34 protein-coding genes (1 of these 34 running past the window's edge) are annotated in these 57,671 nt (G+C 74.0%); 15 read left to right on the forward strand and 19 right to left on the reverse strand.

What is annotated here, in order from left to right:
- The 6 genes from ACLQ20_RS20150 to ACLQ20_RS20175 form a co-directional block, all read left to right on the forward strand.
- Positions 1–6,055 (forward strand): amino acid adenylation domain-containing protein (locus tag ACLQ20_RS20150; RefSeq protein WP_425857231.1); only part of this gene is annotated, 6,055 nt, incomplete at its 5' end.
- Positions 6,052–10,110, forward strand: a complete 4,059-nt coding sequence (locus tag ACLQ20_RS20155) for an amino acid adenylation domain-containing protein (RefSeq protein WP_425857232.1) — start codon at positions 6,052–6,054, stop codon at positions 10,108–10,110. The genes ACLQ20_RS20150 and ACLQ20_RS20155, both read left to right, overlap by 4 nt.
- Complete coding sequence (locus ACLQ20_RS20160) at positions 10,110–19,667, forward strand: amino acid adenylation domain-containing protein (protein WP_425857234.1); 9,558 nt, start codon at positions 10,110–10,112, stop codon at positions 19,665–19,667. The genes ACLQ20_RS20155 and ACLQ20_RS20160 overlap by 1 nt, the downstream gene beginning before the upstream one ends.
- Positions 19,664–20,719 (forward strand): GSCFA domain-containing protein, encoded by a 1,056-nt coding sequence (locus tag ACLQ20_RS20165; protein ID WP_425857236.1) that lies wholly within the window; start codon positions 19,664–19,666, stop codon positions 20,717–20,719. The genes ACLQ20_RS20160 and ACLQ20_RS20165 overlap by 4 nt, the downstream gene beginning before the upstream one ends.
- Positions 20,682–21,377 (forward strand): hypothetical protein, encoded by a 696-nt coding sequence (locus tag ACLQ20_RS20170; RefSeq protein WP_192581454.1) that lies wholly within the window; start codon positions 20,682–20,684, stop codon positions 21,375–21,377. The genes ACLQ20_RS20165 and ACLQ20_RS20170 overlap by 38 nt, the downstream gene beginning before the upstream one ends.
- Before the next feature lie 22 nt (positions 21,378–21,399).
- The gene (locus tag ACLQ20_RS20175) at positions 21,400–22,275 is read left to right on the forward strand and encodes a TauD/TfdA dioxygenase family protein (protein WP_151455464.1); all 876 of its coding nucleotides are present in this window, start codon (positions 21,400–21,402) and stop codon (positions 22,273–22,275) included.
- 149 nt (positions 22,276–22,424) lie between these two features.
- Here ACLQ20_RS20175 and ACLQ20_RS20180 read toward each other — a convergent pair whose 3' ends face one another.
- Positions 22,425–23,480, reverse strand: coding sequence for an FAD-dependent oxidoreductase (locus ACLQ20_RS20180; RefSeq protein ID WP_425857238.1), 1,056 nt, complete (start codon positions 23,478–23,480; stop codon positions 22,425–22,427).
- 272 nt (positions 23,481–23,752) lie between these two features.
- Between ACLQ20_RS20180 and ACLQ20_RS20185 the strand changes: the two genes are divergently transcribed.
- The 8 genes from ACLQ20_RS20185 to ACLQ20_RS20220 all read left to right on the forward strand — a co-directional run bounded on the left by ACLQ20_RS20185 (position 23,753) and on the right by ACLQ20_RS20220 (position 32,446).
- Positions 23,753–24,394 carry a hypothetical protein gene (locus ACLQ20_RS20185; RefSeq protein ID WP_425857240.1) on the forward strand — a complete coding sequence of 214 codons (642 nt, stop codon included), beginning with the start codon at positions 23,753–23,755 and terminating at the stop codon, positions 24,392–24,394.
- A complete protein-coding gene (locus ACLQ20_RS20190; protein ID WP_151455467.1) occupies positions 24,391–25,410 on the forward strand; it encodes a hypothetical protein in 1,020 nt (339 codons plus the stop codon). The genes ACLQ20_RS20185 and ACLQ20_RS20190 overlap by 4 nt, the downstream gene beginning before the upstream one ends.
- Positions 25,407–25,679 carry an acyl carrier protein gene (locus ACLQ20_RS20195; RefSeq protein WP_132240601.1) on the forward strand — a complete coding sequence of 91 codons (273 nt, stop codon included), beginning with the start codon at positions 25,407–25,409 and terminating at the stop codon, positions 25,677–25,679. The genes ACLQ20_RS20190 and ACLQ20_RS20195 overlap by 4 nt, the downstream gene beginning before the upstream one ends.
- Before the next feature lie 2 nt (positions 25,680–25,681).
- Complete coding sequence (locus ACLQ20_RS20200; RefSeq protein ID WP_151455468.1) at positions 25,682–25,933, forward strand: acyl carrier protein; 252 nt, start codon at positions 25,682–25,684, stop codon at positions 25,931–25,933.
- The gene (locus ACLQ20_RS20205; RefSeq protein ID WP_151455469.1) at positions 25,930–27,483 is read left to right on the forward strand and encodes a long-chain-fatty-acid--CoA ligase; all 1,554 of its coding nucleotides are present in this window, start codon (positions 25,930–25,932) and stop codon (positions 27,481–27,483) included. The genes ACLQ20_RS20200 and ACLQ20_RS20205 overlap by 4 nt, the downstream gene beginning before the upstream one ends.
- Positions 27,484–27,541: 58 nt before the next feature.
- Positions 27,542–28,840, forward strand: a complete 1,299-nt coding sequence (locus tag ACLQ20_RS20210) for an SDR family oxidoreductase (RefSeq protein WP_425857241.1) — start codon at positions 27,542–27,544, stop codon at positions 28,838–28,840.
- Positions 28,841–29,883: 1,043 nt separating this feature from the next.
- On the forward strand, positions 29,884–31,035 hold the full coding sequence (locus ACLQ20_RS20215; protein ID WP_327028830.1) for a SagB/ThcOx family dehydrogenase: 1,152 nt from the start codon (positions 29,884–29,886) through the stop codon (positions 31,033–31,035).
- Between the two features lie 136 nt (positions 31,036–31,171).
- Positions 31,172–32,446: an MFS transporter gene (locus tag ACLQ20_RS20220; RefSeq protein ID WP_192581455.1), complete on the forward strand. Its 1,275-nt coding sequence runs from the start codon at positions 31,172–31,174 to the stop codon at positions 32,444–32,446.
- 74 nt (positions 32,447–32,520) lie between these two features.
- On the opposite strand, the gene ACLQ20_RS20225 is transcribed toward ACLQ20_RS20220, so the two are convergent.
- From ACLQ20_RS20225 to ACLQ20_RS20235, 3 genes are all read right to left on the reverse strand, one after another.
- On the reverse strand, positions 32,521–34,650 hold the full coding sequence (locus ACLQ20_RS20225; RefSeq protein ID WP_425857242.1) for a cellulase family glycosylhydrolase: 2,130 nt from the start codon (positions 34,648–34,650) through the stop codon (positions 32,521–32,523).
- Positions 34,651–34,829: 179 nt separating this feature from the next.
- On the reverse strand, positions 34,830–35,336 hold the full coding sequence (locus ACLQ20_RS20230) for a hypothetical protein (protein WP_358121322.1): 507 nt from the start codon (positions 35,334–35,336) through the stop codon (positions 34,830–34,832).
- Between the two features lie 171 nt (positions 35,337–35,507).
- Complete coding sequence (locus ACLQ20_RS20235) at positions 35,508–35,930, reverse strand: ATP-binding protein (RefSeq protein ID WP_151453871.1); 423 nt, start codon at positions 35,928–35,930, stop codon at positions 35,508–35,510.
- A gap of 202 nt (positions 35,931–36,132) precedes the next feature.
- Here ACLQ20_RS20235 and ACLQ20_RS20240 point away from each other — a divergent pair, with 202 nt between their 5' ends.
- Complete coding sequence (locus ACLQ20_RS20240) at positions 36,133–36,498, forward strand: STAS domain-containing protein (protein WP_425857244.1); 366 nt, start codon at positions 36,133–36,135, stop codon at positions 36,496–36,498.
- Here the strand turns inward: ACLQ20_RS20240 and ACLQ20_RS20245 are convergent, their stop codons facing one another.
- From ACLQ20_RS20245 to ACLQ20_RS20315, 15 genes are all read right to left on the reverse strand, one after another.
- Positions 36,499–37,725, reverse strand: coding sequence for a PP2C family protein-serine/threonine phosphatase (locus tag ACLQ20_RS20245; protein ID WP_425857245.1), 1,227 nt, complete (start codon positions 37,723–37,725; stop codon positions 36,499–36,501).
- Positions 37,726–37,820: 95 nt separating this feature from the next.
- On the reverse strand, positions 37,821–38,288 hold the full coding sequence (locus ACLQ20_RS20250) for an SRPBCC family protein (protein WP_358121317.1): 468 nt from the start codon (positions 38,286–38,288) through the stop codon (positions 37,821–37,823).
- Between the two features lie 65 nt (positions 38,289–38,353).
- Positions 38,354–39,559, reverse strand: coding sequence for a hypothetical protein (locus tag ACLQ20_RS20255; RefSeq protein WP_425857247.1), 1,206 nt, complete (start codon positions 39,557–39,559; stop codon positions 38,354–38,356).
- Between the two features lie 144 nt (positions 39,560–39,703).
- Positions 39,704–41,980, reverse strand: coding sequence for a catalase/peroxidase HPI (gene katG, locus ACLQ20_RS20260; protein WP_425857248.1), 2,277 nt, complete (start codon positions 41,978–41,980; stop codon positions 39,704–39,706).
- A 23-nt stretch (positions 41,981–42,003) separates the two neighbouring features.
- Positions 42,004–42,432 carry a Fur family transcriptional regulator gene (locus ACLQ20_RS20265; RefSeq protein ID WP_132240588.1) on the reverse strand — a complete coding sequence of 143 codons (429 nt, stop codon included), beginning with the start codon at positions 42,430–42,432 and terminating at the stop codon, positions 42,004–42,006.
- Between the two features lie 108 nt (positions 42,433–42,540).
- The gene (locus ACLQ20_RS20270; protein WP_425857250.1) at positions 42,541–45,480 is read right to left on the reverse strand and encodes an AAA family ATPase; all 2,940 of its coding nucleotides are present in this window, start codon (positions 45,478–45,480) and stop codon (positions 42,541–42,543) included.
- A 98-nt stretch (positions 45,481–45,578) separates the two neighbouring features.
- Positions 45,579–45,785: a hypothetical protein gene (locus ACLQ20_RS20275; protein WP_132240586.1), complete on the reverse strand. Its 207-nt coding sequence runs from the start codon at positions 45,783–45,785 to the stop codon at positions 45,579–45,581.
- A gap of 9 nt (positions 45,786–45,794) precedes the next feature.
- Positions 45,795–48,956: a type 2 lanthipeptide synthetase LanM family protein gene (locus ACLQ20_RS20280; RefSeq protein WP_425857251.1), complete on the reverse strand. Its 3,162-nt coding sequence runs from the start codon at positions 48,954–48,956 to the stop codon at positions 45,795–45,797.
- A 262-nt stretch (positions 48,957–49,218) separates the two neighbouring features.
- Positions 49,219–50,145, reverse strand: coding sequence for an ornithine carbamoyltransferase (locus ACLQ20_RS20285; protein WP_425857252.1), 927 nt, complete (start codon positions 50,143–50,145; stop codon positions 49,219–49,221).
- Between the two features lie 38 nt (positions 50,146–50,183).
- The gene (locus ACLQ20_RS20290) at positions 50,184–51,479 is read right to left on the reverse strand and encodes an aspartate aminotransferase family protein (RefSeq protein ID WP_425857254.1); all 1,296 of its coding nucleotides are present in this window, start codon (positions 51,477–51,479) and stop codon (positions 50,184–50,186) included.
- 106 nt (positions 51,480–51,585) lie between these two features.
- Complete coding sequence (locus tag ACLQ20_RS20295; protein WP_425857255.1) at positions 51,586–52,371, reverse strand: 2-keto-4-pentenoate hydratase; 786 nt, start codon at positions 52,369–52,371, stop codon at positions 51,586–51,588.
- Complete coding sequence (locus ACLQ20_RS20300; protein ID WP_425857257.1) at positions 52,371–53,357, reverse strand: methyltransferase; 987 nt, start codon at positions 53,355–53,357, stop codon at positions 52,371–52,373. Before ACLQ20_RS20300 ends, ACLQ20_RS20295 begins: the two co-directional genes overlap by 1 nt.
- 112 nt (positions 53,358–53,469) lie before the next feature.
- The gene (gene dmpG, locus ACLQ20_RS20305; RefSeq protein ID WP_132240580.1) at positions 53,470–54,489 is read right to left on the reverse strand and encodes a 4-hydroxy-2-oxovalerate aldolase; all 1,020 of its coding nucleotides are present in this window, start codon (positions 54,487–54,489) and stop codon (positions 53,470–53,472) included.
- Positions 54,486–55,376, reverse strand: coding sequence for an acetaldehyde dehydrogenase (acetylating) (locus ACLQ20_RS20310; RefSeq protein ID WP_327028839.1), 891 nt, complete (start codon positions 55,374–55,376; stop codon positions 54,486–54,488). The genes dmpG and ACLQ20_RS20310 overlap by 4 nt, the downstream gene beginning before the upstream one ends.
- A 60-nt stretch (positions 55,377–55,436) precedes the next feature.
- Positions 55,437–57,671, reverse strand: partial view of an amino acid adenylation domain-containing protein gene (locus ACLQ20_RS20315; RefSeq protein ID WP_425857260.1) — the 3' end only. It continues 4,890 nt past the right edge of the window; the window shows 2,235 of its 7,125 coding nt (coding positions 4,891–7,125); its start codon lies beyond the right edge, outside the window; it ends in the stop codon at positions 55,437–55,439.

Consider the following 57,671-nt stretch of genomic DNA (forward strand, 5'->3'; position numbering starts at 1 on the left):
AGTCGTCGAAGCCGTCAACCCCACCCGCAACCTCGCCCACACCCCCCTCTTCCAAGTCATGTTCGCCTGGCAGAACACCGACGACGGCGAGCTGACCCTCCCGGGCCTGCGGGTCACCGCACTGCCGCCGCCCCACAGCACGGCCAAGTTCGACCTCACCCTCGCCCTCACCGAGCACGACGGCCGCATCACCGGCAGCCTCGAATACGCCACCGCACTCTTCGACACCGCCACCGCCCAGCGGCACATCCGCTACCTGCGCCACGTCCTCACCCAACTCGTCGCCCACCCCGACCAGCCCATCGACCGGCTGACCCTGCTCGACGAGCGGGAACGGGAGCAGGCGCTGCGCCAGGCCGAGCCGTCCCCGGTGGACAAGGGCGTCGTCGCCCGCCTCGCGCAGCGGGTCGCCGCGGCTCCCGACGCGGTGGCGGTGACGTTCGAGGGCACCTCGCTCACCTACCGCGACCTCGACGCGCGCGCCAACCGGCTCGCCCACCACCTGCGCGCGCACGGCGTCGGCCCCGACGCCCTCGTCGCGGTCTGCCTGCGCAGGTCGCCGGAGCTGATCGTCGCCCTCCTGGCCGTCGCCCGGGCCGGTGGCGCGTACCTGCCCCTGGACCCGGCCCACCCCGCCGAACGCCTGGCCCACCTGCTGGCCGACGGCGCCCCGGTCGCCGTCCTCACCCACGCCGCGACCCGCGCCACCCTCGACGGCCTGACCGCCGCGCCCCTCGTCGACCTCGACACCGACGCACACCGCTGGGCCGACCACCCCACCACCAGCCCCGACCCCGGCACCCGACCCGACCACCTCGCGTACGTCATCCACACCTCCGGCTCCACCGGCCGGCCCAAGGGCGTGGCGCAGACCTGGCGGTGCCTGGACAACCTGATCGACTGGCAGCTCCGCTACGCCGCGCCGGGCAGTCCCGCGCCGCAACGGGTGCTCCAGTTCGCCTCGATCGGCTTCGACGTCTCCGCGCAGGAGATCTGGAGCACCCTCTGCCAGGGCGGCACGCTGGTGCTGATCGGCGAGGAGAGCGGCCGGGACCTGGGCCGGCTGCGCCACGTCCTGGCCGAGCAGGGCGTACGGCGGGCGTTCCTGCCGGCGGCCGTGCTGCACCAGCTGGCCGGTCTCACCGGGGCCGTTCCCCCGCTCGAACCCGGCTGCGAGATCGTCACCGCCGGCGAGGCGCTGCGGGTCAACGACGACGTCCGGGCCCTGGTGGCCGGGCTGGGCGGCCGGTACCTCTACAACCAGTACGGCCCGACCGAGACCCACGTGGTCAGCCAGTTCGCGCTGGCCACCGAGGCCGCGGCCGACTGGCCGGCCCTGCCGCCGATCGGCCGGCCGATCGCCAACGCCCGGCTCTACGTGCTCGACGAGCGGTGCGAGCCGGTGCCGGCGGGCGTGCTCGGCGAGCTCTACATCAGCGGGTCCGGCCTGGCGCGCGGCTACCTCAACCGGCCGGCCGCGACCGCGGAACGGTTCCTGCCGGACCCGTTCGCGGGGCCGGGCGAGCGGATGTACCGCAGCGGCGACCTGGTCCGTCGCCGGGCCGACGGGACCATCGAGTACGTCGGGCGCGCCGACGACCAGGTCAAGGTGCGCGGCTTCCGGGTCGAGCCGGGCGAGGTGGAGAGCGCCCTGCGGCACGTTCCGGGCGTCCGCGAGGCGGCCGTGCTGCTCCGCGAGGACACCCCCGGCGACCCGCACCTGGTCGGCTACCTGGTCGGTGACGTCACCGCCGAGGCGGCCCGCGAGCAGTTGCGGCGCCGGCTGCCCGAGCACCTGGTGCCGACCCGCTGGGTGGTGCTGGAGCGGCTGCCGCTGACGGCCAACGGCAAGCTGGACCGGCGCGCCCTGCGCGCGCCGGAGCAGGCCGACGTCGCCACCGCCCACGTCGCGCCACGCGACGACCGGGAGGCCCGGATGGCCGCCATCTGGGCCGAGGTGCTGCGCCTCGACCGGGTCGGCGCGCACGACGACTTCTTCGCGCTGGGCGGCCACTCGCTGCTGGCGACCCGGCTCGTGCACGCGATCAACGAGCGGATGTCGGCGCGGCTGTCGCTGCGTACCCTCTTCCAGAAACCGGTCCTGGCCGACCTGGCGGCCGAGCTGGCGGGGCCCGGCTCCCCCGCCGTCGACGCCCTCCCGTCGCTCGTCGCAGATCCCGCCGGCCGGTACGAGCCGTTCCCGCTCACCGACATCCAGGAGGCCTACTGGGTGGGCCGCGGGTCCACCATCGAACTCGGCGGCGTCGGCGCGCACGGCTACAGCGAGCTGCGGCTGCGCGACTTCGACGAGGAGCGCTTCACCCGGGCGCTGCACCGGCTGGTCGACCGCCACGACATGCTCCGCGCGGTCTTCCACGACGGCGTCCAGCGGGTCCTGCCGAGCGTGCCGCGCTACGCGATGGCCCGGCAGGACCTGCGCGGGCTCGACCCGCAGACCGCCGACCGCCGGCTGGGCGAGACCCGGGAGCGGATGTCCCACCAGGTGTTCGACGCCGGCCGCTGGCCGCTGTTCGAGTTCGCGGTGACGCTGCTCGACGGCGAGGCGCGGCTGCACGTCAGCCTCGACGCGCTGATCCTCGACGCGGCCAGCGGGCAGATCCTGGAACACGAGCTGGCGCTGCTCTACGCCGACCCGGACGTCGACCTGCCGCCGCTCGCGGTGACCTTCCGCGACTACGTCCTGGCCGAACGGGCCCTGCGGCGCACGCCGCGCTACGCGCGGGCCCTCGACTACTGGCGGGAGCGGGTCGGCACGCTGGCCCCCGCGCCGCAGCTCCCGCTGGAACGGCAGCCCGAGAGCGTCGAACGGCCGCGCTTCACCCGCTACGACGAGGTGGTGCCGGCGGAGCGTTGGAGCCGGCTGAAGGCGCTCGCCGGCCGGCACCAGGTGACCCCGTCGGTGCTGCTGGTGACCGCGTTCGCGCAGGTGCTGGCCCGGTGGAGCCGCCAGTCGCGGTTCACGCTGAGCCTGCCGCTGTTCAACCGGCTGCCGCTGCATCCCGGCATCAACGCGGTCATCGGCGACTTCACCTCGCTGGTGCTGCTGGAGGTCGACGTGGCGGCCGGGGTCGACTTCGTGACCCGGGCCCGGGCGGTGCAGGAGCAGCTCTGGCAGGACATCGACCACTCGGCGGTCAGCGGCGTACGGGTCAACCGCGAACTCGCCCGCGCCCGGGGCACCCGCCACGCGGCCCTGCCGGTCGTCTTCAACAGCACGCTCACCGAGGCGGCGCCCGACGTCGGCGACAGCGGCCTCGCGGCGGCGCTCGGCGGTGAGGTGCTGCACGGCATCACCCAGACCCCGCAGGTGTGGATCGACCACACGGTCCTGGAGGCCGGCGGGCGGCTGCACGTCAACTGGGACAGCATCGACGAGCTCTTCCCCGCCGGCCTGGTCGCCGAGATGTTCGCGGCGTACCGGGAGCTGCTCGGGCGGCTGGCGGAGCCGGACGCCTGGCACGGCACGCTGGACGGGCCGCTCGCCCCGCCGGTGGCGGTGGCCCCGCCGGCCAATCGCGGGCTCCTGCACGAGCTGGTCGACCGGCAGGCGCTCGCGACCCCCGCCGCGCCCGCCGTGCTCGCCCCGGACCGGCGGCTGGACCACGCCACCGTACGCGTCGAGGCGCGGCGGCTGGCCGGGCGGCTCCAGGACCACGGCGTCGGGCCCGGCCAGCTCGTCGCGGTGCTGCTCGACCGGGGCTGGAAGCAGGTCGTCGCCACCCTCGCGGTCCTGCACGCCGGGGGCGCGTACCTGCCGCTCGACCCCGACTGGCCGGCCGAGCGGGTGGCCCGGGTGCTCCAGCGGGCCGGGGCGGGGCTGGTCCTGACCGGGTCGGACCGGGTGGCCCTGCCCGAGGGCGTCGCGCGCCTGGTGGTGGACGCGGACGCCGTCGGTGCGGGCGGGCCGGCGCTGCGGCCGGTCGACCTGGCGGAGACCGACGTCGCGTACGTGATCTACACGTCCGGATCCACCGGCACGCCGAAGGGCGTGACGATCGACCATCGCGGTGCGGTGAACACGCTCCTCGACGTCAACGCGCGCTTCGCCGTGGGGCCCGCCGACCGGGTCCTGGCCGTCAGCGCGCTCAGCTTCGACCTCTCCGTCTTCGACATCTTCGGCACCCTCGCGGCCGGCGCGGCGGTCGTGACGCTCGACCCGGAACTGGCCCGCGATCCGGCCCACTGGCGGGAGGTGGCCCACGCCCACCGGGTCAGCGTCTGGAACTCGGTGCCGGCGCTGGCCGGCATGCTGCTCGACGACGCCGACGCCGGCCATCCGCTGCCGGCGTCGCTGCGGCTGGCCATGCTCTCCGGGGACTGGATCCCGCTCACCCTCCCCGACCGGCTGCGCGAGGCGCTGCCCGGGATCCGGGTCGAGAGCCTCGGTGGCGCCACCGAGGCGTCGATCTGGTCCATCCACCACCCGGTCGACGAGGTCGATCCGGCCTGGCGCAGCATCCCCTACGGCCGGGCGCTGGCCCACCAGGGGGTCCACGTGCTGGACGAGGCCCTGCGCCCCCGGCCCACCTGGGCCACCGGCGACCTCTGGATCAGCGGCGCCGGGCTGGCGCGGGGCTACTGGCGCGACGAGGCGGCGACGGCGGCCAGCTTCGTCGTCCACCCGGTCAGCGGCGAGCGGCTCTACCGCACCGGCGACCTGGGCCGGCTGCGCCCGGACGGCACGATCGAGTTCCTCGGTCGCGAGGACGGCCAGGTCAAGGTGCACGGCTACCGCATCGAGCTGGGTGAGATCGAGGCGGCGTTGGAGGGCCACCCGGGCGTACGCGCCGCCGCGCTGCGGCTACTCGGTCAGGCGCAGGGCGAGAAGCGGCTGGCCGCGTACGTGGTGCCGGACGGTCCCGCGCCCGAGCCGGTCGCCCTCGTGGCGTACCTGGAGGAGCGGCTGCCGGCGTACATGGTGCCGTCGTCGTTCACCGTCCTCGACGCGCTGCCGCTGTCGGCCAACGGGAAGGTCGACCGGGCCCTGCTGCCCGACCCGAAGCCGTCGCCGGAGACCGTCGTCGAGGCGCCGGTGCTCACCGACCCGGCCGAGAACCGGCTGGTGGAGATCGTCACCGAGATCCTCGACCTGCCCGTCGTCGCGCCCGACGCCAACCTGCTGATGCTCGGCGCCACGTCGATCGACGTCGTCCGGATCGCGAACGCCCTCTCCGGCGAGTTGGGCTTCCGGCCGAAGCTGGCCCGGCTGATGCGCCAGCCGACCCTCGCCGACCTGCTGCGGATGTTCCGCGAACACACCGCCGAGCGGGCCGTCGTCGCGGCCGCGCAGCGGGCCGCCACGGTGGTCGAGGACCCGGCCGCGCGCGCCGCGTTCACCTCGGACGCGCGGGGCCGTCGCGGTTTCGCGCCCGACACCCCGGCGGTCGCGCTGACCGCGCCGGCCGATCCGGTGTACGACCGGCGTTACACCGGCTACCGCACGGTGCGCCGCTTCGCCGCGGACCCGCTGCCGGCGGGGGCGCTCGGCGGGTTGCTGGCCACCCTCGCCCAGCGGGAGGTCGACGGTCGGGCCAAGTTCCAGTACGGCTCGGCCGGCGGCACCTACGCCGTGCAGACGTACGTCCTGGTCAAGGCGGGACGCATCGACGGGGTGCCGGGCGGGGCGTACTACCACGACCCGGCGGCGCACCGGCTGCTGGCGCTCGGCCGCGACCGCGAGTTGAGCCCGGACGCCTTCGACTACTTCGTCAACCGGCCGGTCTTCGAGGCCGCCGCTTTCGCGCTGTTCCTGGTGGCGCAGCGCGCGGCCATCGAGCCTCTCTATCAGGAGCAGAGTGCGACCTTCACCGCGATCGAGGCGGGCGCCATGGCCCAGCTGCTGACGATGGCCGCCCCCGAGCACGGTCTCGGCCTGTGCGGCGTCGGCGCCCTGGACACGGCGGAGCTGACCGCCCTGTTCGACCTGGAACTCTCGCACCGGTTGGTCTACGCGCTGCTCGGCGGCGGCCGTCCCGGGGCGGAGCCGGCCGGGCCCGACGCCGCCGCCACCGACACGATCACGGTCGAGCTGTGAACGCCTACGAGCTGCTCGACACGCTCAACCGGCACGCGGTCGGGTTGCGGGTCGACGGCGACCGGCTGCGCCTCACGGGATCCCGCGAGGTCCTCACGCCCGACCTGCTGGCCGACCTCAAGCTGCACAAGGAGGAGCTGGTCGCGATCCTGACCGGCGCCGACGCGGACACGATCCCCCGCCGGCCGCGACCGGACGCGCCGGTGCCGGTCGCGTTCGCCCAACGGCAGCTCTGGTTCCTCGACCAGCTCTCCCCCGGCAACCCGTTTTACAACAACCCGGTCGCGTTCGACGTGGTGGGCGCCCTGGACGTGCCGGCGCTGGCCCGCGCCCTGACCGAGGTGGTGCGCCGGCACGAGGCGCTGCGTACCGTCTTCGCGCTCATCGACGAGGAGCCCTGCCAGGTGGTGCGGCCGGCCGGGCCGGTCGCCCTGCCGGTCACGGACCTCACCGCGCTCCCCCGCCCGGAGCGCTCCCGCCGGGCCGACGAGGCCGCCGAGGCTGAGGCGCGGGCGCCGTTCGACCTGGCCGCCGGCCCCCTGCTCCGCACCGCCCTGCTGCGGCTGGCCCCCGACGAGCACCGCTGGCTGCTCACCGTGCACCACATGGTGGCCGACGGCTGGTCCGTCGGCATCCTGATCGGCGAGGTCACCGCCCTCTACGCCGCGTACGCGCGGGGCGAGGCCGCTCCGCTGGCCGAGCTGCCCGTGCAGTACCCGGACTACACGCTGTGGCAGCGCCGGCACCTCGGCGGCGGCGAGTTGGAGCGCCAGCTCGGCTACTGGACGCGGACGCTGGCCGGTGCGCCCGCGCTGCTGGCCCTGCCGACCGACCGGCCCCGCCCGGCGGTGCAGCGCTACCGGGGCGAGACCCACGGCACGACTGTGGACGCCGCGGTGCTGCGGGGCCTGCGGGAGGTGGGCCGGGCCGGCGACGCGACGCTCTTCATGACGCTCATGGCCACCCTGTCGGTGCTGATGTGGCGCTACAGCGGGCAGGACGACGTCTGCGTCGGCACCCCGTTCGCCAACCGCAACCACCGTGACGTGGAGGGCCTGATCGGCCACTTCGTGAACACGGTGGTGATCCGCAACCGGCTGGACCCGGAGCAGTCCTTCGCGGCACTGCTGGCCGACGTCCGCCGGCACCTGCTCGACGCGTACGCCCATCCCGACCTGCCGTTCGAGCAGCTCGTGGACGCGCTCAACCCGGAGCGGCACACCAGCTACTCGCCGCTGTTCCAGGTGATGCTGGTGCTGCAGAACATCCCGCGCGGCCGGCTGGAGCTGCCCGGTCTGGTGCTGCGGCCCCTGTCGAGCAGCACCGGCGCGGCGAAGTTCGACCTGTCGGTCGAGGTGCTGGAGCACGCCGACGAGCTGCACGTCATCTTCGAGTACAACACCGACCTCTTCGACGCCGCGACGATCGCCCGGCTGGCCGGGCACTTCGTTCGCCTGCTCGCCCAGGTGGCGGCCGATCCGTCGGCCCCGGTCGGCGCGCTGCGGCTGCTCGGTGCGGACGAGCGGCACCGCCTGCTGGTCGAGTGGAACCGCACCGCGCGACCGTTCACCGACCCGGCGGACGTGGTGCGGCGGATCGCGGCGCAGGCGCGGCGGCACCCCGGCTCACTCGCCGTGGCCGACGACGACGAGCGGCTGGACTACGCCACGCTGGAGCGGCGGGCCAACCGCCTGGCGCACGCGCTGATCGCCCGGGGCGTACGCCGCGACCAGGTGGTGGGCCTGCACGCGCGGCGCTCGGCCGGGCTGATCGTGGCCATTCTGGGCGTACTCAAGGCCGGGGCCGCCTACCTGCCGCTGGACCCGGCCCTGCCGCCGGAGCGGCTCGCCGGCATGGTCGCTGACGCGGCGCCGGCCCTGGTCCTCGGCGAGGACGACCTGGCCGCCGTCGAGGCCGAGGGGCGCCACGACGGTCCGCCCGGCGTCGTCGTGCACCCCGCCAACCTGGCGTACGTGATCTACACGTCGGGCTCGACGGGCCGCCCCAAGGGCGTCGCGGTCGCCCACGGCGGCGTCGTGAACCTGCTCGACCACTGGGTGTCGCGGCTCGGCGCCGCCGAGGGGGAGGCGGCGGCGCTCTGGTCGAGCGTCGGCTTCGACGTCTCGGTGCAGGAGATCTTCCTGCCGCTGACCACGGGCGGGGCCCTGCACCTCGTACCGGAGAAGTTGCGCGGCGACCCGGCGGCGCTGATGGGCTGGCTGCGCGAGCACCGCGTCGTGCAGGCCTACCTGCCGCCGGCCTTCGTCCGGTGGATCGACGAGGATCCGGCGGCCCGCCTGTCCGGGTCGGCGCTGCGCCAACTGCTGGTCGGGGTCGAACCGCTGCCGGAGCAGGGCCTGCACCGGATGCAGGAGGCCCTGCCCGGGCTGCGGGTCCTCAACGGGTACGGGCCGACGGAGACCACCGTCTACAGCACCGCCTACCTCGACCCGCAGCCGTCCGCCCGGCAGTGCCCGATCGGCCGGCCGATCGCCAACACCCGCGTCCACCTGCTCGACGAGCTGATGGAGCCGGTGCCCGTCGGGGTCACCGGCGAGATCCACATCGGTGGCGCCGGTGTCGCCCGCGGCTACCTGGGCCGGCCGGGGGCGACCGCCGAGCGGTTCGTTCCCGACCCGTTCGTACCCGGGGAACGGCTCTACCGCACCGGCGACCTGGCCCGGCTGCTGCCCGACGGGAACATCGAGTACCTCGGCCGCCGCGACGGCCAGGTCAAGATCCGGGGCTTCCGCATCGAGCTGGGCGAGATCGAGGCCGCGCTACGGGACCGGCCGGACGTACGCGAGGCGGCGGTGCTGGTCGACTCGGACGCCGCCGGCGAGCCGAGGCTGGTCGCCGGGGTCGCCCGGGGCGGGGCGGCGCCGTTGCTGGTCAGCGAGTGGCGCGAGGCGCTGTCGCGACGGTTGCCCGGCTACATGATCCCGTCGCTCTTCGTGGAGCTGCCGCGGCTGCCGCTGACCGCCAACGGCAAGCTCGACCGCGACGAGGTGCTGCGGCTGGCCCGTACCAACGCGCCCTGGCAGGTCAACCTGGCCAGCCCGCGCGACCAGATCGAGCTGACCCTCTACCAGATCTGGAAGCGCCTGTTGCTGCACCCGGAGATCGGCATCGGCGACCGGTTCTTCGACGTGGGCGGCACCTCGATCTCGGCGATCAAGCTGGCCCACGCGATCGGCGAGGCGTTCGGCGAACCGCTGCCGGTGCACGAGATCATGCTGCACCCGACGATCGAGGCGCTGGGCGGCCGGCTACGGCGGGGCGCGTCGGGCCGGCCGCCGAGCAACCTGATCGAGTTCCGGGCGGGCGACGGCGGCGGCCGGGTCATCTGCGTGCACCCGGCCGGCGGCACCGCGTTCTGCTACCTGTCGCTGGCCAAGGCGCTGCCGGAGTCCCTCGGCGTGTACGGGATCCAGTCCCCGGGGGTGAACCCGGGCGAGGAGTTCCTGCCCACGGTGGAGGCGATGGCCGAGGCGTACCTGGGGCAGGTCGCGCACCTGCTGGACGGGCCGGTGGTGCTGACCGGGCTCTCCTACGGCGGGCTGGTCGCGTACGAGATGGGACGCCGGCTGGCCCTCGCCGGGCATCCCGGGCTGAGCGTGGTCCTGCTGGACACCCTGGGCACCGACGACCCGGCCCACCGGGGCGCGATCGAGCCGGTGGACATGGCCGAGTTCCGCGACAAGCTCATCAAGTTCAACGGGATGTACCCGGGCATCGACGACGAGCAGATCGACCAGTACCACCGCGTCTACAACCACAACCGGTCCACCATGCGCGACTATCCGACCCCCGCGTCGCCGGCCCGGCTGGTGCTGTTGCAGGCCACCGCCGGGCGCGACGAGGCCTTCCTGCACGAGGTACGCGCCTTCTGGCGGCGGCGCGGCGACGCCGACTTCCTGCTGGAGCGGGTGCACTGCGACCACTGGGACATCCTGGAGAGCGCGGTGGTGCTGCGGGTCGCCGCGCTGCTGCGCGGCGAGGTGGACCGGCTCTCCGACGCCCGTCCGACGACGCCGGCCGTACGGGAGGCGTGATGGTCCAGGGTCCCGGTCTCGCGCACGCCGTGCTCGCCCAGGCCAGTCGTACCCCCGACGCGGTCGCGGTGGCCGACGGCGACCGGCGCCTCAGCTACGCCGACCTGGACGCCGCCAGCGCCGCCGTCGCCCGGTCCCTGCGCCGGGCCGGGACCCGCCCGGGTCAGGCGGTCGCGGTGCACCTGCCGCGCGGCTGGCGGCTGGTCTGCGTCATGCTCGGCATCCTGCGGCTCGGCGCGACCGTGGTGCCGCTGGACCGGCAGAGCCCGCCCGCCCGGCGGGACCACATGCTGCGCGACTCGGGCGCCGTGGCGGTGGTCCACGGCCCGGACGCGCCCGGCGACCTGCCCGCCGGGGTGCGGCCGCTGCCGGCGGAGGCCCTGCTCGCGGTGGACGCCCCGCCGGCCGGGGACGCGGAGCTGGCGCCGGAGGCCGCGCCGGTCGCGTTCGTCTTCTACACCTCGGGCACCACGGGCCGTCCCAAGGGCGTGGAGGTGCGCGACGCGGGCGTCCTGCGGCTGGCCCGCCCCGGCTACGTCGCGCTGACCCCGGCGGCCCGCTACGCGAGCCTCGCCAACCCGGCGTTCGACGCGATCAGCTTCGAGGTCTGGGTGCCGCTGCTGACCGGCGGCTGCTGCGTCGTGCTCGACGACGAGACGGTGTCGACGCCGCACCTGCTCGACGCCGCGCTGCGCCGGGAGCGGATCGACACGCTCTTCATCACCGTGGCGCTGTTCAACGCGGTGGTCGACGAACGGCCGCACTGCTTCGCCGACGTCGGCCAGGTGCTCGTCGGCGGCGAGCAGCTCAACGCCCGGCTGATCCGCCGCTGGTACCGCGACAACCCCGCCAGCCGCACCCGGCTGCACAACGTCTACGGGCCCACCGAGGCGACCACGTTCGCCCTGTGCCATCCGATCCCCCGCGACTTCGACGCCGAGGTGGTCCCGATCGGCCGGGTGCTGCCGGGCACCGACGCGCACCTGGTGGTCGACGGCGAGCGTGTCGCCGCGCCGGGCGAGGTCGCCGAGCTGTACCTGGGCGGCGCGGCGCTGGCGGCCGGCTACCGCAACCTGCCCGAGGAGACCACCGCGCGCTTCGTCCGGCTGCCCTGGCTGGACGGCTCCGCCGGCCGCCACTACCGCACCGGCGACCTGGTGCGCGCCGACGCCGCCGGCCGCGTCGAGTACGTCGGCCGGGTCGACCGGCAGGTCAAGGTCCGGGGCTTCCGGGTCGAGCCCGGCGAGGTGGAGCGGCAGGTCCTCGCCCACCCGGGGGTCCGGCAGGCGTACGTCTGCACCCGGCGCGACCCGGTGCACGGCACGAACGAGCTGCTGGCGTACCTGGTGACGGCTGGCGACCTGTCGTACGCGGAGTTCGACCGGCACCTGACCGCGACCCTGCCGCCGTACCTGCGCCCGCACCGGGTCCACCGGGTCGGGGCGCTGCCGCTGACGGCGAACGGCAAGGTGGACGCCGACGCGCTGCTGCGGCGCGACGACCTGCCCTGGCGCGCTGGCCGCGACGACCCGCCTGGGTGTGGTGGGCGCGACGACCCGCCTAGGCGTGGTGGGCGCGACGACCCGCACCCACACGACGGGCGCGAGGAACGCCACGACCCGCACCCACACGACGGGCGCGACGGCGAGCCCGCCGAGGTGGCCGGCACGGCGTGGCAGCGGGCGGTGCTCGGGCTGGCCGGCGAGGTGCTGGGCGTGCCCGACCTGCGACCGGACGACCGGTGGATCGCCAGCGGCGGGGATTCGCTGAAGGCGCTGCGGCTGCGCTTCGAGATCCAGCGGCGCTGGGGCGCCGAGGTGCCGCAGGCGGTGGTGCTGGGCGGCGACCTCGCCGAGCTGGCCACGGCGGTCGCGACGGCCCGCACCGCGACCGGCTCGCCGTACCCGGTGCCGGCTCCCCCGTCCGGCGCCCGGTCCGCGCCGGCCACCTCGGAGCAGCAGCGGCTCTGGCTGTTGCAGCAACGGTCCCCGGCGTCCACCGCCTACCACGTGGGGCTCGCCTTCGAGCTGCGCGGCCGGGTCGACGTCGACGCGCTGCGGCACGCGCTGCGCCGGGTGGTGGCGCGTCATCCGGCGCTGCGGACCGCCTTCCGGGCCACGCCGGAGGGGCTGCGCCAGGAGGTCGGCGATCCCTACGACCCGTGGCGCGAGCCAACTCCCACTCCCGCGTCCGCTTCCGACGCTGACGGAGCCGGGGCCGGGGCCAGGGCTGACGACTGGGCTGGGGCCGGCGACAGGGCCGGCGACGGCGACTGGGCTGGGGCCGGTGACGGGGCTGGCGGCGGGGTTGGCGACGGCGACTGGGCCGGGTGGCGCGAGCGCGCCCGCGCCCTCTTCGCCGCCTCCTTCGACCTCGGACAGCCGCGCATGCTGCGGGCGTACTGGCTGGCCCGCGACGGCGGCGGGGTGCTCCTGCTGCACCTGCACCACATCGCGGTCGACGGCTGGTCGCTCGACGTCCTGTTCCGCGGGCTGTCGGCCGCGTACGCGGCGGCGCTGGCCGGCACGACCGAGGACGAGGACGAGCCCGCCCCGACGCCGCTGGACTACGCCCGGTGGCAGGCCGAGTGGTTCGCCCGGCCGGCCTACCGGGCACAACGCGACGCCCTGCGCGGCCACTACGCCGACGTGACGGAGGTCGCCGCGCCGCTGCGGCCGATCCGGAAGCACGGCGGCACCGGGGACCACCTGCTCCACACCACGATCGGCCCGGAACGCCGCGCCGCCCTCGACCGGCTCGGCGCCGAGCTGGGACTGACCCGCTTCCCGCTGCTGCTGACGCTCTTCGGCTGGGCCGTGCACGGGGTGACCGGCCGCACCCATCCGCGCGTCGCCAGCCCGGTGGCGAACCGGCCCGTACGCGACTTCGAGGCGAGCCTCGGCATGTTCGCCAACACGGTGCTGCTGCCCCTGGCGCTGGCACCCGCCGAGGAGCTGCGCGCGCAGCTGCGCCGACAGGCCGACGCCGTACGCGCGGTGCTCGACGCGCAGGACGTGGCGCTCGCGCACGCCGTCGCCGACCACGACTTCGGCGCCGACGCGCCGCTGTTCGACTTCCTCTTCGTCCTCGACAACACGGACTTCTCCGCGCTGGCGCTGCCCGGCTGCGCGTCCCGGCCGGTCTGGCTGGCCCCGACCGAGGCCAAGTGCCCGCTCACCCTCTCGGTCGTCGCGCACGAGTCCGGCTTCGACTGCCTCTGGGAGTACGCCGACGAGCACTTCGACGCCGCCGACGTGGCCGCGGCGGCCGAGTTGTTCCGGCGCGGCCTCGACGCGTTGACCGGCACCGACCCGAGCACGCTGGCCGAGCTGGTGCGGCCCTACCGCCGCAGCCTGCCCGAGCCCGGCCGGGGTTCGCGTACCCCGTCGGTCTTGCCCACCGTGGCCGAGGCCTTCGCCCGGCGGGTGCGGGCGGAGCCGACCGCCACCGCGCTGGTGGCCGGCGCCCGTCGCCTCAGCTACGCCGACCTCGACGCGTACGCCTCGGCGCTCGCCGCCGAACTGCTGCGGGACCATCCGGTCTCCACCGACGACCGGCATTGCGTCGCCCTGTTCTTCGAGCCGTCGGTGGAACACGTGGTGGCGCTGCTCGCGGCGGCCCGGCTCAACCTGACCGTCGTGCCGCTCGACCGGGCCTACCCGCCTGCGCTGCTGCGCCAGGTCCTGGGCCAGGTCGACCCGCTCTGCGTGCTGCTGGCGCCCGGCGACGAGCCCGCCCTCGACGTGATCGACGAGGGCGCTCACCCCCGGCACCCGGTGGTGCTGTCCCGGTCGGCCACGCCCGTCGCGCCGTCGTACGTCGGCCGCCCGCTCTACACGCTCTTCACCTCGGGCTCGACCGGCACGCCCAAGGGTGTGCAGGTCGGCGACGCCCTGCTGGTCAACCTCCTGCACTGGCAGGGCGAGGCCGGCGGCCTGGCGGGCGCGGCGGCGACCCTGCAGTTCTCCATGCTCTCCTTCGACGTCTCCTTCCAGGAGATCTTCGGCACGCTCTGCGGTGGCGGCACCCTGCACCTGCCCCGGCCCGGGTGGCGGCAGGACATGCCGGCGCTGCTGGCGCACCTCGACGCCGCCGGCATCGAGCGGATCTTCCTGCCGTACGTCGCCCTGCAACTCCTCGCCGAGCACGGGGTCCGCCTCGGCCGGTACCCGTCCCGGCTGCGGGAGGTCGTCACCGCCGGCGAGCAGCTGATCTGCACCGACAGCATCCGCCGCTGGTTCGCCGGCCTGCCCGGTGCGCGCCTGTTCAACCATTACGGCCCGACCGAGACCCACGTGGTCAGCAGCCTCTGCCTCGACGGCGACCCGGCCACCTGGCCGACCCGCCCCGCCATCGGCCGCCCGGTCGCCAACACGTGGCTGCGGGTGGTGGACTCCGCCGACGAGGTGGTGCCGCCGGACTGCCCCGGGCAGCTGCTGATCGGCGGGGAACTGGTGGCGCCCTGCTACCTGGACGATCCGGCGCTCGACCGGGCCCGCTTCGTCGAGCTGCCCGGTGACGGCTGGTTCTTCCGCAGCGGCGACCAGGCCCGGTTCGACCGCGACGGTCTGCTGCACTACCTGGGCCGCGACGACCAGCAGGTGAAGGTGAGCGGGCACCGGCTGGAGCTGGGCCAGGTGGAGGCGGCCCTGCTGGCGCACCCGGCGGTCGTCAACGCCGTGGTGGTCCGCGACGATCCGCACCTGGTCGCCTGTCTGGAGCTGCGGGCGGATCCACCGTCGCCGGAGGAGCTGACCGGTCACCTGGCGGGGCTCCTGCCCGGGTACGTGCGGGTGGACCGGTTCCGGCGGCTGCCGGAGCTGCCGCGTACCGCCAGCGGGAAGCTGGACCGCCGCCGCGCGTTGACGGCACCGGGCGAGGAGCTGCGGCCGGGCGCCGCCGCGCCGGCGCCGGTCATGTCGGTCCTGGAGTCCCGGCTGGCCAAGCTCTTCGAGGAGGTCGTCGGGACGCCGATCGCACCCGACCGGCGCTTCTTCGACCAGGGCGCGGGCAGCCTCGACCTGATGCGCTTCCACCTGCGCTGCGCCGCCGAGGGGCTGCCGCTGAGCATCCCCGACCTCTTCGAGCACGTCACCATCCGCCGCCTCGCCCGGTTCCTCACCGAGCAACGGGCCACGGAGGCGGCGGTGGGCGCGCGGGACGGGGCCGTCGCTGGCCCGGCGGACGAGCCGGTCGCCGTGGTCGGGATGGCCGTCCGGCTGCCCGGCGCGGCCGACCTGGCCGCCTTCTGGGCGATGGTGGAGGCCGGCGACCGGGGCATCGAGCACTTCGACGCCGCCGACGGCCTGGTCGGCGCCCGCAGCCAGCTGGCCGGGGTGCTCGGCTTCGACCCGGGGCACTTCGGCATCAGCCGCCAGGAGGCGCGGCTGATGGATCCGCAGCAGCGGCACCTGCTGATGAGCTGCGTCGAGGCGTTGGCGCACGCCGGCATCGCCGATCCCGCCGGGCAGCGGGTCGGCCTGCTCGCCAGCTGCGGCGAGAACACGTACTTCCAGACGATGCTGCGCGAAGCCGATCCGGCGCGGCTGCCGGACTCCTTCCAGTTGGCGCTGCACCACGAGAAGGACTTCCTGGCCACGAAGGTCGCCTACCACCTGCGGCTGACCGGTCCGGCCTTCACCGTGCAGGCGGCCTGCGCCAGCTCGCTGGTGGCGGTCCACGTCGCGGCCGGGCTGCTGCGCCAGGGCGACAGCGACGTGATGCTGGTCGGCGGCGTGCTGGTGGACCCGCTGCTGACGGCCGGCTACCGCTACCAGCCGCAGCACATCTTCTCCCCGGACGGGCACTGCCGGCCGTTCAGCGACGACGCCGGCGGCACCGTCGGCGCCAGCGGGGTGGGCGTGGTCGTGCTCAAGCCCTTGCGGCTGGCCCGGCGCGACGGCGACACCGTCTACGCCGTGATCACCGGGTCGGCCGTCAACAACGACGGCGCGGAGAAGATCGGCTACGCCGCGCCGTCGGTCGCCGGCCAGCGTGAGGTGATCCGTACCGCGCTGCGCCGCAGCGGGCGTACCAGCGGCGACGTGGGCTACGTGGAGGCGCACGGCACCGGCACGGAGCTGGGCGATCCGGTGGAGGTGGCGGCGCTACGCCAGGCGTTCGACCTGGCCGGGTCCGGTCGCGTCGCGCTGGCCTCGGTGAAGAGCCAGATCGGTCATCTCGGCGCGGCGGCCGGGGTGGTCGGTCTGGTCCGCGCCGTGCTGGCCGTGCACCACGGGCTGATCCCGCCGAACGTCGACTTCCGTCGCCTCAATCCACGGCTGGGCCCCGACCCGGCCCCGTTCCACGTCCCCACGAAGGCCCGGCCCTGGCCCGTCGACCGGCCACGCGTGGCGGCGGTGAGCAGCTTCGGCATCGGCGGCACCAACGCCCACCTGGTCTGCGAGGCGGTCGCGCAGGTCGGCGCCGGCCCGGAGACTCCGCCGGTCCCCGGCGTACCGGTGGTGCTGCTCGCCAGCGGCAGCGCGGCCGGCCTGCGCGCCGACGCCGACCGCATCGCCGACTACCTGGCGGCCCGGCCCGAGGCCTACCACCGGGTGCTGCGCCACCTCCAGGCGGGCCGCACGCCGGGCCGGTGGCGGGCGGCGGCCGTCTGCGCCGACGCGGCCGCCGCCGTGGCCTGGCTGCGCACCGCGACCGCCGTCGAGGTCACCCCCGTCGAGGCGGCGCCCGTCGCGGTCACCGGCCCGGCCGGTACGCCGCCGGCGGCCGACCTCGTCGCCGCCTGGCTGGCCGGTCGGCCGGTCCGGTGGCCGGCCGGGCCGGCGCAGCCGCCCTGGGACTTCCCCCCGCCGGCGTTCGTTCTCGTCGACCACGAGTTCGCCCGCGCCGCCCCGCCGGCCGGGTCGACACCGCCGGCCGGGATGGCACCGCCCGCCGGGGCGGCGTCAGCCGGGGTGGCGTCGCCCGGGGCGGCGTCGCCCGGGGTGCCGGCGGCTGCCGGGGCGGCGTCGCCCGCCGAGGTGGCGTCGCCCGGGGTGCCGGCGGCTGCCGGGGCGGCGCCGGCCGATCAGCCGTGGCCGGCGCGGCTGCCCGAGGCCGAGTGGTTGCACCAGCCGCACTGGGTGCGCTGGCGGCACGCGGGGGCCGACCCCGGTGCCCGCCGCCCGGAGACGCTCGTGGTCATGGCCGCGGAACCGCCCCCGCCGGCCGCGCTCCGCGCCTTCACGGCGTCCCACGCCCGGGTGGTCGCCGTCACCGCCGCGGACGGCTTCGCCCGGCTCGGACCGGACAGCTACCAGGCCGACCCGGCCGATCCCGGGTCGCTGGGCCGGCTGCTCGACGCGCTGACCGGTGCCGACGCCGGCTCGCCGGCCGCGCCCGGACACGGCGGTGTCGACTGGCTCCACGCGCTGCCGCTGGCCGTCGACGGGCCGGTCGGCGCGGACGCGCTCGCCCACGCGTACCGGGCCTGCGTCGACACCCCGGCGGCGCTGCTGGCAGCCGTCGCCGCGCTGCCCCGCCGGCCCCGGCTGCGGGCCTGGTGGCTGTCGCAGCAGGCGCAACCCGTGCACGACGACGTACGCCGGCCGGAGCTGGGCCTGCTCGCCGGGGTCTGCGAGGTCGCACCCCAGGAGGGCGACGTCGCGAGCCACTGGGTGGACCTGCCGGGCCCCGATCCGGCCGACTGGGCGCCGGCGCTCGCGGCGCTGCTGGCGGAGGAGACACCACCCCGCCGACTCGCGCTGCGCGGGAGTTACTGGTGGGAGCAGGCGCTGCTGCCGGTCCGCCCGCCGGCCGCGCCGGCCACGCATCCGCTGCCGGCGGTGCCCGCCACGCGCGCGCTGCCGGCCGGACCGGCCGTGTACGTGGTCCTCGGCGGCACCGGCGGCATCGGGCGGAGCATCGCCGCCTGGCTGCTGGAGCAGGGCGACTGCCGGGTGGTCCTGCTGGCGCGGCGCGGGCCGCTGCCGGCCGGGTTGGCGCGCTGGGCCGACCGCGTCGACCTCGTCGAGGGCGACCTGGCCGAGGCCGGACCCGACGAACTGCTGGCCCGGCTCGACGCCCGGACCCGACGGGTCGACGGGGTGGTCCACGCCGCGGGGATCGCGGTCGGCGGGCTGATCGGCCGGCGGGACGCGGCCGCGATGCGGCGGGCCACGGCCGGCAGGACGCACGGCGCGCTGCTCGTGGAGCGGCTGGTCGCGCGCCACCGGCCGTCGTTCGTCGTCTACTGCTCGTCGATGTCGGCGCAGCTCGGCGGCGTCGGCCAGCTCGACTACGCCGCCACCAACGGGCTGCTGGACGGCTTCGCCCGGCACCGGGCGGACGGGGCCGACACCACGCTGCGGATCTCTGTGGGCTGGGACGTCTGGAGCGAGGTGGGCCTGGCCCGGGACGCCCTGCCCACCGACGCCCGGCACCGGGCGCACCTGGCGGTCGGCCTCTCCGTGGAGGAGGGGCGCCGGCTCTTCGCGCAGGCCCTGCGGCTGCGGCTGCCGCAGCTACTCGTCTGCACCACCGCGCTGGACAGGGCGCGGGAGTTCTACGCGCCACCGGCCGGACCGGCGGACGCGACACCCGCCGTACTGCCCCGGTCGGCCGCCGAGCAGGTCGGCGAGTGGCTCTGCGACTGGCTGGGCGTCGACGCGCTCGACCCGGCCGCGTCCCTCTACGACCTGGGGGCCGACTCGCTGCTGCTGCTGGACCTGATCGACCGGGTCAAGGAGCGCTTCGGCGTCAGCCTCGGCCTGTCCCAGCTGAGCCACCGGGTGAGCCTTGCCGAGGTGCTGGGGCTCCTCGGCGAGCCGGTCCGCGCCGCCGACCCCGCCGACCCCGCCGTGGCGGTGGAGGTCTGGCAGGCGGGCCGGGGGCGTGCGGTGCTCTGCCTGGTCCATCCGGTCGGCGGCGACGTCCAGGCGTACCGGCCGCTGGTGTCGGCGCTCGATCCGGAGCTCACGGTCTGCGTCATCGCCGATCCCGCGCTGGTGAGCCCCGGGCAGCCGGCCTGGTCGCTCGCGGAGCGGGCCGCGCGCTACCACGCCGCGCTACGGGACCGCTTCCCCCGCGACGAGTGGCGCTGGCGGCTCGCCGGGTGGTCGTTCGGCGCCTGGGTGGCGCTCGGGATGGCGGCGGAGGCCGAGGCGGCCGGCCAGCCGGCGGACGAGCTGTACCTGCTCGACCCGCCGCCGCCGGACGCCGCGCCGGCCTTCGAGGCGTACGACGAGGAGCGGCTCGCCGCGCTCTTCGCCCACGAGCTGGGGGCGGCGGCCGGCGCGAACACCGCGGCGACGGCGTACGCGGACGCGCTGGCGCGCTGCTGCCGGGCCAACCTGGCGAGCATGGCCCAGCACACCCTGCCCCGGCTGGCCGGGACGCCCGGGCGGCTCTGGCTCGCGGGCCGCCCGACGGCCGGGCTGCCGGCGCTCGGCGCGCCCCAGGAGCAGGCCCGCACGTGGCGGGGGCACCTGACCGGGCTCGCCTGGCACCTCGTCGACACCACCCACTACGGCATCGTCGAGGCGCCGCACGTGGACATGGTGGCCGGGGCCATCAACGAGGCGGAGTTGGCCACCGACCCGAGGGCGGCGCGATGAATCCGTACCAGTCGTTGCCGTCGCGGTCGTTCTGGCGCACCGCCGTGGCCGAGCCGGAGATGCGGGACATCGGCGAGGTGTGGACGCCGAAGTTCGGCCTCGACCCGGACGATCCGGTCCTCACCGCCGGTTCCTGCTTCGCCCGCCACCTCGGTCCCGCCCTGCGCGACGAGGGGATGAACTGGCATGAAAGCGAGCTGCCCCCGCCGGGGCTGACCGAGGCCGAGCGCCGGGCCCGCCACTACGGCGCGTTCTCCTTCCGCACCGGCACCATCTACACCGCCGCCACCCTGCGGCAGTGGCTGACCTGGGCGTTGACGGACGACCCCGGACCGGACGAGGTCTGGCGCGAGGGTGACCGGTTCTTCGACCCGTACCGCCCGTCGGTCGAACCCGACGGGTACGACTCGGCGGAGGCGACCCTGGCCGCCCGCCGCTCCACCCTGGCGGCGATGCGGGGGGCGGTCGCCGAGGCGGGCTGTCTCATCTTCACCCTCGGCCTGACCGAGGCCTGGCGCGACACGGTCACCGGCACCGTCCACCCGGTCTGCCCCGGCACCGTCCGGGGCACCTTCGACGCCGGGCGGCACGTCTTCCACAACTTCACCGTGGCCGAGGTACACCGGGACCTCTGCGCCGTCGTCGCGCTGCTGCGCGCCGCCAACCCCCGGCTGACCGTCCTGCTGACCGTGTCGCCGGTGCCGCTCACCGCGACGGCGACCGGGGCGCACGCGTTGACCGCCACCACGTACTCCAAGTCCGTGCTGCGGGCCGCGGCGGGCCAACTGGCCCAGGAACACGACCACGTCGACTACTTCCCCTCGTACGAGCTGATCACCGGTTTCCCGTTCCGGGGGGTCTTCTTCGCGCCGAATCTGCGCGCCGTGACGCCGGCGGGGGTCGCCTTCGTCATGCGCCACTTCTTCGACGCCCTCGAACGCGACAGGTCGGCGGGTCCGACCGCCACGGCGTCCGACGCTCGCGCCGACGCCGCCGACGGAGGTGACCTCTACTGTGACGACGCCGTCCTCGACCACTACCGCGCCGGCTAGGTTCCTGTTGCTGGGCGACTCGCACGCCGGGCCGATCGCCCGCGCGGCCACGGCGGCCGGGGTGCCCTTCGTCGGCGGGCCGGTCGGCTCGGGGCGCGACTTCAACGTCGGCTTCTTCGACGTCCGCGACGACGGCCTGGTGTTCCGGGACGCCGCCGTGCAGGAACGCCACCGCGGCTTCCTGGCCGAGCTGGGCGTGGCCGACGTCGGGCAGCTCGCCGTCCCGCTGGTCTCGACGTTCGGGCTCAGCGCCCACTTCTTCGCCACCACCGAGAACTGGCGGATCTACCGGGCGGGCGACGGCGCCTTCCCGGCGGGCTTCCTCGCCGGCGGGCTCTTCGACGACATCGTGCGCGCCATGGCCCGCGACGCGCTGGCCTTCTACCGCCACGCCCTCGACCTGGGGCTGCGCGTCCTCGCGGTGCTGCCGCCACAGCGGGTGCCGGGAATGTCCGACCCGCTGGTGTTCATGGCGGCCCAGGAGACGGTCCGCCGCGCGCTCGTCGCGCTCGGCGTGGAGATCGTGGACCTGCGGGCCCGGGTCACCGACGGCGCGGGCCGGCAGCGGGCCGCGTTCTGCGAGCCGGACGACCCGATCCACGGCAACCTCGCCTTCGGCCGGCTGATCGTGGCCGACCTGCTGGCCCGGGGGCTGTGACACCGAACCCAGGAGGGAACGAATGGAAGAGCACGTCCTTGCCGCCGTCGAGCGGGCGACGACCCGCCCGCCGGAGCGCTACGACACCATCACCGTCCGACCGATCTCTCCGGTCATCGGCGCGGAGGTCTCCGGCCTCGACCTCGCCACCGAGCTGTCGGACGGGCAACTGGCCGAGGTCAGGCGCGCCTTCCTCGCCCACCATGTGCTGGTCTTCCGCGACCAGGTGCTCTCCGCCGAGGACCACAAGCGCTTCGCCGGCCTGTTCGGCGAGTTGCGCCGGCAGCCCCTCGCCGACCTCGACGGCGGCGACCCCGCCGTCCTCGAGATCAGCGCCGGCCGGGACTCGCGGTTCGTGGCCGGCGAGGACTGGCACACCGACGGCACCGCCGAGGCCGAGCCGTCGCTGGGCTCGATGCTCTACGTCACCAGGACGCCGGAGATCGGCGTCGGCGGCGACACCCTCTGGGCGAACATGCACCTGGCGTACGAGATGCTCTCCCCGCCGATGCGGGCCTTCCTCGACGGGCTGACCGCGATCCACGACGGCCTGATCCCCTGGCAGGGCCACACCCCGCCGCCGGAGTACGTCGTGCCGAAGAGCGAGCACCCGGTCGTCGTACGCCACCCGGAGACCGGCCGCAAGCTGCTCTTCGTCAACGCCGGCTTCACCTCGCACATCGTGCAGCTCTCCCGCCACGAGAGCCGGGCGCTGCTGGACATGCTCTTCGGCTGGGTCGCTCAGCAGCCGATCCTGAACTGCCGGGTGCGCTGGACGCCGAACACGCTGGTGTTCTGGGACAACCGCTGCACCCAGCACCACGCCGTCTGGGACTACTACCCGCACTCCCGCTACGGCCAGCGGGTGACCATCAACGGCAGCCGGCCGGTGGCGTAGCCGGTCGGGCCGACCCCGCGCTGACTCGGCGGCGGATCCGCTCGCCGGCCGGTGGAGGGCGCGTCGACCGGGGGAGGGCGTCGGCCGGTGGCGGCGCGGCCGGTGGTGGGCGTGGGCCGGTGGTGGGCGTGGGCCGGTGGGGGCGTCGGTCAGCCGCGCACGATCTGCTCCGTGTAGTCCCAGTCGTCGTCGAGGGCGGCGTCGCGTTCGCCGGTCAGGCCGGTCAGGTCCGCGCCCGCGACGCGGCCGGCGCCCGCGACGCGGTCCCGCAGGATCCGGGCCGTGACCACGGCGGCCCGGGTGCCCTGGGCGGTGACCGGGTCCAGGTGGTAGCCGGCGTCGCCGACCAGGCACCAGCCGGGCCCGCTCATCGGCCGGCGCAGCATGCGCATCCGCCCGGCGCCGCCGATCGAGGTGGTGCGGCGCCCGACGGCGACGGCCGGGCCGAGATACGGGTCGTCGCGCACCATCCGCTCGTACGAGCGCGCCGGGTGCCGGCCGGTCTCGTCGATCAGGCTCTGGTGCAGGTCCACCGCGACGCACCACTGCTTGTCGCCGCAGGGCGTCGAGATGAGGACGCTGCGGTCCTGCAACGAGAAGTAGGAGCGGTCGGTGGGCAGCGGCAGGTTCTCGAAGTAGGCCAGCAGCGCGAACCACGGTGACTCGACCACCCGGTAGGCGTCCGCCCCCACGCGCTCCGCGTTGCGCGACAGCCGGCCGTCCGCCAGCACCAGCAGGTCGCAGGTGACCTCGCTGTCGACGGCACCGTGCCGGACGGTCACGCCGCGCACCCTGCCCGCGTCGACTGTGAGGTCCCGCACCCGGGCCGGGCGCCGCACGGTGACGTTGCCCCGGCCGCGCGCCGCGGCCAGCAGCGCCGGGTCCAGCACCTCGCGGGGCACGCTCATCCGGAACGAGTGGGCGTCCTCGCGCGGGTAGACCCGCTCGACCACGTCCTCGCCGATGCGCTGGGTGTCGCCGTAGGTGCGCGGGGCGCCGCAGGCCAGGACCGTCTCCAGCAGGCCGAGCTCGGCCCAGGCGAGGTTGCCGGAGCGGTCCCAGGTGGACTGCTGCGGCCAGAACGCGGTGGGCCGCGAGGCGTCGAGGACGAGGACCCGCTCCGCGTACGGCGCGAGGGCCCAGGCGGTGCACGCTCCGGCGATCCGGCCGCCGACCACGACGACCTCCCAGTGGCCGCTGATCACGCCGGCACCGGCTCGGCGCGGTGGTGCTCCGGCGGGCTCCCGAGGTCGTCACGCGACACGACTCAGTCTCGCATCCGGACCCGACCCGGGGAAGGGAGCAGCCCGGCGAGGCGCGCGGTCCTCGTGGGCGACGAGGCCGGCGTCGCGCGACGGCCCCCGAGGTCGCCGCAACGGCGCACACCGTCGGAGGGATCTTGTTATTACTGGCCGATTACCCAAGACCATTAAATTCACCCAGGTCAGCGGGCTCCCGTCTGGACGTGGGGTGAAATGTGAACAGTCGAACAATCGCGCGCCCGGAGCCCAGGCTCGAGGTCCGGGACCTCGGGTGGCGACAGCTGTGGGCGGGCTCCCGGCTGCTCGCCCAGGCGTACGAGAACGGCGCCATCTGGGCTGCCGCCGGCTCGCTCCCCCGGTGGCAGCGCATGTCCGCGCTGACCGCGCTGTACCTGGCCGAGCTGGTGATCGCCCAGCTGATGAGCTCGGGCATCACCCTCGCCGCGTACCGGGCCGACCGGCTCGACGGGATCCTCGTCCTCTACGGCGACGAGCGCACGACGCCGTGGTGGGGGTGGGCGCTGCGCTCGGTGGCGTGCCTGCTGGCCGGGCCGCGGGCCGTGATGGAGGCGGTCCGGATCTCCAACGCGCTGGACCGGATGCGCCCCGACAGCCCGCACGTGTGGTTCGCGGTGCTCGGCCGGCGGGTCGACTCGGTCGGCGTCGGCTACGTCCTGATGCGCGCCGGCCAGGCGCGGGCCGAGGCCCTCGGCCTGCCGGGCTACCTGGAGACCTCGGCCGGCCCAGAGCAGGTGCAGATCAACGAGATGCTCGGCTGGACGTCCGTGGACGAGTACGTGCTGAGCACCGGAAGCGTCATCAAGACGATGTGGCGCGACAACCCGGGGCGGTCATGACGGCCCCCGGACTGGCCCGGGGGCTGGACACGCTCTTCGCGGTCCCGCCGGAGCACCGGCTCGGCGACGTCGACCGCGCCTCGGCGAGACAGGTCCTCGGCTGCGACGACCACACGCTCTCCACGTTGCTCGACCGCGGGCTGCCCGCCAGTGGTGACCCGGGCGAGGAGCGTTTCGACTCGCGCGACCTGTTCAACCTGGCGCTGTACTCGGGCACCGGCACGACCGTGCCGGAGCAGGCCTTCGCCTACTCGCTGCGGTGGATGCGCTCGTCGACCGAGGAGCTGCTCGCGCCCCGCGCCTCCCGGTTCGCGCTGCGGATCGCGTGTGCCGCCGACGCGTGCGGCCCGCAGCCGACCAGCACGCTGGCGTTGCCGCGCCCCGAACGCTGCGGCGGCGCGGTGCACGACCTGACGGTCGAACCCGCCGACGGCGGCGCCGGACCGAGCGCCGAGCGCGGCGACACCGTCACCCGTACGGCGTCGCAGCTCGCCGTCACCGCCACCGTCCACACGACGGGCGAGCGGGCCGAGCTGCGCTCCCCGGAGCTGCGGGCGATCGCCGCCGAGTTCGCCGCCATGGACCTGCGCTGGGTCAAGCTGCCCGAGGCCCTGCAGAACGACGTGGACCTGGTGACCACGCACGGCGTGGCGAGCTGCGACTCGGCGAGCCGGTACCTGGCCCAGCTCTGCCACCGGGCCGGCATCCCGGCGGTCACCCGGATCGGCTGGGTCGTCGGCATGCTCGACCTGGTCCACGCCTGGGTCGAGGTCGAGGACGCCGACGGGGCGACCAAGGTCATCGACCCGGTCTTCGCGCTGTTCTCCGCCACCGTGCGCGACACCAACCCGCTGCTGCGCGATCCGGCCGTCGCGCTGCGCACCAACCGGCTCATCCCGACGGGCCTGTCCACGGGACGGGCCGTGGCCGAACACCGCTGCGCCGACGAACCGTCGGCGGCCCGGCTCACCACGAAGATCCTCCCCGCACCGACACGCCCCCAGGAGGGGTCATGAGTACGACCGAGACCGTTCCGGAGTTCCTCACCACGTTCCTGCGCGCCAGATGTCCGGACATCGACTCGGTCGGGCTCGACGACGACCTCGTGGACACGGGCGTCCTGAACTCGATGCACTTCGTCGAGCTGCTCTACCTGATCGAGGCGGAGCTGGGCACGGAGATCTCCCTCGACGAGGTGAGCACGGACGACTTCCGCACCATCTCCCGGATCACGCGACGTTTCTTCACCCCGGGGCAGGGCCCCGGCGCGACACCCAAGGAGTAGCAATGTTGGAGACCCGCGTCCGCGAGGTCGTCGGCTCGGTGTTCGGTGTCGCACCGGACGAGCTGCCCGAGCGCCTGGACCCGGACACCGTCCCGGGCTGGACCTCGCTGCGCCAGATCCAGCTCATGATGGCGCTCGAGAACGCGTTCGGCATCGAGATCGACCCGAACCTGCTGCCGGCCCTCGCGTCCGGCCCGGCGATCGTGCAGTACCTCGAGGAGACGCTGGCGGTCCCGGACGGGACGGCCCGATGACGGCGTACCACCCGCAGTTGCGCACGGTGCACGACGTCGTCGCCTTCCACGCCGGGCAGCGGCCCGACCATCCGGCGGTGCACTGCGAGGACCGTACGGTCAGCTACGCGCAGCTGCACCGGTCGAGCAACCGGACGGCGCACGCCCTGCGGCGCGCCGGGGTCACGGCCGGGCACCGCGTCGCCTACCTGGGCAAGGAGTCCGAGCACTACTACGACGTCCTGTTCGCCTGTGCCAAGACCGGCACCGTGCTGGTCCCCATCAACTGGCGGCTGCGCGCCGGCGAGATCCGGCACATCATGCGCGACTCCGGCAGCACGGTCCTCTTCTGCGACGAGGATCTCCTGGACACCGTCGACGCGCTGCGGCCGGACCTGCCCGAGCTGCGCGAGGTCGTGTCGCTGGCCGGCTTCACCGGTTGGCAGGCCGACGAGGACGCCGACCTGGACCCGTCCTGGACCGAGGAGCAACCCCTGGCCCAGGTGTACACCAGCGGCACGACCGGCAACCCCAAGGGTGTCGTGCTGGCCCACCGCAGCTTCTTCGCGGTGCGGGACGCGCTCGCCTCCGAGGGCCTGGACTGGATCGACTGGCGGCCGGACGACGTGAGCCTGATCGGCATCCCGGGGTTCCACATCGGTGGACTCTGGTGGTCGATCCAGGGGTTCAGCGCCGGCATCACCAACGTGTCGGTCCGGGTGTTCGCCGGGCACGAGGCGGTCCGCCTCATCCGCCGCCACGGCGTCACCACGGCGTGTGTCGTGCCGGCCCAGTTGCAGATGATGCTCGCGCCGCCCCGGCCGAAGCGGGAGGACTTCGTCTCGCTGCGGAAGATCGTCTACGGCGGGTCGCCGATCTCCGAGGCGCTGCTCGGCCGCAGCATCGAGATGTTCGACTGCGAGTTCGCGCAGATCTACGGCCTGTCCGAGAGCGGCAACACCGCCGTCTGCCTGCCGCCGTCGGAGCACGTCGTCGGCGGGCCGCGCATGCAGGCGGCCGGCCGGCCGTACCCGGGCTTCGCCGTGAAGATCATCGACGGTACGGGTCGCGTGCTGCCGCCGTTCGAGGTCGGCGAGATCTGCCTGTCGACCCCGGCGCGGATGATCGAGTACCGGGGCCTGCCCGAAGCCACCGCCGCGACCCTGGTCGACGGCTGGCTGCACACCGGCGACGCCGGCTACCTGGACGACGAGGGCTTCCTCTTCGTACGCGACCGGATCAAGGACACGATCATCGTGGCCGGCGAGAACGTCTACCCGGCGGAGATCGAGAACGCGGTCTGCGCGTACCCGGGGGTGGTCGAGGCCGCCGCCGTCGCCGTGCCGCACGAGCACTGGGGCGAGGTCGTGCACTGCTTCGTGGTGACCCACCCCGACCAGCCCGCGACCGCCCGCGATCTCACCCCGTTCCTGCGGGGGCGGATCGCCGACTTCAAGATCCCGGCGAGCTTCGAGTTCGTCGACCAGTTGCCCCGCAACCCCAGCGGAAAACTCCTCCGGCGGGAGCTGCGCGAGAGGTTCTGGCAGCACCTCGACCGGCGCGTGGCCTGACAGCCGACGCGGTCCCCGTCCGGCCCCCAACACCCACCCTTCGTGCAAAGGCGGATCGATGCACATTTTCCTGCGCCACAACAGCGACCGGATCGCGCTGTCGACAGGCAGCCCCAACCGGATCTCGCTCGGCTACTCGGAGGACCCGCGAGCGGTAGCGGGCCGTCTTCCCCGACGCGGCGCCGACGAGCCGAAGAACGTGCTCCTGCTGGGCGCGAACGGATACGTCGGCATGCACATGCTGCGTGAGCTCCTCGGCGACGCCCGGGTGGCGACGGTCTACGCCCTGGTGCGCCGCAAGGGCGACAAGTCCGGCGAGGACCGCATCGCCCGGCAGCTGCGCAAGTACAAGATGGAGCTGCCCGACACCGGGAAGCTGTCCGTCCTGGAGGGCAGCTACCTGGATCCGGCGATGGGACTCGACCCCGCCGCCCACCACGAGCTGCTCACCGAGGTCGACGTGGTCATCGACGCCGCGGGGGCGACGACCCACGACTACCCCTACGCCCGGTACCGCGAGGAGAAGGTCCTGCCGACGCTCCGGCTCGCGGAGTTCTGCCTGCAGGAGCGGTTCAAGACGCTGCACGTCATCGGCTCGGTCGGCAGCGAGGTCTACCAGCAGCGGCGCGACTTCTACCGCAACAGCTTCTTCTACACCGGCTACAGCAGGATGAAGTGGGTCGTCAAGCACCTCAGCCTGCGGGCGAACCGTGACGGCGTGCCCATCCACATCTACCAGGCGCCGTTCGCTTTGGGCGGCGCGCCCACCGGGTTCAAGGACCCCGGCATGGAGTACTCGTTCTGGAACATGATCTCGCACATGCTCCAGCTGGGCCTGATCTGGGACTCGGAGGTCACCAGCCCGATCGTCGCCGGCGACGTGCTGGCCCGGTCGGTCGTGGACAACGCCTTGTCGGAAACGCCGCGGCCGATCAGCTACCCGGTGACTCCGGCGACCACCCGCGAGATCGCCGAGCGGTTCGACCTGAAGCTGGTGTCGTGGCAGGAGTTCCGGCGCGAACTGATGCGGCAGCACCGGTTCCGGCCCAGTCAGATCGACTGGTCGAAGCCGATCACCAGCATCAAGCGCGGCCGGCAGCAGTCCAAGTTCGTACGCTCGCTGTTCCCGCGGTCGTTCCACACGCTGCTGAGCAACATCCACCACGCCGCCGCCAACCCGACGGCCGTACGGCTCGACACCGACCTGCCGCCGATCGACGTCCTGGTCAACAACGCCAGGCGGATCCGCAAGCTCGGCAGGTACCTGCCCGAGGAGGCGGTGGCTCCCGTCGCCGTTGCCGCGCCGGTTCCCCCTCCGGCCCCCGCCGCCGAGCCGGTGGCCGTCGGGGCCGTCTGACCCTCCTCTCCTCGCGCGACAGCGACGCCGGCCGACCTGGTACCCGTGCCAGGTCGGCCGGCGTCGGCGTGTCGGCGGGCTGGCGGGCCGGCTAATCGGCCGCCCCTGAGGCTTTGACGCATCCGAATGCGTTGACCGGCCGCAGAGTCGCGGGCAGGAATGCCTGGAGACCAATGGCCAAAGGCCCGCCGAGGCGATACACCAGCACGCGCACGAATTCCCCACCCGCGCCCCATCGGGAGGGAATCCTCACCGCCCGACGGCATTGCCTGTCCGGGGACACCCGATTAGCCCCAACGCCGCTGAGGAGCGCCCGACCACCCGCCTGCGCGGCGGCGCGCCGAACCCGACCAGGGGCCGGCCGCCACCACCCGGGACGCCCGGCGAGCGCTCGCCAGTGGGTGCGGGGTCGGCCGGGACAAGGGCTCCACCTGCGCGAACGCCCGCGCCGAGCCGCTGGCCGGCACGCCAGCTCCCGGCACCCTGACCGCCGGCTCAGCCGCCCCGTCGTGGCGGCGACCAGGCACCCGGCGCCCCGGCCGCCGCCGGCCCTGGCGGTCGCCTCGCATCTCCATTGACTCTCGCTGTAAGACGGCCCGGGAAAGACCGCCAACCCCTTGGCAGGGGGCCGACGCATTCGCTACCTTCTCTATTGCCGCAAGCGGGAACGGATGAGGGGAGTTGTCGTGACGGCGTACCGCTCGGGAAATGTCTCCGAATTTCTCTTTCGGGGTCCCGAACGCTCGCCTCAGTCGACTTTCCCGCCTCGTCCGCCCGACCGATCCGCATCCTGACTGCGTATCCGCGGCACCCAGGTTCCCCCGAACGCCCGTCCCGGATGCAGCGGGGACGGTCCCGTCCAGGGGTGCACCGAGCCCATCGCGCCGGAGAGGAGGTACAAGCCATGGCCTTCGACATCGTGATCGTCGAGACGAACGAAGTTGTGCTGAACCACGGCGCCGTCTGACGCGCCCGGTGCCGGACCCGCGTGCGGGTCCGGCACCACTTCGTCCGTCGTGCTTCGTCGTGGAAAGGGCACCGGAATGCGGGTACGTCGCCGCGACCAGCTCGTCTGCCGCTGGGACAGCGATGCGCTGATGGTCGCCCTGCCCGGTCAACGCCGGTGGTTGCGGGTCACCCCCGACCTGCTGAGCCTGTTGCAGCGGCTCGACGACTTCACCGACGTCGACGAGGTCGCCGCCCAGTTCGGGGGCGAGGCCGCCGACGCCGCCGTCCAGGCGGTCCACAAGCTCCGCGAGGCCGGCATCCTCGTCGCCGACACCGACGACGCCTGCACCCCGCCCGTCTGGCAGCACTGGGGGCCGATCGCGTCGCGCATGCACACCGAGGCCCGCGACGCCAACTACCTCGTGGATTCGCCGCAACGCGACGCCACCGCCGCGCAGATCGCCGCCGACGGCGCACCTCCGGCGCCGTTCAAGCGGTACCCGGACGCCCCGGCCGTGCACCTTCCCCGACGCGCCCTGCCGCTGCGTACGCCCGTGGAGGAGGTGTTCGCCGCCCGGCGCACCCACCGCGCGTTCGCCGGCACCCCGGTCGGCATCGACGCGCTCGCCACCGTCCTGTCCTGCACGTTCGCGCCCCAGCGATTCCTCGACGGCGGCGCGTTCGGCCCGCAGCAGGGACGCATCAGCGCCTCCGCCGGTGGCCGGCACGAGGTCGAGTGCTACGTGGCCGTTTACGACGTCACCGGCGTCCCGGCCGGCCTCTACCACTACGCGCCCGAGGTGCACCGCCTCGAACTCCTCGACGCCACCGTCGACCGCGAGCGCATCGCCGCCCTGGCGTACGAGCAGGAACCCTCCTACCAGGGGGCCTTCACCTGCCTCACCACCACCGTCGCCGCCCGCCTGTCCTGGAAGTACCGCCACCCCCGGGCCTACCGGCTGTGGATGTTCGACGCCGGCCACTACGGTCAGACCTTCGCGCTGACCTGCACGGCGCTCGGCCTGGCGCCGTTCCAGACCGTGGCGTTCCACGACAGCGGCGTCGAGGCGATGCTCGGCGTGGATGCCGACCACGAGTTCGCCACCTACCTGCTCTCCGCCGGCAATCCCGCACCCGACGACGGCACCGGTCCCACCGGGCCGGGGTATCCACCGCCGTTCCGCCTGGCCGCCAGCTCCCACCGGTCACCGGCCGACCCCGCCGCCGGCCCGGAGCAGCTCGGATGAGCCCGACCGGCCGCATCGGCGTCCCCATCGTGGCGCCCGGCACCGGCAGCCGCGGGGCCCCGCCCGGCCGCGCCGCCGGCCCGGCGTCCGTCGTCGGCGTGCCGGCCACCGGCCACCGCCGGGCGCGCCGCACGCCATGAGCGCGCCCACCAGCCCCGCCACCGCCGCCGCGCAGAAGCTGAGTCAGCACCCGCGGTTCCTGCGGGTGTGGGCCAGCCAGTCCGCCGGGGCCGTCGCCGACCAGATCCTGCCGGTCGCGTTCGCGCTGTACGCCGTACAGCGCGGGGCCGGTGCGGGCACCATCGCCGTCATCCTCGCCGGCCGGGCGATCGCCCTGGTGGTCTGCCTGCTCGCCGGGGGCATCCTCGCCGACCGCGTCTCCCGGCCCCGGATCCTGTTCACCGCCGATCTGATGCGCACCGCCATCGTCCTCGGCACGCTGCTCGCCCTCGACGACCTGCCCCTGGCCGCGCTCGGCATCGTCACCGCGCTCTCCGGCGTGGCCGAGTCCCTGTCCCGGCCGGCCATGCGGTCGTTGATCCCGGCGCTGCTCCCCGCCGGCCTGCTGGAGCGCGGCAACGCCCTGATGTCCGCCGTGCAGCGCTCCGCGACCCTTCTCGGGGCGCTCGCCGGCGCCGCGATCGTGACCGCCATCGGCATCCACGCCGCGCTGGGCCTGGCGGCCCTGCTGTTCGCGACCGGCGCCCTCGCGGTGCTGGGCGTGCGCGACGTCGCCGCCGGTGACCGGCCCCGGACCAGCGTCCTTGCCGACGCCGCGGCCGGCATCGCCACCGTCCGGCGCCGTCCCTGGGTCGCCGCCGTCATGGCTGCCGTCGCGGTCCAACTCTTCGCCGGCACCGCGCCCAGCCTGACGCTGCTCCCGCTGATCGCCGCGGACCGTCTCGGCGGCGAACTCGCCTACGGGCTCGTCCTCGCGGCTGCCGCCGCCGGCGCCCTCCCGGCCATCGCGCTGGCCGGCCGGTGGCGGCCCCGGCGGCCCGGCACGGTCAGCATGCTCGCCCTCACCACCTACGCCGCCCTGCCCGCCAGCCTCGCCTTCGCCCTGCCGCTACCGGTCACGGCGCTCTGCTTCGCCCTCGGCGGATTCGTCGTGGAGATCTACTTCATCTCCTGGCTCTCCGCCCTGCAACGCGAGATCCCCGCCGAGGTGCTGGGCAAGACCCTCGCCCTGGATCAGCTCAGCGCGTTCGCCCTGCTGCCGGTCGGTTACGCCCTCACCGGGCCGGCGGTCGCGGCGTTCGGGATCCAGCCCACCCTCGTCGCGGCGGCCGCCCTGACCGCCGCGGCCAGCGCCGTCACGCTGCTGGTCCCCGGCGTCAGCACCTTCAGCGACCCCGCCCGCGCCCACGCCGCCGGTGCGCCGGCGGGCGGCGCGGACCGCAGCGGATGATCCCTTCGGGTACGCGGAACGGGCCGTGACCGCCTGGCGGCCACGGCCCGCTGCGCGTGGAGACCGCTGCCGGGTCAGCCCACCCGGGCGGCGGCGGCGGTGACGCCCGTGACGCCGCTGCCCGACTTCGTGAGGTGGTAGGTGACGGTCGTGCCGCTCCAGAAGTGGAACGTCAGGGTCACCCGGGCGCCGTCGTTGACCTCCGCGAAGAAGGCCTCGGTCAGCGTGATGCGGTTGCCGGCGTAGTCGGGGGCGAAGGCCACGTCGAACTCCTTGAACGGCGTCCAGTTGTGCGGGCCGGCGTTGCTGCCGTCGGCGTACTTCGCCTCCATGGTGGCGAGCTGGTCACCCCGGAACTGGGTCGGCACGGCGAACGAGGTGGTGCTCCCGGTCGCGTTCGACAGCACCGGCGGGTCGTACGTGATCACGTTGATCCGCCACGGGACCCCGGCGGAGAACCGCGCGTGCAGGGTGGCGTTCACGCCGTACGCCCGGCTGCCGACCAGCCGGGTCAGCGCGCTCGCGGTGAGCGTGAGCTGGCTGCCCGACACGGTGTAGTCGGTGCCCTGCGCCAGGGCGGTGCTGCCCTGGTACAGCCCCTGGATGGTGGTGCCGTTCAGGTTCAGCGCGAGCGTTTTGGCAGTGATCGAGCCGGTACGCGGCACGTACACCTGGTCGGCGTAGGCCGTGCCGGAGCGGGTGGTCCAGCTCGACTTGATCTGCGCGAACAGCTCCGCGTCCTTCCACTGGAACGTGAGCCGGTTGAAGTGCTGCCCGTTGTCCCAGAACTGGGTGGTGATCTTCCTGGTCTTCGCGTACCAGCCGAGGAACTCGAAGAACTTCAGCTTCTCGCCCTGCTGGATGGTGCCGGTGTGCCGGTCGAAGCCGAGCAGGCCGTACTCGCCGATCACCACCGGGATGCCCTTGGCGACGAAGGCGTTGTGCACCCGGTCGAAGGCGTCGGTCAGGTCCTTCTGGGTGGTGGCGTCGAACCGGGTGCCCCCGGCGACGTTCACGCTGAACGGCCAGTAGCCGTAGAAGTGCACGGTGGCGATCAGGTTGCGGTCGCCCAGCTGGGTGAAGGTGCTGGTCAGCTCGTCGATGCGGGCCTGGTCCGACGAGGTGTGCAGGGTGGGCAGGACGAGCATCCGGGTGGCGTTGTTGCCGCCGGAGGCCCGCACGATCCGGTGGAAGGACGTGTTCAGCTCGTGCAGCAGCTGGGCGTTCTGGGCGTCGCCGGAGCTGTTGGCGAACTGCGGCTCGTTGACGCTCTCGAAGTGCAGCCTCGGCGAGGCGTCCCGGAACGCGGCCGCGATCTGGGTCCACAGCGCGTTGTAGCGGTTGAGGACGGTGGTCCGGTCGGTCGGCATCGCGTTGATCCACTGCCACGAGTCGTGGTGGATGTTGATCATTACGTAGAAGCCGTCGTCCAGGGCCCAGCCGACGACCTCCTTGATCCGGTTGAGCCACGCCGCGTCGATCGTGTACGCCGGCGCGGCCCCGTGGTGGTTGCTCCAGGTGACCGGGATCCGGATGCTGTTGAAGCCCTGCGCCCGGACGGCGTCCAGCTGCGCCTGGGTGACCCGCGGGTTGCCCCAGGCCGTCTCGTCGCTGCCGACCGCGTCGAAGGTGTTGCCGAGGTTCCAGCCGGGCTGCATCGCGGCCACGTAGGCCATCGGGTCACCGGTCGGCGGCGGGGTGGTGGGTGGCGGGGTGGTGGGTGGCGGGGTCGTCGGCGGGGCGGTGGTCGGCGGGGCGGAGGTGGGGCCGACGCCGCCGGTGCAGGTGACGCCGTTGAGGGCGAACGACGTGGGGGCGGTGTTCGCGCCCGACCAGGAGCCATTGAAGCCGAAGGACACCGTGGCGTTGGTGCCGATGGCGGCGTTGTAGCCGACGTCGGTGGCGGTGACGTTGGCGCCGGCGGCGGTGACGTTGGCGTTCCACGCCGAGGTCACCTGCTGCCCGGAGGGGAACGTCCAGGTCAACCGCCAACCGTTGATCGGGTCACCGAGGTTGGTCACGGCCACGTTCGCGGTGAAGCCGCCGGGCCACTGGTTGGCCGAGTACGCCACCCGGCAGCCGGCCGCCGCGTGCGCGCTCACCGCGAACGTCAGGCCGAGGCTCACCAACAGCAGGGTGAGGGCGCCGGTGAACAGGCTCAGCCGCCATCGGGTTCTTCTCGTCGTGCCTCGCATCTCGGCCATGACGCTCCTCGCCTGGGGTGCCGCTGGGACGGGCTCGCGGCAGGCGCCACCACGAACGCGGCCGCACCCGATCGCGAACCGCAGATTAAGTTTGGATTCCAAACTTTGTCAATCGGCGCACCTCTATCTGGGCAAGGAGGCGCGGGACGGCCGGAGGTCCGACCGCCCCGCGCCGCGCCTCACTGGTTGCGGCGGTACACCTCGATGTACGCCGCGGAGCGGTACTGCTGCTTCACGTCCTCGGCCAGCACACCGATCCACAGCGGGCCGGTGCCGGTCTTCGAGCTGACCCTGGTGTGCGCCGGGTCCAGGGCGCCGGTGGGCAGGAACGCCGGCTGCTCCACCACGGCGGAGTGGTACGCGTCCGTGCCCCCCAGCCACCAGACCAGCACGTCCCTGGCCGCGACGTTGCGCGCGTTGTCGATCCGCCCGAGTGTCTGGTACTCGTCGGCCAACACCTGCGGCAGGAAGTCGCCCCAGACGGTGTACCTGTGCGCCCCGAAGGTGCCCAGCGAGTAGCCATGGCAGAAGAACCTCTGGTCACCGGTGACGGTGGGCGCCGCCCGCCACGCCTCCACGCGGGTGCCGAGATCGGTGCGTACGGAGAGGTTCATCCCGCTGACGTTGTTCGCCAGCGCGGGCTGGAGGAGGATCTGGTCGCCACTGGTCAGGTCGAACGGCTGCATGGGACTCCTCGGCACATGTGCGACGGATGTGAGCAGGGTTCGACCCTCGACCATCCGGTCACGCACGGCAAGCATGAGGTCACCAACCCGACCGGGGACGGGACGATCCGCGCGTGCCGGTCGGCGATGTCCCGGACGATCCGGCGGGCCGTGGCCGGCCGTCGACGGCGGTCAGGCGACCGGCGACGTCCGTACGCCGGTGAGGTGTTTGGTGACGCGTAGCAGCACCTGGTCCGATGGCCCGGCGACGAAGGCGGCCGTGTCGGCCAGCGCGGTGATCAGGGGCAGTCCGCGACCACCGACGGTGAGCGGGGCGGGCAGTGCGGCGTCGAGCCCGGCGCCGTCGGGGATGCTGCCGCGGTTGCCGACCTCGAGCAGGCAGACGTCGTCGTCGATCACGATGGTGATGTCGACGCTGCTGTCGGCGTCCGCGTGCAGCACCGCGTTGGTGCACGCCTCGGTGATCAGCACGGCGAGGTGACCACGGGAGTCCTCGGCGGTGTCGGTGAGGCTCAGCAGGGTGGCGAGTACGTGCCGGGCGCGGGTCACCGAGGACGGTCGACGCGGGAGTGAGAACGTCGTGGTTACGCGCATCGCGCCGTTCCTCCTCCCCGCTGGGTGACCGCGCCGGACTACTGTGCCACAACTCGGGGCGGGACGCTTCCGCGGTGATCAGCACTACCCGGAGTTGCCGCGGTCAAACGGCCGGGCGTGTCGGCGCGACGCACGCCGGCCGGCGGCGGTCCGCACCCGGCAGCATAGGGTGAGCGGGGATCATCGGCGTGGGGAGGCTGTCGTGGCACTGCTGTTGTCGGTCCGGCCGGGCCGTGGTTGCACCGTGCTCGAGGTGCGCGGCGAGCTGGACCTGGCGACGTCCCCGCAGTTGCGTGAGGGTCTGCAACGGTTGGTCGACGCCGGTGACCGCCAGGTGGTGGTGGACCTGGCCGAGGTGGGGTTCATGGACTCCAGCGGGCTGGGCGCGCTGGTGGTGATGTTCAAGGCGTTGCGTGACGCCGGCGGTCGGCTCTGCCTCGCCGCGGTGCAGCCCGCCGTGCGGAGCGTCCTGACGGTCACGTCGGTGGACCGCGTGATCGACATCTACGACAGCGTGCCGGCGGCCGAGGCCGATCTGCCGTCCGGGCACGACGCGACGGGCCGGTAGTCAGTCGGGCAGCGCGCCGCTGGCACGTGCCTGGTCGGCGCCGGCGCTGGTGCTCCGGTCCTCGCTGTGCCCGCCGTGCCAGTCGAGGATGAACAGCGTGGCATCGTCGGCCAGAGTCGGCCCGCTGACCTCGAGCACGGCATCCGCCAACGCCCGGGCGGCCTCGCGCGGATGCAGCCCGGCGATCGACCGCAAGTGGGCCGGAAGGTCCAGGCTGGCGGCGTTGCGCTCCCGCATCCCGTCGGTGATCACCACCAGACGGTCGCCCGGTCGCAGCGTGACCTCGCCTGCGCCGTAACTGGCTTCGGCGAACATGCCGAGGGGGAAGTTGGCCGGTAGCGACAGCGCCCGGGTGTCCCCGTCGCGCACCAGCAGCGGCGGCACGTGCCCGGCGTTGAGCAGCGCGCACACCCCCGCGCGCAGGTCCAGACGGCCGAGGACCGCCGTGACGTAACTGCCGGGCACGCTGGCGTGAGCGGCCACGTCGGCGTTCGCAGCGTCGGCCTGCTCCACCAGACCAGCCCCGCGGCGGCGGCTGTTGCGCAGGCTGCCCACGCCCAGCGTGGCCGTCAGCGCACTGGCCACCCCGTGGCCCATCGCGTCGGTGACGCTGAAGTGCAGCACGTCGCGGGCGAGGCTGTAGTCGAAGGTGTCCCCGCCGATGCTGGCGGCGGGTTCGAGCCAGCCGGACAGGGTGAACGCGCTGGCCTCACACGTGAACGAGGCGGGCAGCAGGCGGCGCTGGATCTCCCCGGAGAGAGTGAACGGGGTCGTCCGTTGCCCCCACTCGAACAGGTCGGTGTACCGCCGGTTGGCGATCACCACGAACGCCAACACGTGCGCCGTGCGGGCGATCTCCTCCAGCGTTCGCGCATCGGGCTCGTCCGGCAGGACCATCTCGAGCAGGCCCATCGCCTCGCCGCGCTCGGTCACGGGCGCCAGCACGGTCCATCCGTCGGGCTGCGCGAGAACCTGCACCGCCTGGGCGCGCAGCGCCTGCTCGGCGGGGCCGCCGTCGAACGGCATCACCGTGGCGGCCTCGTCGCCGTCCCGGCGTCCCGCACCGGCGCCGTCGAGCGGCACGTGGGTCAACCGGACCAGCGCCCGGCCGCTGAGGTCCGCGATGAGGAACGCGATCGTACGTGCCCCCAGCGCCGCGCCGAGCCCTCGCGTGACCGCCTCCACCGCCTCGACCGGCGAGGCGTTCTCCGCAGCATCCAACAACATCTGAACCACGATCCGCCCTCGACTGCTCTCCACTGTCGGAGCCTACCGACCCGGCCGGTGAGCGCCGAGTACGGCGATCCTCCCCCGCGACGACCTCAGCCAGCCGCTTCGACGTACGACGCCAGGTTGGCCAGCGAGGAGGCGATCCCGGCCTCGTGGTCCGCCTGGTCGATACCGCGTGGTACGTCCGTGGCGGTGACGGTCACCTCGGTCCCCGCGCCGGTGGCCGCGAGGTGCCAGGTCATCGTCATGGTGCCCGCGTACGCCGGGTCGTCGGCCTCGAACACCGCCCGCTGCACCACGTGCTCGGATGGCACCAGGGCGGCGAACCCGACGTCGACGACATCCGTCGCGTCCGACGTCTTGCCGGGGCTGTCGGCGGCGTCGAGGTAGGTCAGGACCATCCGGAACCCGCCTCCGGGCCGGGGATCCCATCGCTCGATCCGCCCGCGCATGCCGTCCGGCGGCAGCCACGCCTCGAGCGCCTCCCGGTCGAGCAGGGCGCCGTAGACGGTCGCCGGTGGTGCCGCGATCACCCGGCTGGCGCGGTCGGTCCGTCCCATGACCCGATCCTAGGACCGGGCCTGCGCCGGGCCCAACCTCATCGACCGACCCGGGGCGGTGGGGGTCAGCTCAGCCGGGAACCGGTCAGCGTCGGGTTGCGGGCGCCGAGGAAGAAGATGCCGGGGTAGCCGCGCGTCTCGAAGCCGTTGCTCGGGTTGCGGCGCAGGGTCGAGTTCTCGATCCGCATGGTGCCGGTGCGGTCGTTGCTGACGAAGAAGACGGCCCCGCCGCCCTCGTTCGCCTCGTTGCCCTCGATGAGGGTGCCGGCGATCCGGACGGTGAACTCGTTGCCGTCGCAGTAGATCGCCCCGCCGCTGCCGCCGCCCGGTGTGCCGGGCCTGGCCGGGTTGGCCCCGGTGCCGACCGCCCGGTTGCCGCGCAGGACGCTGTTCAGCACCGCCCAGGTGACGCCGATGCTGCTCAGGGCGCCGCCGTTGGCGCAGACGCCGCCGTCGAACGTGCTGCCCACCACGTACACGGGCTTGTTCTCGTGCTGGCTGAGTACCCGGATGGCCGCGCCGCCCAGGTCGGGGCCGGTCCGGTCGCAGCGGTTGCGGACGAAGCGCGAGTTGACCACCTTGAACCGGCCGCCCCAGACGAAGATCGCCCCACCGCCGCCGCCCTCGGTGCGCTCGCCGGTGGAGTTGCCGTCGGCGAAGGTCAGGTTCTGCACGGTGAGCTGGGGGTGGTCCTGGTTCTGGCAGTGCGAGGTGGTCCAGCCCTGCGCGCTGTCGCAGGTGTTCATGTAGAGGATCCGCCGCTGCCCCTGGCCGCTGAGGGTGACCTTGCCGCCGCCGTCCAGCACCACCCTGGGACCGTTGGCGTTGCGGACCTTGGCGGTGGCCGTCATCTTGATCGTCACCGGTTGCGGCCCGCAGTCGAACGTGATGACGCCGCCGGCCGCGACCGCCTTCACCACCGCGGCCGAGGTGCAACTGGCGGCGGTGCCACTGCCGATCGTCCGGGTCGGCCTCGACGTGTCGACGGCGCGCGCCTCCGCCGGCACGGCCGCGCCGCCGTCCGGGTTGCCGGCCTTCAGGGTCCCCGCCTTCGTCGCGCGCCCCGGGCTGGCGCTCGCGGAAGGTCCGCCGAGTCCGGAACGGGCCGTCGGGGCGGCCCCGGGGCTGCTCGCCTCGGCCCCACCGGCCGGCGTCGCCGCGGCCGGCGGGGCCGGGGGCGGGCCGCCGTCGGCGGCGGAGTTGCCGCAGGCGGGCAGGCCCGCCCCGGCGACGGACAGGACGAGTAGGGCGGCAAGCGACTTCACACGCACCCCCGTGATGCTAGGGGCCGCCCGGCCTCCGCCGTCGACGGGACAGGGACCAGCGGTGACGCCCGCCCGGTCACCGGACCCGACGGCGGACGAGCCCCGGTCGATCCACCAGCGATCGACCGGGGCTCGTCGTCCGGAGCCGGGTCAGACGAGGTCGAACCGGTCGAGTTCCATGACCTTGGTCCAGGCCGCGACGAAGTCGGCGACGAACTTGTCGCGCGCGTCCTGGCTGGCGTAGACCTCGGCGAGGGCCCGCAGCTGGGAGTTGGAGCCGAAGATCAGGTCGACCGCGGTGGCGGTCCACTTCACCTCGTCGCTGGCCAGGTCCCGGATCTCGTAGACGTGCTCGGCGGACTCCGACGCCTTCCACCGGGTGCCCGGGGAGAGCAGATTGGCGAAGAAGTCGTTGGTGAGCACGCCGGGCCGGTCGGTGAGGACGCCGTGCCGCGTGCCGCCGGCGTTCGCCCCGAGGGAGCGCAGGCCGCCGACGAGGACGGTCATCTCGGGCGCGGTCAGGTTGAGCATGTAGGCGCGGTCGAGGAGCAGCACCTCCGGCTGGGTCTTTTCGCCGGCACGCAGGTAGTTGCGGAACCCGTCGGCGCGCGGCTCAAGCACCCGGAAGGACTCGACGTCGGTCTGCTCCTGGGTGGCGTCGGTGCGGCCCGGCCGGAACGGCACGGTCACCTCGACGCCGGCGTCGCGCGCCGCCTTCTCGACGGCCGCCGAGCCGGCCAGCACGATCAGGTCCGCGAGCGAGATCTTCGCGCCGCCGGCGGAGTTGAACTCCTGCCGGATGCCCTCGAGGGCCTCCAGGACCGTCGCGAGCTGCTCGGGCTGGTTGACCTCCCAGCCGCGCTGCGGCTCGAGACGGATCCGCGCGCCGTTGGCGCCGCCGCGCTTGTCGGTGGACCGGAAACTGGCGGCCGAGGCCCAGGCGGTGGAGACCAGCTGCGCGGTCGTCAGACCGGACTCGAGGACCTTCGCCTTGAGCGCGGCGACGTCGGCGTCGCCCACGAGCTCGTGGTCGACGGCCGGCACCGGGTCCTGCCACAGCTGGGCTTCCGGGACCCACGGCCCGAGGAAGCGCTCGACCGGCCCCATGTCGCGGTGCAGCAGCTTGTACCAGGCCTTGGCGAACGCCAGCGCGAACTCGTCGGGGTTCTCCAGGAAACGGCGCGAGATCTTCTCGTACGCCGGGTCGACGCGCAGCGACAGGTCGGTCGTGAGCATCGTCGGCTTGTGCTTCTTCGACGGGTCGTGGGCGTCCGGGATGATCGCCTCGGCGTCCTTGGCGACCCACTGCTTCGCGCCGCCGGGGCTCGTCGTCAGCTCCCACTCGTAGCCGAAGAGGATCTCGAAGAACCGGTTGCTCCACTGCGTCGGCACGTCGGTCCACGTCACCTCCAGGCCGCTGGTGATCGTGTCACCGCCCTTGCCGCTGCCGTAGGTGCTCAGCCAGCCCAGGCCCTGCGACTCCAGCGGGGCGCCCTCGGGCTCGGGGCCCACGTGGTCGTCGGCGACGCCGGCGCCGTGGGTCTTGCCGAAGGTGTGGCCGCCGGCGATGAGGGCGACGGTCTCCTCGTCGTTCATCGCCATCCGGGCGAAGGTCTCACGGATGAAGTGCGCCGCGGCGAGCGGGTCCGCGTTGCCGCGGGGGCCCTCCGGGTTGACGTAGATGAGCCCCATCTCGGTGGCCCCGACGCCGGTCACCATCTCCTTCTCGGAGGCGTAGCGCTCGTCACCGAGCCAGGTGTCCTCCGGGCCCCAGAAGATCTCCTCGGGCTCCCAGACGTCCTCCCGGCCGAAGGCGAAGCCGAAGGTCTTGAAGCCCATCGACTCCAGGGCGACGTTGCCGGCGAGCACGAGCAGGTCGGCCCACGAGATCTTCTGGCCGTACTTCTGCTTCACCGGCCACAGCAGCCGGCGGGCCTTGTCGAGGTTGGCGTTGTCCGGCCAGCTGTTGAGCGGGGCGAACCGCTGGCCACCGTCGCCGGCGCCGCCGCGGCCGTCCTCGATGCGGTAGGTGCCTGCGGCGTGCCAGCTCATCCGGATCATCAGGCCGCCGTAGTGGCCGAAGTCGGCCGGCCACCAGTCCTGCGAGGTGGTGAGGACCTTGACGATGTCCTGCTTGAGGGCCTCGACGTCGAGCTTGGCGAACTCCCTGGCGTAGCTGAAGTCCTCCCCCAGGGGGTTGCCCTTCGACGAGTGGGCGTGCAGCACCGAGAGGTCGAGCTGGTTGGGCCACCAGTCCCGGTTGGTGCGCGGACGGCCTCCGGTCTTCGGCGTCGGCGAGTCGATCGCCGGGTTCTCGCTCTCGCTGCCGTGCGCGGTCACGGAGTCGTGCGCGACCGGGCAACCGGCCGCCTCCTTCTTGTCCACGCCCTGCGCGCTGACGGGGCCATTGTCCTGGGTGTCGCTCATCTGCTTCCTTCCGGACTGGCGGTTCACTGAACGGTGCGTTCGGTCGCGCAGTCGGGGCAGGTGCCCCAGTAGACGACCTCCGCCTCGTCGACCACGAAGCCGCGGTCGTCGGAGGCGGTGAGACAGGGTGCATGGCCGACGGCGCACTCGACGTCGGCGATCGCGCCGCAGGAGCGGCACACGACATGGTGGTGGTTGTCGCCCACCCGGGACTCGTAGCGGGCGGTCGCCCCGGCGGGCTGGATGCGCCGCACCAGACCGGCGTCGGTGAGCGCGCGCAGCACGTCGTAGACCGCCTGGTGGGAGACCGTGGGCTGGTCCGCCCGCACCAGGGCGATCACCGTGTCGGTGTCGACGTGCGGGTGGTCACGCAGCGCTCTGAGCACCGCCAACCGGGGCCGCGTCACGCGCAACGAGACCGCCCGCAGCTGGGTCTCGAAGTCGGGCGTCACGTGTCGAACATAGTCCAGTATTTTGGAACGGATCAAGTTTTTCTCAGGTTCAACCCGCGCACCTCCGACCGACGCGGCCCCGGCCGCCCGGCGGGCGGTCGGGGCCGTTCACCGACTGCTCCCGGAGCGGCTGTCGGGCCGCAGCAGCTCGTCCACGCTGTCGCGCAGCGTCCTGCGGTTCGCGTGCCCGGTCTTGAGCAGCAGGCTGGCGACGTGCTTCTCGACCGTACGTGGCGAGAGGTGCAGCAGCGAGGCCAGATCCTGGTTGTCGTGGCCCTTCGCGAGCAGCACGAGCACCTCGTGCTCGCGGACGGTCACCCCGACGGCGCGCAGCCGGGCCGGGATGCGGTCGTGACCGGAGCGCCGCTGCCCGAGCGACGCGCCGGCCTGACGGAGCAGCCCCCGGCAGGCCCCGGCGATCACCGGCGCGTCGACGTTGTGGAAGTGGTCCTCCGCCGCCCTCAGCCAGGCGACGGGCTCGCCCCACCCGTCGGCGAGCGCGGCCTCGGCGACCAGACGCAACCCCAGGTGGTACGACATGCGGTACGGCGCCGCGGCCTCCAGGGCCAACGCGACCTCCGTGGCGGCCCGCTCGCGCTGCCCCGCGCGCCCGTACACCACCGCCTTCGCCAGGTGCAGGAACTGCCGGTTCCAACGCAGGGTCGCGCCCGGGGCCAGCGCCACCGCCTCCATGCCGGTGCGGTCCAGCGACCCGGCCAGCGCGTCGAGCAGCGGTCGCAGTCCGAAGCGGCCCGTCATGTAGTAGGTGTTCGGGTGGTCGTCCTCCCACGCCCGGGCCAGGTCGAGGGCCCGGATCGCCGCCGGCCGGTCCTCCTCCAGCAGTGCGCAGACGGCCTCGCAGAAGCCGTAGGCGAGGGGAACGTGCCCGGACTCTCCCCCACCGACCGCCCGGAACTCCTCCAGCCGCTGTTCCATCAGTCGCCGTCGTCCCCGGTGGGCAGCGGAGGCGGCGGCCGTCACCAGCGCGAACTGCTGGTCGTCGATGTTGCGCAGCCGGGCGGTCGCCGCGGCGCACCGGGCGGCGAGCTCGTCCCCCGTCGGGTAGTCGCCCTGCATCACGGCCCGGATCGCGTACACGCCCTCGATGCTCTGCCCGATCATGATGGCGCCGGACAGCTGCGCGGCCTGCTCCGCCTGGCGCAGCAGGGTCTGCTCGCCGGTGCGCATGCTCTGGTTGACCCCGAGCCGGAACAGCGCGTTGATGCGCCACAGGGGCAGGCGGTGTTCCTCGGCCATCGCCAGCATCCTGGTCAGGTAGGACTCCGCCTCGTCGAAGCTCCGGCTCCGGGCGATCATGGCCAGGAGTTGCAGCGCCTGGCACGCCGTCTCCGCCATCGGCACCCGTTCGGCCACCGCCAGGGCCTGGAGCACGAGCTGCTCGGCCTGCGTGGTCCGGCCGCAGCCGTCACCGTCGCCGAAGATCAGGTGCGCCTCGACCACGTCCACCCGGGCCGCCGGCCCCGGCGGCGGGTTGCTGCCGAGGACCGCCCGGGCGATGCGCACCTGGGACGCGCCGTCGGCCCACCGCCCGGTCGTGACCGCGACCCAGGCGAGCCGGGTCCGGATGCTGACGTGCTGCTCGACGCCGAGGGTCACGGCGTTCACCCAGGTCGCGTCGTCGACCAGGGCGAACGCCCGGTTCGCGTGGCCGGCTTCGGCCAGGGCGTTGAGCAGCGACTCGAGAATGCCGGCGCGCGCCTCGGGGTCGGGCGGGTCGGACATCAGCTGGTACGCGCGGTCGAGCAGGGTGACGGCCGACGTGGTGGCGCCGTCGCCGAGTGCCCGCCGGCCCGCCTCCGCGAACAACAGGCCCGCGGCGTGGTTGTCCCCGGCGGTCTGCCTGAGTTCGGCCGCGAGCTGGCACCAGTGTCCGGGCAGCCCGGCGTACGCCGACTCCAGCGCGTCGGCGGCGCGTTTGGCCAGCGCAGACCGTTCGGCGGGGGTGAGCGTGGCCAGGATCGCGTCGGCGGTCAGCGCGTGGCGGAAGGAGTACCAGTCGGGCGTCGACCGGTCGGGCATGACGACCTCGACGTCCACGCCGGAGCGCAGATGGCTCAGCATGGCCCGCTCCTCGAGACCGGTCGCCGCCCGCAGCGCGGCCACGGGGAAGCGCCGGCCCAGCACCGCGGCGGTGTGCAGCAGTGTCCGCGCCTGCGGATCGAGGCCGGCCAGCCGGCGGGTCACGCTGAGCGTGACGGTGTTCGGCAACGCGATGGCCGGGTCGTCGGTGAACCGCCAGCCGTCGCCGTCGCGGACCAGTGCGCGCGCGCCGATCATGCTGTTCAGCAGTTCCTCGGCGACGAACGGGTTGCCCTCGCTGTCGCGTACCAGCCGGTCGGTCAGCTCGGCGGGCAGGGCGTCGGTGTTGAGGCAGGCGGCGGCGAGCTGGTGGACCTCCTGGTCGGACAGGGGGTGGAGTTCGACGACGGTCGCGGAGCGACGCACAGCCGCGGCCCAGGCCAGCTCGGTCGCGGGGCCGCTGCCCGGCCGCATGGTGGCCACCATCAGGATGGGCAGGTCGGCGAGGTTGTCGACCAGGTACTCCACGACGGCGTGGGTCTCGGCGTCGGCGTCGTGGATGTCCTCGAGGATGAGGACGCAGCCCCGGCCCCCGGCCACGGCGGTGACGAGCCGCAGGACCGCCTCGGCCAGTTCGACGATCGAGGCCACCCGTTCCGGCACCGCGGGGTCCCGCCACTCGGGGACGAGTCGGGCGAGGGCCGGGCGGTAGGGCGCCAGCTCGGTGTTGTCCGGCAGCCGGCCCGTGCGCGACAGCGCGAAGATCGCCTCGGTCAGCGGGCGGAACGGGACGATGGGGCCGGTGGAACTGCTACGGCCCCGTAGCAGCTCCATACCGGCCTCCGCCGCCGCGTGCGCGCAGTGTTCCGCGAGCCGGGTCTTGCCGATCCCCGCCTCGCCGATCAGGAAGATCGTGCCGCCGGACGAGGACCGCGTGGCCGTCAGTCGAGCGTTGACGGCGCGGATTTCGGCATCACGTCCGATCACCACCGGCGAGGAGAAGCGCATGCCCGCAGGCTAACGTGAGCGGCACCCGCGTTACCGCGTCGAACACGGGCGCCCGCTGTCGATGAAACGACACGGGAAGGTGCCGCTCCCGGTCGGACTCACTCCGACGAGTGACCGCCAGTGCCACCGGTGTCGATGATGGCCGCGATGGCGGGCGCGGCGATCATCAGGCCGGTCAGGATGCCCGACCGCCTCCCGACGTGCCACAGGAAGCTGAACTTGATGTCGCCCGCCGGGTGAGTGTCGGCCGGCTCGGGTTCCTCGGCCGCCCCCGCCGGTCGAGGAACAGTCAGGTCGTTCCGCATATCTTCCCCCTATCTGGTTCTCGACACCACGTCGGATGTCGTCGGCTCGGCATGCAGCAGCAGTGCCGAGGGCACTCGATCGGCGAAGCCGATACGGAGCAGTCCGTGGCCGATCCCGGCCAGGCCGTCCAGCAGGCCGGGGACGCTCACGCCGCCGGCGGCACCGCATCTCGGGCCGGCCTGGTCCAGCGCGGCGACCAGTTGTCCGGCCTGGTCGGAGCGGACGCTGGCGGCGGCCCGGCGACCGCGCGCGGCGGCGACCGACAGCATCTCCTGCCTACCCAGCTCCCCGTGGCAGAGGCTGTGGTCGTCGACCAGCCCCGATCTCGACACGGCGGTCGCCGCGCGGTCCACGAAGGCGGCCAGCGCCGGGTCTGCCAGCAGCCGGCCCTGGTCGGCGATGGCGACCGCGATTCCGGGCACGCCGTGGCACCACGAGTGCGCCGACGGGTCCGGGACCGGGCCGGTGGCGGCACGGGCCAGCATCGCGCTGCCGGCCTCGGCGTACCGCTCGTCGCCCTCCGCCTGCGCGAACCGCAGCAGGGCCCAGCCGATCCCGGCCGTACCGGTGGCGAAGCCGGGCTGCGCGGGCAGCGTGGGGACTGCCGCCAGCAGCCGCTTGGCGCAGTCGCGGGCCGTCTCGGCGGCGAGCGGCAGGCCGGTCAGCTCGTTGACGGCGAGCATCGCGGCGAGGCAGCCGGCCAGCCCGTCGAGCACGCCCGGGTTGGGGTCCGTCGCGGCGGCGATCGCCGCGAGGCGTACCGCCGGTTCGACGGAGTCGCCGAGCGCGTCGTCCCGAAGCAGGTCGGCGAGCCGGGCCGCCGCGTAGGCGATCCCCCCGAGGCCGGTGAACCCGCCGCTGCCGACCGTGTCCGCCAGGTGCGGCCGGGCCTGCATCGCGGTGAGCAGCACGGGAAGTTGGCGCACCGCCCTGCGGGCGGCCTCGGCGTAGCGGTCGACGTCCGTCAGCCGGGCCAGCTCGGCCAGGAAGAGGGCGGTGCCCGGGTATCCGTTTCCCAGCCCCGCGCCCAGCGGCATGATCGTGCTGTGCCCGCCGTCCACCGGTTCGAGGCCGAGCCAGTTGGCGAACACGCCGTCGTCGTAGGCGTCCGAGATGATCTTGTCGGCGATGCCGCAGGCGACCGTGAGCAGCCTGCCCGGGTCCGGTGCCGTGGCCTCCCACCGGACGGGGGCCGGCTCCGCGCACTCGTGGCGTGCCCCGCCGAGTCGGCCGGCGAGCGCGGCCCGGACGATCCACTCCTGGTCGCGTTGGTCGACCGCGCCCATGGCGGCGATCCTGCGCAGCGCGGTCGTCAGCACCGGCTCGTCGAGCACGTCGACGAATCCGACGCCGTCGCCCCCGGCCAGGTCGCGGTCGTCCGGGCGGCAGGTGAACAGGGGGACGTCGCCGTCCCAGAGCTGTTCGATCTCGCGGGACACCAGTCGGTTGCGTACCGGGTCGTCCACCGAGGCCGCCCAGAGCAGGTCGAAGATCTGGTCTCGGTCGAGCGCGTCGCGCAGCACGTCGGGATGGGTGGACTCGCTCAGCAGCACGGTGTAGGTCCGCGTCGACCGGGCGATGACCCGCAGCTCGTCGGCGGTGAACCGCCGGAGCAGGCCGTCCGGGCCGGTCAGGTCGCCGGCCCGCCGGGCGATGGCGCGGTACCCGGCGCGGAAGCCGGCGAGCAGCTCGCCCGTGTACCCGGCGGCGTCGGCCGGGACGCCGTCCAGCGTCGGGCGGTTCTCGGCCGCCCGCACGGGCGCGGCACCACGTACCAGGTGCATCGTGTCGGTGCCGGCAGCGGCCCACTCGACGACCTCCCGGAGCTGCTGCGCGCCGGGGTCGCCGCCCAGGCCGGAGATGTCCAGCAGGCCGCGTTCGCCGATGAGCGGCTGCGGCAGCAGGGCGGTGCGGTACACCGACGTCCGCAGCGCCCGGGCGGCGGGATCGGGCGCGGCGGTCGGCACGGGCAGGTCGGGGTGCAGCAGCGTCTCGACATCGACGAGGACGGGCTGGTCGGCGCAGGCGATCAGGTTCTCGTGGTGGATGTCCGTCATGCCCAGCAGGTACAGCAGCGCGAGCAGCACCCCCTGCCGGCGGTAGAACGCGCCCACCTGGACGGCGTCGGAGCAGGCGGCACGGTCGACGACCTCGATCCACCCGTAGCCGCCGCGGGCGAGCACGGTCAACCTGCGCAGCTCCAGCTCCGGCAGCAACCCGTTGAGCCAGTCCAGGACCTCGTTGAAGTGCACGTGGACGGCGACCGAGCGCGGCCGGTAGACCACCCGGGCGCCGGAGGCGAAGCGCAGGAGCGCCACCGCCCGCCCGTGCCCGTGCGAGTCTCCCGCCACGTCGACTCCGACCAGCGGGCCCGGATCGTGGCCGTCGAACAACCGCCGGAGGATCTCCGCCCGGTCCGCGACGAACCGGTCGAGCAGCTCGGCCGCCGCCTCGACGGCGTGCCGACAGGCGGTCGCCAGGATCCGCGCCAGCACGGGATAGTCCGTCATCACCCGCGTCAGCCGCTCGCGCTGGGCGAGGTCGGCCACGAAGGCGGCGAACCGGTGCTCGGGCGTGGGACCCGCCAGCCGGCCGGCGGCGCGGGCGACGTTGAGTTCCAGGACGAAGGTACGCGACGCCATCGCGACCAGCCGGGCGCGGAGCGCGTCGGCGAACCCGGCGTACACGGCGGCGAGGTCCACCACCGCGGGCGTACCGGGAGCCCGTACCCGCTGCCGCAGGTCGGCGCAGGCGGCCGCGACGAACGGCGCCAGCACGCCGGCGAACGCGTCGGACCACGGGGTGCCCGGGGTCGGCTGGGAGGCGCCGTCGGGGGCGAGGCCGAGCGCCCGCTCGGTGTACTCGGCCCAGCCCGGCGCCGCCGACCCGGCCGCCAGCGCCGCCGGCGGTCGGTCGAGGAGAGCCAGGAACTGCCCCTCGGTGATCCTCAGGGCCGCCAGGCGGTGCGCGAACTGCCCCGTCGTCCCCAGCTCGTACGCCGAACGCCAGTCCTGCAACCGCCGCACGGCGTGCTCGGACCCGGGGTCGGCGACGACGGACCCGCCGTCGTCGGCTGCCCGTACCCGTTCGGCCAGCGTGAGGCCGGGCGCCCACCAGGCGTCGCCCGCACCGCCCACCGCCGCCGCATTTCGCGTCCCCGATCTGTCCACGCCGATATCGTGCCGGCGGCCCGCAGGGGGTCACATGGGTAACCGGTACCCATATTTGGGCGGCGCCGGCGCACCGCCGGTGACCTGGGACGATCCGCCACGCGGCACCCTCGGCCATGCCGCCGACGGTCCAGCCGCGCCGCACCCGGCTGTCCAGGTGGCCCACCAGCACCCCGTCCCGAGGGCGACCGGCTCGCCGGGGCTCCCGCCGCCGCCGTCGTCGGGGGCCGTGCTGCGGGTCGGGCGGGTGCCGCGGCCGGGCTCACCCGGCGCACCACTCCAACGCGGCCTGGGCGCTGGACATCTTGTGCCTCGCCTGAGCGAAGGCGATGCTGCGGGGACCGTCCAGCACGCCGGCCGTGACCTCCTCGCCCCGGTGCGCCGGCAGGTCGTGCATGAACACCGCCTCCGGGCTCGCCGCCAGCAGCGCCCCGTCGACCCGGAACGGCGCGAAGACGCGCCGCCAGTCCGGGTCCGGCTTGGTGGTGCCGGTGGTCTGCCAGCGGGTGGTGTAGACGACGTCGACCTCCGGCAGGTCCGCCATGTGGTGCGCCTCGGCGACCGCCGAACCGGTCCGCGCGGCGGCCGCCCGGGCGGCGGCGAGGACGTCCGGGTCCAGCCCGTACCCGGGCGGCGTGCGCAGGTGCAGCCGCGTTCCGGTGAACCGGCTGAGGGCCAGCGCGAGCGCGGCGGCGGTGTTGTTGCCCTCCCCCACGTAGAGCACCCGCAGCCCGTCGACCCGGCCGAACCGCTCGGTCATGGTGCTCAGGTCGGCCAGCGCCTGCGTGGGGTGCTCCTCGGCGCTCATCGCGTTGATCACCCCCATCCGGTCCTGCCCGGCGAACGCCCGCAGCTCGGCGACCGGGTCGGCGGTCCGGGCGACGAACAGGTCGACCATCTCGGACAGCACCCTTGTGGTGTCCTCGACCGTCTCGCCGGTGTTCAGTTGCAGGTCCCCGGGGCCGTAGCTGATCAGCTGGGAGCCGAGCCGCAGGGCTCCGCTGGAGAAGGCGGTACGGGTCCGGGTCGAGGTGCGGCGGAAGTAGACAGCGGTGACCAGTCCGCGCAACTGGTCGGCAGGCCCGACCCGACCGGCGGCGTGGTCGGCGCTGCGGGCCACGAGGTGCCGCAGGTCGGCGTCGCTGAGGTCCTTGACGGACAGCAGGTGACGGCGGGGACGACGGTCCATCGGGATCCTCCAGGAACGGTCGCGGTGGCGGGCGGCGGTCAGCTGGCCCGGATGGCCCGGTGCAGGACGGCGAGGCCCCGCTCCAGCCGGGCGAGGTCGATGGTGAGCGGCGGCATCACCTTGATCACCTCGTCGTCGCGCCCGCAGAGTTCGACGATCAGCCCGGTCTCGAAGCAGCGCCGCTGGATCCGATCGGCCCGCTCGGCGCCCCCGGCCGCCCGCAGGTCGATGCCGAGGACCATGCCCAGGCCCCGGACGGCGAGCGCCGGTTCGCTGTCGCGCAGGTCGGCGCCGAAGCGCTCCAGTCGCCGGGCGCCGACCGCGGCGGTGGTCCGGAATCCGTCCTGGCCCCAGAGTTCGCAGGCGGCGGCGCCGGCGACGAAGGCGAGCTGGTTGCCCCGGAAGGTGCCCGTGTGCTCCCCCGGCGACCAGACGTCGAGTTCCGGCCGGAACAGCACCAGCGACAGCGGCAGCCCGTACCCGCCGATCGCCTTGGAGACGGTGATGATGTCCGGCACCACGCCGGCGTGTTCGAAGCAGAAGAACGTGCCGGTGCGTCCGCAGCCGGACTGGATCTCGTCGAAGATGAGCAGGACGCCGTACCGGGTGGTCAGGTCGCGCAGCCGGCGCAGCCAGTCGGCCGACGCCGGGTACACCCCGCCCTCCATCTGCAACGGTTCGACGATCACGGCGGCCGGGAGGTCCAGCCCCGACGACGGGTCGGACAGCATCCGCTCCAGGTAGCCGATCGAGTCGAAGGGCCCCGCCGGACCGTCCTCGTACGGCACGAACGTCACGTCCGCCGTGCCCACCTGCCCGGCGGCGCGGGCCCGGCGGCCACCGCTGACCGCCAGCGACCCCCGGGACATGCCGTGGTACGCCCCGGCGAAGGAGACCACGCCGCGGCGTCCCGTGGCCCGGCGGGCCACCTTCAGCGCCGCCTCCACCGCGTCGGTGCCGGTCGGCCCGCAGAACTGCACCTTGTGGTCCAGCCCGCGCGAGGCCAGCACCTGCTCGCGGAGCCGGCTCAGGAAGGTCCGCTTCGCCACGGTGTACATGTCCAGGCCGTGCATCACGCCGTCCCTGGCGAGGTACTCCGTGATGCGACGCTTGAGGTGGGGATGGTTGTGGCCGTAGTTCAGGGTGCCGGCGCCGCAGAAGAAGTCGGTGAACATCCGACCGTCCTCGGCGTAGAGCTCGGCGCCCCGGGCCCGGTCGAACACCACCGGAAACTTGCGGCAGTAGTAACGCACCTCCGACTCCATCGCCTCGAAGAGGGAGAAGTCGTAGGCCGCCTTGTGCGGCGGTACCGTCTCGTCCACCAGCATGGTCATCGGTCCGGGGTCTCCTCGGTCGTAGTCGTCTCGTCGTCGAAACAGGTCGGGTGCGTGCTCCCCGACCGCCGGGCGGTGCCGGGGCCCGGCGGGGCCCGGGGGCACGTCAGCCGCGGGTGGTCAGCGCGACCTGACCCAGGGCGCCGAAGGAGGCCCGCACGGTGTCCCCCGGCACGAGGTCCACCGCCGCCGCCCAGGATCCGGAGAGCACGAGCTGCCCGGCCCTGATCCCGGTGCCGAACCCGGACAGGATGCGCACCAGGCAGGCCACGGACTCGGCCGGATGGCCCATCACGGCCGAGCCCTGCCCCGCCTGCACGCCGTGGCGGCTGCGCAGCTCCATGCGCGCGCCGGCCAGGTCCGTCGTGCCGGGCGGCACGCCGGCGCCGAGGACGGCCAACGCCGACGAGGCGTTGTCGGCGACGGTGTCCACGAGGCCGATCCGCCAGTCCCGGATCCGGCTGTCGAGCACCTCCAGCGCCGGCAGGACCTCCGCGGTGGCGGCCAGCACGTCGTGCGCGGTCACGGTCGGGCCGGTGACGTCCTGCGCGAACCGGAACGCGATCTCGCCCTCGACCTTCGGCGCGATGAACCGGCCCAGGTCGAGGTCGGCGCCGTTGTCGAGGACCATCCGGTCGGTCAGGTAGCCGAAGTCGGGATGGTCGATGCCGAACATCGACTGGATCGCCTCGCTCGTCGCACCGATCTTGAGTCCGGCCAGGACCGCGCCCTCGGCCAGTTCCATCTCGCGCAGCTCGCTCTGGATGGCGTAGGCGTCCGCCAGGTCGAGCTGCGGATGCCGGGCCGAGATCGGCGGTACGGCGCGCAGGGTCCGTGCCGCCGTCCTGAGTTCCCCCGCGAGCGCGCGGTGCAGCGACAGCGTGGTGGCCACTACCTGGCCGCCACGAAGAGCCGACCGCCGGGCACGCCGAGCGGTACGCACGCCGTCTCGGAGAAGCCGGCGGACCGGAACGTGTCCAGCCACTGCCGCTCGGTCGGCAGGGTCACCCGCATGAAGCTGGCGTGCAGGTAGGTGAAGAGCGCGCTGAACCTCCGCTCCGCGGGGTCGGGCGCATAGGAGACCGCGTCGGCGACCGCCATGAACCCGCCCGGCGCCAGCGCGTCGCGACAGGCGCCCAGCACGTCCTTGGCCACCGACTCGTCCGCCACGATGTCGTGCATGACGAAGCACGCCAGCACGGCGTCCGCGCCCTCGACCGGTCCGGGATCGTCCGCGAGGGACTGGACCGTACGCTCGACGACCCGGAGCCGGTCGGCCACCCCCGCCGCGGCCGCGGCCTCCCGCGCGGCTTCACACGCGGCGCCGCTGCTGTCGAGCGCCACGCCGGTACGCCCCGGGTCCCGCCCCAGGAGCTCGATGAGCAGCCCGCCGGCGCCGGCGCCGAGGTCGGCCACGTGCGAGGCGCCGGCCGAGGCGACCCGGTCGACGATCGGCGGATAGAACGCCCGCTCGCCGATCCACCTCGAACTGACCGCCACCCGGCGTCCGTTCCGCCGGTGGACCCGGGCCGCCGCGTCGCGGTCGGTCAGGAACTCCCGGGCGTTGGCGAGGAACGGCCCGTTGGCGCTCATGGCCCAGGACACGTAACCGGCCGCGTACCGCCGGTCCGGGTAGTCCTCGGCCGCCCGGAAGCGGTCCGGGACGTCCGTGCCGACCACCAGCCCGGCGGCGACCAGCGCGGCGAGGTAGTCCTCCACGCCGGCCTGCGGGAGGTCGGCGGTCCTGGCCAGCTCGGCGGCGTCGAACGTGCCGCCCGAATCCAGCAGCCGGTCCACCCCGATCTCCGCGCCGATCTGCAGCAGCGCGGCGACACCGGCCAGGTCGGCCGCCTCGTCGAGCGAGGAATGGCGTTGCATTGGTCCTCCTACGTCAGGTGATGCGAGCCCTTGGTGAGGTGGTGCCAGCCCTTGGTGAGGTGGTGCCAGCGCTGCGTCGGGTGATGCGGGCCCGGAGGGCCCGCGTACCGGCTCAATGGCTCTGCTCGGCGGCCAGCGACATGGCGACCTCGATGATGGTGTCCTCCTGGCCCGCCACCACCCGGCGGTTGCCCAGCTCCAGCAGGATCCTGCGGGGGTCGACGCCGAAGCGGGCGCTCGCGCGCCGCACCGGCGCGGCGAACCCGGAGAACACGCCGGCGATCCCGCTGGCGATGGTGACGCTGTCGTTGGTGGGCACGTGCTTGACGAACCGCTCCTGTGCCACGTCGGCCGCGTCCAGCGCGCCGAAGAGCTGGATGTCGGTCTCGACCTGCCCGACGTGCAGGTTGGCCGCGACGAGCTCGATCGGTGCGTTGCCCGCGCCCGCGCCGAAGCCGCGCGCCGTGACGTCGACGATGGTGGCGCCTGCCTCGATCGCCGTCATGCTGTTGACGACCGACATGCCGAGGTTGTTGTGCGCGTGGAAACCGACCGCGATGTCGAGGTGCTCGACGAGTTCGCCGACCTTCTCGCGGACCTTCTCCGGCGTGTACGCGCCGGCGGAGTCCATCAGGATGACCGCCTCGGCGCCGTAGCCCTGCATGAGCCGGGCCTGTTCCAGCAGCTTCGCCGCGGAGGCCATGTGGCTCATCAACAGCATCCCCTTGACGGCGACGCCCATCGCCCGCAGCATCGTGACCTGCTGCCGGGTGACGTCCGCCTCGGTGCAGTGCGCGCCGACCCGGACCTCGTCCACGCCGTGGTCCAGCGCCGGCTTGAGGTCGCGCTCGACGCTGGCGAACCCGGGGATGGACAGCACGCCGAGGCGGGCGGTACGCAGCTCTGCCTTGGCGGCCCGCAGCATCTCGGCGTCGCTGAGCGCGGCCATGCCGACCTGGATGGAGGAGGCGCCGAGGCCGTTGCCGTGGCCGACCTCGACGACGTCCACCCCGGCGGCCTCGGCCGCCCGCGCGTAGGCGCTGATGTCCGCGCGACCGAGTTGGTGGCCGACCGCGTGGTTGCCGTCGCGCAGGGTCGTGTCGCAGATGCTGAGTTTCGGTGCGCCGCTCATGACCGCCGCCGTTCCGCCCGGGCCTCCGCGACCGCGAGGGCGGCGCAGGTGATGATGTCGAGGTTGCCGGCGTAGCGCGGGAACCAGTCGCCCCGGCCCTCGACCTCCACCGTGATCGTGATCCGGTCCCCGACGGCCACCGGCGGGACGACGACGCGGTAGCCGGGGACGTACGACCTGATCTGCTTCTCCATCATGGCGACGGACGCGCGCAGGGCGTCCATGTCGATCCGTTCGGCGGTCGTCACCGCGATCGAGTTGCGCATGACGATGCCGGGCTCGGCGGGGTTGATGACCAGCACGGTCTTGGTGCGTCGCACGCCGCAGAACTCGATGGTCGCCTGCTCGGTGGTGTGCACGTACTCGTCCAGGTTGGCCCGGGACGCGGGGCCGACGGTGGCCGAGGCGCTGGCCGAGACGATCTCCAGGTAGTCGATGCCCTCCGCGGCCTCCGCCATGCAGTGGGCCATCGGGACCGCCGCCTGGCCCCCGCAGGTGACCATGCTCAGGTACTGCTCGTCGAGGCAGTCGTCCAGGTTGAGCGCCGGTACGCAGAACTTCCCGAGGTGCGCCGGCGTGAGGTCGACGAACGGCAGCCCGGTGGGCGCGACGACCGACCAGTGGCGGGTGGCGTCGTCGGCCGAGGTCGCGTCGCAGACCAGGTCGATGTGCTCGGCCCGGGCGGTGACCGCGTCGATGCCGGCCACGCTGGTCGGCACCCCGTGCCGCTCGGCCAGCTCGATCCCGGGTGATCCGGCGCGGCGCCCGGCGAACAGGACGCACTCCAACAGGGGGGACGCCTCGACCTTCAACAGCAGGTCCGTGCCGATGTTGCCCGTGCCCACGATGGCCACCCGTAGGGGTGGCGGGCTCGTGTGGGTACTCATCCAGTTCTTCCTCTCGTCCGGCCGCGCACGGCGGGCGCGGCCGGCATCCGTGACAGACGGTCAGCCCTCACCCAGCACGTCGGCGATGACGCGGGCGAGCGTGGTGACGTGCGGCGGCTTGATGACGCTGAAGTGGTCACCCGGCACCCGGTGCACCCGCACGCCGCCGGTGCAGAGCTCCTCCCAGCGCGCCAGGTAGTCCGGGTAGCTCTGGCCGGAGGTGACCTCGTGCTGGCCGTCGGCGAGTTCGTCGCTGACGATCAGTTCCAGCCGACCCGGCCAGGGCCGGTGCCGGTACTCGACGTCCACCTCCATGACCTCGCGCCAGATCCGTACCTGCCGCGGCCACGAGTCCCCCACGCCGCGCTCGGGCAGCGCGATGCCGGTCTCCTCGTCGATGTCGTCGACGAGGTGTTCGAGCAGGTCGAGGATCTCCCGGCGGCGTTCCGGCGTGTCGGCCTCGTCGCCACCGGTGCCCACCTCGTGCAGCAGCGACTCCAGGCGGCGGATCAGGGCGAGTTCGTTCCAGGCGTCGGCGCGGGTGTGGATGTCCAGGCCCGGATCGAGCAGGATCAGCGTCACCTCGTGCCCGTCCTCGACCAGCCGGTGGGCCATCTCGCTGGCGATGCCGCTGCCGCCGCACCAGCTGAACAGCCGGTACGGCCCGTGCGGTTGGGCCCGGCGGAGTTCGTCGCCGTAGCGTTCGGCCATCTGCGCCGTGGTGGGCGTGCCCCCCGGGTGCGGGCCCGGCCATTCGAACGCCGCGACCGGCTGGTCCGGGGGCAGGTGCGGGGCGAGGCGCAGGTACCAGTGGGCGCTGCCGCCACCGGGGTGCACGCAGAACAGCGGGGGCCGGCCGTCGCCACCGCGCCGCAGCCACATCATCGCGCCGGCCGTCGCCGCCGGGTCCTGGAGTGTCGCGGCCAGCCCGGCGACGGTGCGGTGTTCGACGAACGAGCCGAACGTCAGCTCGTAGCCATGCCGGCTGCGCAGCGTCGCGGTCAGTCGCATCATCGCCAGCGAGTGGCCGCCGAGGGCGAAGAAGTCGTCGTGCACGCCGATCCGCTCGATGCCGAGCGCCTCGCTCCAGGCGGTGGCGATGTGCCTCTCGACGTCCGAGCGCGGCGCGACGTACTCGACGTCCGTCACCGGCCGCGAGCCGTCCGGCGCCGGGAGGGCGGCCCGGTCGACCTTGCCGTTGCGGGTGTACGGGAAGTCGTCCACGGCCAGGTAGTGGTGCGGGACGAGGTGCTGCGGCAACCGCTCCCGCAGGTGGTCGCGCAGCTCGGCCGGGGACGCCGCGGTCGCGTCCGCGGGGCGGGTGTAGGCGACGAGCGAGGCGTCCGGGGTGCCGGCCCGGTGGACGGCGACCACGGCTGCGGCGACCGCCGGGTGGGCGGCGAGGGCGTGCTCGATCTCGCCGAGCTCGATCCGGAACCCGCGGACCTTGACCTGGTGGTCCCGGCGCCCGTGGAAGTGCAGGGTGCCGTCGGGGTCCCGGGAGACCACGTCGCCGGTGCGGTACATGCGCTCGCCCGGTCGCGACGCGTACGGGTCCGGCACGAACCGCTCGGCGGTGAGCGCCGGCCGGTTGAGGTACCCGCGCACCACTCCCGCCCCGCCGAGGAGCAGTTCCCCGCGTACGCCGGGAGGCAGCAGGCGCATTTCGTCGTCGACGACGTAGGCGCGCACGTTGTCCAGCGGGAGCCCGATCGGCGGCGGTGCTGTGTCCGTGGCCCGCAGCTCGGCGATGGTGGCGACGACGGTGGTCTCGGTGGGCCCGTACGCGTGCAGCACGCGGACCCGGTCGGCCCACCGCGCCGCCTGCTCGGCCGTGCACGCCTCGCCACCGGTGACCAGCACCCGCAGGCGCGGGAAGTCGGCCGGGTCGAGGCGGTCCAGCAGCGGCGGCGGCAGGGTCATGTGGGTGAGTTCGGCCGCGTGGCGGCGGAGGTCGCCGGGGTCGGCGTCCGGCGGGGGCAGCACCAGCGCCGCGCCGTTGGCGAGGGCCAGCAGGATCTCCCAGACCGAGGCGTCGAAGCTGGGCGAGGCGAACTGGAGCACCTCGTCGCCGGGCCGCGCTTGCAGGACCCGCCGCTGGGCGTGGCAGAAGTTGAGCACGGCGCGGTGGGTGACCGCGACGCCCTTGGGCCGCCCGGTGGAGCCCGACGTGTAGATGACGTAGGCGAGGTTGTCCCCGCTGAGCCGTGCCGTCGGCGGGTAGGCCGCCAAGGGCCGGCCGTTCGCGAGGTCGGCGACCAGCACCGTCGCGGTCGTGCACGGCAGGCGCGGGGC

The sequence above is a fragment of the Micromonospora sp. DT46 genome, from assembly GCF_049841735.1.
In the GTDB taxonomy this organism is placed as follows: Bacteria; Actinomycetota; Actinomycetes; order Mycobacteriales; family Micromonosporaceae; genus Micromonospora; species Micromonospora reichwaldensis.

Coding starts and splice junctions, on each gene's coding strand:
- ACLQ20_RS20160 (WP_425857234.1), top strand. CDS start 10,110: ATGGTCCAGGGTCCCGGTCTCGCGCACGCCGTGCTCGCCCAGGCCAGT.
- ACLQ20_RS20165 (WP_425857236.1), top strand. CDS start 19,664: ATGAATCCGTACCAGTCGTTGCCGTCGCGGTCGTTCTGGCGCACCGCC.
- ACLQ20_RS20175 (WP_151455464.1), top strand. CDS start 21,400: ATGGAAGAGCACGTCCTTGCCGCCGTCGAGCGGGCGACGACCCGCCCG.
- ACLQ20_RS20190 (WP_151455467.1), top strand. CDS start 24,391: ATGACGGCCCCCGGACTGGCCCGGGGGCTGGACACGCTCTTCGCGGTC.
- ACLQ20_RS20195 (WP_132240601.1), top strand. CDS start 25,407: ATGAGTACGACCGAGACCGTTCCGGAGTTCCTCACCACGTTCCTGCGC.
- ACLQ20_RS20200 (WP_151455468.1), top strand. CDS start 25,682: ATGTTGGAGACCCGCGTCCGCGAGGTCGTCGGCTCGGTGTTCGGTGTC.
- ACLQ20_RS20205 (WP_151455469.1), top strand. CDS start 25,930: ATGACGGCGTACCACCCGCAGTTGCGCACGGTGCACGACGTCGTCGCC.
- ACLQ20_RS20210 (WP_425857241.1), top strand. CDS start 27,542: ATGCACATTTTCCTGCGCCACAACAGCGACCGGATCGCGCTGTCGACA.
- ACLQ20_RS20215 (WP_327028830.1), top strand. CDS start 29,884: ATGCGGGTACGTCGCCGCGACCAGCTCGTCTGCCGCTGGGACAGCGAT.
- ACLQ20_RS20220 (WP_192581455.1), top strand. CDS start 31,172: ATGAGCGCGCCCACCAGCCCCGCCACCGCCGCCGCGCAGAAGCTGAGT.
- ACLQ20_RS20225 (WP_425857242.1), bottom strand. CDS start 34,650: ATGGCCGAGATGCGAGGCACGACGAGAAGAACCCGATGGCGGCTGAGC.
- ACLQ20_RS20230 (WP_358121322.1), bottom strand. CDS start 35,336: ATGCAGCCGTTCGACCTGACCAGTGGCGACCAGATCCTCCTCCAGCCC.
- ACLQ20_RS20235 (WP_151453871.1), bottom strand. CDS start 35,930: ATGCGCGTAACCACGACGTTCTCACTCCCGCGTCGACCGTCCTCGGTG.
- ACLQ20_RS20245 (WP_425857245.1), bottom strand. CDS start 37,725: ATGTTGTTGGATGCTGCGGAGAACGCCTCGCCGGTCGAGGCGGTGGAG.
- ACLQ20_RS20250 (WP_358121317.1), bottom strand. CDS start 38,288: ATGGGACGGACCGACCGCGCCAGCCGGGTGATCGCGGCACCACCGGCG.
- katG (WP_425857248.1), bottom strand. CDS start 41,980: ATGAGCGACACCCAGGACAATGGCCCCGTCAGCGCGCAGGGCGTGGAC.
- ACLQ20_RS20270 (WP_425857250.1), bottom strand. CDS start 45,480: ATGCGCTTCTCCTCGCCGGTGGTGATCGGACGTGATGCCGAAATCCGC.
- ACLQ20_RS20275 (WP_132240586.1), bottom strand. CDS start 45,785: ATGCGGAACGACCTGACTGTTCCTCGACCGGCGGGGGCGGCCGAGGAA.
- ACLQ20_RS20285 (WP_425857252.1), bottom strand. CDS start 50,145: ATGGACCGTCGTCCCCGCCGTCACCTGCTGTCCGTCAAGGACCTCAGC.
- ACLQ20_RS20290 (WP_425857254.1), bottom strand. CDS start 51,479: ATGACCATGCTGGTGGACGAGACGGTACCGCCGCACAAGGCGGCCTAC.
- ACLQ20_RS20300 (WP_425857257.1), bottom strand. CDS start 53,357: ATGCAACGCCATTCCTCGCTCGACGAGGCGGCCGACCTGGCCGGTGTC.
- dmpG (WP_132240580.1), bottom strand. CDS start 54,489: ATGAGCGGCGCACCGAAACTCAGCATCTGCGACACGACCCTGCGCGAC.
- ACLQ20_RS20310 (WP_327028839.1), bottom strand. CDS start 55,376: ATGAGTACCCACACGAGCCCGCCACCCCTACGGGTGGCCATCGTGGGC.